Annotated in this window: 38 protein-coding genes, 23 tRNA genes and 1 riboswitch (1 of these 62 running past the window's edge); of the genes, 45 read left to right on the top strand and 16 right to left on the bottom strand. The window is 41.4% G+C overall.

Features of this window, described 5'->3' with window-relative positions; translation table 11 throughout:
* Together ACIGG7_RS17290 and ACIGG7_RS17285 are read right to left on the bottom strand one after the other, a co-directional pair.
* A protein-coding gene (locus ACIGG7_RS17290; RefSeq protein ID WP_397550410.1) for an S-layer homology domain-containing protein crosses the window boundary here: on the bottom strand, positions 1-469 show its 5' portion. Its footprint begins 1,472 nt before the window's first position; the window shows 469 of its 1,941 coding nt (coding positions 1-469); it begins with the start codon at positions 467-469; its stop codon lies off the left edge, out of view.
* A gap of 569 nt (positions 470-1,038) precedes the next feature.
* Complete coding sequence (locus ACIGG7_RS17285; RefSeq protein WP_397550409.1) at positions 1,039-3,072, bottom strand: stalk domain-containing protein; 2,034 nt, start codon at positions 3,070-3,072, stop codon at positions 1,039-1,041.
* A gap of 331 nt (positions 3,073-3,403) precedes the next feature.
* Between ACIGG7_RS17285 and ACIGG7_RS17280 the strand changes: the two genes are divergently transcribed.
* Both ACIGG7_RS17280 and ACIGG7_RS17275 read left to right on the top strand, forming a co-directional pair.
* On the top strand, positions 3,404-4,771 hold the full coding sequence (locus tag ACIGG7_RS17280) for an N-acetylmuramoyl-L-alanine amidase (RefSeq protein ID WP_397550408.1): 1,368 nt from the start codon (positions 3,404-3,406) through the stop codon (positions 4,769-4,771).
* Positions 4,772-4,835: 64 nt separating this feature from the next.
* On the top strand, positions 4,836-6,518 hold the full coding sequence (locus ACIGG7_RS17275; protein WP_397550407.1) for a S8 family peptidase: 1,683 nt from the start codon (positions 4,836-4,838) through the stop codon (positions 6,516-6,518).
* A 51-nt stretch (positions 6,519-6,569) separates the two neighbouring features.
* Here ACIGG7_RS17275 and ACIGG7_RS17270 read toward each other — a convergent pair whose 3' ends face one another.
* On the bottom strand, positions 6,570-7,577 hold the full coding sequence (locus ACIGG7_RS17270; RefSeq protein WP_397550406.1) for a C40 family peptidase: 1,008 nt from the start codon (positions 7,575-7,577) through the stop codon (positions 6,570-6,572).
* A 503-nt stretch (positions 7,578-8,080) separates the two neighbouring features.
* On the opposite strand from ACIGG7_RS17270, the gene ACIGG7_RS17265 reads away from it, so the two are divergent.
* Positions 8,081-10,873 (top strand): S-layer homology domain-containing protein, encoded by a 2,793-nt coding sequence (locus ACIGG7_RS17265; protein ID WP_397550405.1) that lies wholly within the window; start codon positions 8,081-8,083, stop codon positions 10,871-10,873.
* Between the two features lie 217 nt (positions 10,874-11,090).
* On the top strand, positions 11,091-12,146 hold the full coding sequence (locus ACIGG7_RS17260; RefSeq protein WP_397550404.1) for a copper amine oxidase N-terminal domain-containing protein: 1,056 nt from the start codon (positions 11,091-11,093) through the stop codon (positions 12,144-12,146).
* 74 nt (positions 12,147-12,220) lie between these two features.
* On the opposite strand, the gene ACIGG7_RS17255 is transcribed toward ACIGG7_RS17260, so the two are convergent.
* Entirely contained in the window at positions 12,221-13,345 is a 1,125-nt protein-coding gene (locus ACIGG7_RS17255) for a stalk domain-containing protein (protein WP_397550403.1), read from the bottom strand.
* A 264-nt stretch (positions 13,346-13,609) separates the two neighbouring features.
* On the opposite strand from ACIGG7_RS17255, the gene ACIGG7_RS17250 reads away from it, so the two are divergent.
* Together ACIGG7_RS17250 and ACIGG7_RS17245 are read left to right on the top strand one after the other, a co-directional pair.
* Positions 13,610-14,611, top strand: a complete 1,002-nt coding sequence (locus tag ACIGG7_RS17250) for a hypothetical protein (protein ID WP_397550402.1) — start codon at positions 13,610-13,612, stop codon at positions 14,609-14,611.
* A gap of 116 nt (positions 14,612-14,727) precedes the next feature.
* On the top strand, positions 14,728-14,988 hold the full coding sequence (locus ACIGG7_RS17245; protein ID WP_397550401.1) for a hypothetical protein: 261 nt from the start codon (positions 14,728-14,730) through the stop codon (positions 14,986-14,988).
* Between the two features lie 210 nt (positions 14,989-15,198).
* On the opposite strand, the gene ACIGG7_RS17240 is transcribed toward ACIGG7_RS17245, so the two are convergent.
* The gene (locus tag ACIGG7_RS17240; RefSeq protein WP_397550400.1) at positions 15,199-15,450 is read right to left on the bottom strand and encodes a hypothetical protein; all 252 of its coding nucleotides are present in this window, start codon (positions 15,448-15,450) and stop codon (positions 15,199-15,201) included.
* Positions 15,451-16,344: 894 nt separating this feature from the next.
* Here ACIGG7_RS17240 and ACIGG7_RS17235 point away from each other — a divergent pair.
* Entirely contained in the window at positions 16,345-18,873 is a 2,529-nt protein-coding gene (locus ACIGG7_RS17235; protein ID WP_397550399.1) for an S-layer homology domain-containing protein, read from the top strand.
* Positions 18,874-19,067: 194 nt separating this feature from the next.
* Entirely contained in the window at positions 19,068-22,997 is a 3,930-nt protein-coding gene (locus ACIGG7_RS17230; RefSeq protein ID WP_397550398.1) for an S-layer homology domain-containing protein, read from the top strand.
* Between the two features lie 49 nt (positions 22,998-23,046).
* Here ACIGG7_RS17230 and ACIGG7_RS17225 read toward each other — a convergent pair whose 3' ends face one another.
* Positions 23,047-23,949, bottom strand: coding sequence for an accessory Sec system S-layer assembly protein (locus tag ACIGG7_RS17225; protein WP_397550397.1), 903 nt, complete (start codon positions 23,947-23,949; stop codon positions 23,047-23,049).
* 4 nt (positions 23,950-23,953) lie between these two features.
* Positions 23,954-26,320, bottom strand: a complete 2,367-nt coding sequence (gene secA2 / locus ACIGG7_RS17220; protein ID WP_397550396.1) for an accessory Sec system translocase SecA2 — start codon at positions 26,318-26,320, stop codon at positions 23,954-23,956.
* Between the two features lie 291 nt (positions 26,321-26,611).
* Between secA2 and ACIGG7_RS17215 the strand changes: the two genes are divergently transcribed.
* Positions 26,612-27,661, top strand: coding sequence for a glycosyltransferase family 4 protein (locus tag ACIGG7_RS17215; RefSeq protein ID WP_397550395.1), 1,050 nt, complete (start codon positions 26,612-26,614; stop codon positions 27,659-27,661).
* A gap of 117 nt (positions 27,662-27,778) precedes the next feature.
* On the opposite strand, the gene ACIGG7_RS17210 is transcribed toward ACIGG7_RS17215, so the two are convergent.
* Both ACIGG7_RS17210 and ACIGG7_RS17205 read right to left on the bottom strand, forming a co-directional pair.
* On the bottom strand, positions 27,779-28,798 hold the full coding sequence (locus tag ACIGG7_RS17210; protein WP_397550394.1) for an LCP family protein: 1,020 nt from the start codon (positions 28,796-28,798) through the stop codon (positions 27,779-27,781).
* A 181-nt stretch (positions 28,799-28,979) separates the two neighbouring features.
* Positions 28,980-29,618, bottom strand: coding sequence for a YigZ family protein (locus tag ACIGG7_RS17205; RefSeq protein WP_397550393.1), 639 nt, complete (start codon positions 29,616-29,618; stop codon positions 28,980-28,982).
* Between the two features lie 522 nt (positions 29,619-30,140).
* Between ACIGG7_RS17205 and ACIGG7_RS17200 the strand changes: the two genes are divergently transcribed.
* Both ACIGG7_RS17200 and ACIGG7_RS17195 read left to right on the top strand, forming a co-directional pair.
* Complete coding sequence (locus ACIGG7_RS17200; protein WP_397550392.1) at positions 30,141-31,283, top strand: sensor histidine kinase; 1,143 nt, start codon at positions 30,141-30,143, stop codon at positions 31,281-31,283.
* Between the two features lie 29 nt (positions 31,284-31,312).
* The gene (locus ACIGG7_RS17195) at positions 31,313-31,990 is read left to right on the top strand and encodes a response regulator (RefSeq protein ID WP_061810718.1); all 678 of its coding nucleotides are present in this window, start codon (positions 31,313-31,315) and stop codon (positions 31,988-31,990) included.
* A 410-nt stretch (positions 31,991-32,400) separates the two neighbouring features.
* Here the strand turns inward: ACIGG7_RS17195 and treR are convergent, their stop codons facing one another.
* The gene (gene treR, locus ACIGG7_RS17190; RefSeq protein ID WP_397550391.1) at positions 32,401-33,123 is read right to left on the bottom strand and encodes a trehalose operon repressor; all 723 of its coding nucleotides are present in this window, start codon (positions 33,121-33,123) and stop codon (positions 32,401-32,403) included.
* A 118-nt stretch (positions 33,124-33,241) separates the two neighbouring features.
* On the opposite strand from treR, the gene ACIGG7_RS17185 reads away from it, so the two are divergent.
* Positions 33,242-33,850, top strand: a complete 609-nt coding sequence (locus ACIGG7_RS17185; RefSeq protein WP_397550390.1) for a nuclear transport factor 2 family protein — start codon at positions 33,242-33,244, stop codon at positions 33,848-33,850.
* Positions 33,851-33,883: 33 nt separating this feature from the next.
* On the opposite strand, the gene ACIGG7_RS17180 is transcribed toward ACIGG7_RS17185, so the two are convergent.
* The 4 genes from ACIGG7_RS17180 to treP form a co-directional block, all read right to left on the bottom strand.
* Positions 33,884-34,045, bottom strand: coding sequence for an aspartyl-phosphate phosphatase Spo0E family protein (locus ACIGG7_RS17180; RefSeq protein ID WP_397550389.1), 162 nt, complete (start codon positions 34,043-34,045; stop codon positions 33,884-33,886).
* A 69-nt stretch (positions 34,046-34,114) separates the two neighbouring features.
* Positions 34,115-34,438: a hypothetical protein gene (locus ACIGG7_RS17175; protein ID WP_397550388.1), complete on the bottom strand. Its 324-nt coding sequence runs from the start codon at positions 34,436-34,438 to the stop codon at positions 34,115-34,117.
* Between the two features lie 494 nt (positions 34,439-34,932).
* On the bottom strand, positions 34,933-36,618 hold the full coding sequence (gene treC, locus ACIGG7_RS17170; protein ID WP_397550387.1) for an alpha,alpha-phosphotrehalase: 1,686 nt from the start codon (positions 36,616-36,618) through the stop codon (positions 34,933-34,935).
* 332 nt (positions 36,619-36,950) lie between these two features.
* Positions 36,951-38,366 (bottom strand): PTS system trehalose-specific EIIBC component, encoded by a 1,416-nt coding sequence (gene treP, locus ACIGG7_RS17165; protein ID WP_397550386.1) that lies wholly within the window; start codon positions 38,364-38,366, stop codon positions 36,951-36,953.
* Between the two features lie 452 nt (positions 38,367-38,818).
* On the opposite strand from treP, the gene ACIGG7_RS17160 reads away from it, so the two are divergent.
* The 9 genes from ACIGG7_RS17160 (at position 38,819) to ACIGG7_RS17120 (ending at position 51,457) form a co-directional block, all read left to right on the top strand.
* Positions 38,819-39,724, top strand: a complete 906-nt coding sequence (locus ACIGG7_RS17160) for a C40 family peptidase (protein WP_397550385.1) — start codon at positions 38,819-38,821, stop codon at positions 39,722-39,724.
* Positions 39,725-40,664: 940 nt separating this feature from the next.
* A complete protein-coding gene (locus tag ACIGG7_RS17155; protein ID WP_397550384.1) occupies positions 40,665-41,636 on the top strand; it encodes a nuclease-related domain-containing protein in 972 nt (323 codons plus the stop codon).
* A gap of 95 nt (positions 41,637-41,731) precedes the next feature.
* The gene (locus ACIGG7_RS17150; RefSeq protein ID WP_397550383.1) at positions 41,732-42,250 is read left to right on the top strand and encodes a DUF6241 domain-containing protein; all 519 of its coding nucleotides are present in this window, start codon (positions 41,732-41,734) and stop codon (positions 42,248-42,250) included.
* Positions 42,251-42,330: 80 nt separating this feature from the next.
* Positions 42,331-42,456, top strand: coding sequence for a hypothetical protein (locus tag ACIGG7_RS17145; protein ID WP_397550382.1), 126 nt, complete (start codon positions 42,331-42,333; stop codon positions 42,454-42,456).
* Between the two features lie 148 nt (positions 42,457-42,604).
* Positions 42,605-43,474 carry an ABC transporter permease subunit gene (locus tag ACIGG7_RS17140; RefSeq protein WP_397550381.1) on the top strand — a complete coding sequence of 290 codons (870 nt, stop codon included), beginning with the start codon at positions 42,605-42,607 and terminating at the stop codon, positions 43,472-43,474.
* Positions 43,475-44,509 carry an ABC transporter permease gene (locus ACIGG7_RS17135; RefSeq protein ID WP_397550380.1) on the top strand — a complete coding sequence of 345 codons (1,035 nt, stop codon included), beginning with the start codon at positions 43,475-43,477 and terminating at the stop codon, positions 44,507-44,509.
* Positions 44,510-44,530: 21 nt separating this feature from the next.
* Positions 44,531-45,049 carry a GNAT family N-acetyltransferase gene (locus tag ACIGG7_RS17130; protein WP_397550379.1) on the top strand — a complete coding sequence of 173 codons (519 nt, stop codon included), beginning with the start codon at positions 44,531-44,533 and terminating at the stop codon, positions 45,047-45,049.
* Between the two features lie 241 nt (positions 45,050-45,290).
* A complete protein-coding gene (locus tag ACIGG7_RS17125) occupies positions 45,291-50,873 on the top strand; it encodes a pullulanase (RefSeq protein ID WP_397550378.1) in 5,583 nt (1,860 codons plus the stop codon).
* 260 nt (positions 50,874-51,133) lie between these two features.
* Positions 51,134-51,457, top strand: coding sequence for a DUF5658 family protein (locus ACIGG7_RS17120; RefSeq protein WP_397550377.1), 324 nt, complete (start codon positions 51,134-51,136; stop codon positions 51,455-51,457).
* 47 nt (positions 51,458-51,504) lie between these two features.
* On the opposite strand, the gene ACIGG7_RS17115 is transcribed toward ACIGG7_RS17120, so the two are convergent.
* Entirely contained in the window at positions 51,505-51,867 is a 363-nt protein-coding gene (locus ACIGG7_RS17115) for a DUF948 domain-containing protein (RefSeq protein WP_224943588.1), read from the bottom strand.
* A 399-nt stretch (positions 51,868-52,266) separates the two neighbouring features.
* A riboswitch (cyclic di-GMP riboswitch) is annotated at positions 52,267-52,352 on the top strand.
* Here ACIGG7_RS17115 and ACIGG7_RS17110 point away from each other — a divergent pair.
* Positions 52,327-52,527 (top strand): hypothetical protein, encoded by a 201-nt coding sequence (locus ACIGG7_RS17110; protein WP_397550376.1) that lies wholly within the window; start codon positions 52,327-52,329, stop codon positions 52,525-52,527. It overlaps the preceding riboswitch by 26 nt.
* A 139-nt stretch (positions 52,528-52,666) precedes the next feature.
* Here ACIGG7_RS17110 and ACIGG7_RS17105 read toward each other — a convergent pair whose 3' ends face one another.
* Positions 52,667-54,712, bottom strand: coding sequence for a metallophosphoesterase family protein (locus tag ACIGG7_RS17105; protein ID WP_397550375.1), 2,046 nt, complete (start codon positions 54,710-54,712; stop codon positions 52,667-52,669).
* A gap of 356 nt (positions 54,713-55,068) precedes the next feature.
* Here ACIGG7_RS17105 and ACIGG7_RS17100 point away from each other — a divergent pair.
* The 23 genes from ACIGG7_RS17100 to ACIGG7_RS16990 all read left to right on the top strand — a co-directional run bounded on the left by ACIGG7_RS17100 (position 55,069) and on the right by ACIGG7_RS16990 (position 57,655).
* A tRNA-Glu gene (locus tag ACIGG7_RS17100) sits at positions 55,069-55,143 on the top strand.
* Between the two features lie 40 nt (positions 55,144-55,183).
* Positions 55,184-55,259: transfer RNA gene (locus tag ACIGG7_RS17095), tRNA-Val, on the top strand.
* A gap of 27 nt (positions 55,260-55,286) precedes the next feature.
* A tRNA-Thr gene (locus ACIGG7_RS17090) sits at positions 55,287-55,362 on the top strand.
* An 11-nt stretch (positions 55,363-55,373) separates the two neighbouring features.
* A tRNA-Lys gene (locus ACIGG7_RS17085) sits at positions 55,374-55,449 on the top strand.
* A 66-nt stretch (positions 55,450-55,515) separates the two neighbouring features.
* Positions 55,516-55,600: transfer RNA gene (locus ACIGG7_RS17080), tRNA-Leu, on the top strand.
* A gap of 7 nt (positions 55,601-55,607) precedes the next feature.
* Positions 55,608-55,682, top strand: a tRNA-Gly gene (locus tag ACIGG7_RS17075).
* A 7-nt stretch (positions 55,683-55,689) separates the two neighbouring features.
* Positions 55,690-55,778 (top strand) — tRNA-Leu (locus ACIGG7_RS17070).
* A 64-nt stretch (positions 55,779-55,842) separates the two neighbouring features.
* Positions 55,843-55,919, top strand: a tRNA-Arg gene (locus tag ACIGG7_RS17065).
* 5 nt (positions 55,920-55,924) lie between these two features.
* Positions 55,925-56,001: transfer RNA gene (locus tag ACIGG7_RS17060), tRNA-Pro, on the top strand.
* Positions 56,002-56,012: 11 nt separating this feature from the next.
* Positions 56,013-56,088 (top strand) — tRNA-Ala (locus tag ACIGG7_RS17055).
* Between the two features lie 22 nt (positions 56,089-56,110).
* A tRNA-Met gene (locus ACIGG7_RS17050) sits at positions 56,111-56,184 on the top strand.
* Positions 56,185-56,212: 28 nt separating this feature from the next.
* Positions 56,213-56,286: transfer RNA gene (locus ACIGG7_RS17045), tRNA-Ile, on the top strand.
* Between the two features lie 6 nt (positions 56,287-56,292).
* Positions 56,293-56,385: transfer RNA gene (locus tag ACIGG7_RS17040), tRNA-Ser, on the top strand.
* 167 nt (positions 56,386-56,552) lie between these two features.
* Positions 56,553-56,626: transfer RNA gene (locus tag ACIGG7_RS17035), tRNA-Met, on the top strand.
* Between the two features lie 105 nt (positions 56,627-56,731).
* Positions 56,732-56,808 (top strand) — tRNA-Asp (locus ACIGG7_RS17030).
* A 45-nt stretch (positions 56,809-56,853) separates the two neighbouring features.
* Positions 56,854-56,929, top strand: a tRNA-Phe gene (locus ACIGG7_RS17025).
* 36 nt (positions 56,930-56,965) lie between these two features.
* Positions 56,966-57,049 (top strand) — tRNA-Tyr (locus tag ACIGG7_RS17020).
* A 115-nt stretch (positions 57,050-57,164) separates the two neighbouring features.
* A tRNA-Trp gene (locus ACIGG7_RS17015) sits at positions 57,165-57,238 on the top strand.
* 17 nt (positions 57,239-57,255) lie between these two features.
* Positions 57,256-57,328 (top strand) — tRNA-His (locus ACIGG7_RS17010).
* A gap of 8 nt (positions 57,329-57,336) precedes the next feature.
* Positions 57,337-57,411: transfer RNA gene (locus tag ACIGG7_RS17005), tRNA-Gln, on the top strand.
* 2 nt (positions 57,412-57,413) lie between these two features.
* Positions 57,414-57,484: transfer RNA gene (locus ACIGG7_RS17000), tRNA-Cys, on the top strand.
* 12 nt (positions 57,485-57,496) lie between these two features.
* Positions 57,497-57,570, top strand: a tRNA-Gly gene (locus ACIGG7_RS16995).
* Between the two features lie 8 nt (positions 57,571-57,578).
* Positions 57,579-57,655 (top strand) — tRNA-Ile (locus ACIGG7_RS16990).
* The last annotated feature ends 16 nt before the right edge of the window (positions 57,656-57,671 follow it).

Below are 57,671 nucleotides of genomic sequence, written 5' to 3'. Positions count from 1 at the left end.
CCAATGGTTCTTTTTCAGACAGGACCCCTTTGGCAGTCATGGCCCTCATGATCATAGCCGCCATTTCCTGACGGGAGATATATTTGTTCGGTTTGAAGGATCCGTCGCTGTATCCTCCGACAAGATTGTTATTACTTGCAGCAATGACAGCAGAATAATACCAATCAGTAGGTGCGACATCTGTAAATTGAGTCGCTTCCGACACCTGTGCTATGGAAACCTCGGCAGTCGTGATCGTATTAAGATCCAGTGCCCTAACGACAAACGTTGCGAATTCAGCCCGAGTGACATGGCGGTCAGGTAAAAATTCCCCTGGCCCGTATCCTCCTAAAATATCTTTCTCAATCAGAACTCTCATATCCCTTTCGAAATAATGTCCCGTAATGTCGTCTGCGGCATTTGAAACATTCGGAGATACTAATGAAAAGAACATGATAACAACTAGAAATATTGCTGATAAACGTTTCATTATTTGTTTATTCCTCCCAATTATATAACTTACTTCTAATCTACCAAAATTAATGTAAAAGTGGTAGAAAAATTCTACATAATCTATTATTTTCCAACATTATGTAACAAATATTGTGTAAGTTGTGAAAGGGGCGTATCAAATGCTCTGTCATTGAGGATGTGCCAGAGGGGGAAGGGTACTGCTTCGCTTTCCACGGACGTTCGGCCGAGCCTCCTCAGCACAGTTCGCTTCCGGGGTCTCGGCTCGCCCGTTTTCCGTAGGAGTCTACGCAGTACCCTTCCCCCTCTAAAGAAGTTTTTGGTGACAGAGCTAAAAGGTTCATATAAGAAAAGTAACATTCTTAGATTGAATTATAAGCAATTTTTTTAACATACGTTTGGAAATAGATATATAGATTAGAACTGCAAGCGAGGACCTCTTGTACTACTTAAAGACAATTTGCACATCAAAAAACCACAATGTTTACGAAAGCAGCCAATGAAAAAATCCGAACGAAGTTAAATTCGTTCGGATTTTTCTTTGACTAGAACACATTTATCCCAGTCTTATTATAATGATTGATTATATTATTCTACCGATGTACTAGCTTCAGTTCCTTCTTGCGTTAAACCTTCCTGATCATCGGCAGGAACATTTTGTGTCTCTTGTTCGTCTTGTGCTTCTTCAGGGTTCACTTCTTCTGTTGATGTGGAAGATTGCTGCATCTCCTGGTCGGTAGTTTCAGGTTGTGCGTCAGATGGTTCTTCCGTTGAAGAGTCCTCATCGTTTGTTTCGGTTACCGGTTCTTCCGCAGTATCGTTTCCTTCCGGTGCAGGTGCTTCTGCTTCATTACTTAGTGTGTTGATCACTAATGTTTTATTCGCCCCGTCCCATGTCAAATCCCATTGTAGAAGAGGGGAGATGAGTGATACTGGAATCATGGTGTTTCCTTCTATTATATTCACGTTGGTCGGTAGAGTGATGGACTCTCCATTGACGACTACCTGAGCGCTGTCTTTGGATACGTTCAATTCATGTCCTTCGAATGATACATGTAAGGACTTTCCTTCCCACTCATAGTGAGCATTGTAATCTTTTAGTAAGTCTGTAATCGGTGCGATGGTCGTCCCGTCCTGGATGCGTGCTTCTGGTTGAATGCTCATTAATTGATCATCCTTCTTCAAACTTACGATTGTTTCTTCATTAGATGTAGGTTCTTCTGGTGTTTCCGGTTCCTCAGCTTGGTCCGAAGTGGAGATATAAGCTGTACGGGAGGCAGAATCCCATTTAATCGTTGCACCTATCGCTTCACCGACAAATCTCAATGGAATCATGGTGCGTGAGTTAATGATCGTCGCCGGGGCGTCAAGAGTCTTACTTACCCCGTTTACGGTTGCGGTGCTTTTTCCAACGGTCATTGAAACAACTGTATCATCCTTTTTGATGACAGCTGTCTTGGTTGTGTTGTTCCATGTGAGGGAGGCGCCTACTTTTTCAAATACCCCACGCACAGGTACCATCGTACGGTAATTCATTAATACAGCAGGCTGATCGAAATTCATTTCTTCTCCATTGATGTTGACTGATACTTCAACGTGCTTATTTTCAGATCCTTTTTGGGAAAGCTTGTATCCTTGCTGGGCGATGTAGAGTCCCACGAGGCGATTTTCTTTCCATGTCTGATTAAATTCAGAAATAGGAACATTCGTTTCACCTGGGTAGTTTCCGATTTCTACAGTAAAGCCGGGACGGTCGAATGCAATGACGAACCAATCCGATAAGCCTCCGCCAGATGGGTTGGGAGTAGGCTGTACTAAAGAATATCCCGTCATACTGTTTAGTTGAAGGGCATAGGACTGATCCCTTGAAAAATACTCATCCTGGTGGAAGTTCCAGTAAATGATCTTTCCAGCTGTATGATAGGTGACAGCAATTTCAGGGTCAATACTGCGTACAAAATTCACAACCGCTTTTGTTTCCCTGGCTTGTTCCGGTGCTGTCCCTTTGTAGTTCTTATAAGCAGGTCTTCCGGTATTGTACTTAATGTTTTCCCAATCAGCATCATATTGGCGGTTTAAATCCACCCCTTTGGCATTGGCTTTCCAGCGTTTGAAGTTGGTGCTGCCATCATTGATTTGGGTCAAATACGCATGTGACGATTGAGGGAAAGCAGAAAGACCTTTCTGCTGAAGGGTCACTCCATCAGGATTCACCATAGGTACGAACCAAATGGTCGTTTTGTTCAATGTGTCTCTTACATTGTATTGATCCAGGTTATAGTGGAGCTGATAAAATTGAGCGTATTTATTGATCATGTACATATTAAGGTTGGTGGTCAACCATTCTCTCGCGTGGTGAGAGCCATCTATGTATACCGATTCTTTCCCATTACCGAGTCCCACGGCATAAATATTCCTGCCGTATTCGCTTTGTCCGATCACTTTATAACGGACAACTTCCGGGTAGGTTGCTTGAAGTTGCTTTATATCCGCTACCATTTCTTCATATGTATACGTTTGGACCGGCTCCACGATATCGTGCTTTGAGGAAGCCTTTGTTTCATCTGTATCTATTAAAAATGCCAATAAAAACATGATTAATAGACCCATTCTCCATTTCACTATCGTCTCATCTCCCATTTCATTTTTTCTCAACTACTCTAGTGTAAAGGATATAAGCAAGAAATCAATGGGATGAAACATCCTAATAGAGTGCTAAAAACCAAACGCTAGGTATAAATACCTATTCATTTCGACAGATTAATTTACTAGAATTGGATATGGATGTATGTATTTGTCAAAATGAGGGGGATAGTGTAAAAATGTCCAGAACCTGCGTTTTCTTATACCTTTGGAATTTATTTCCGCGAACAACATTTTGATTAGTACTTCATTCCCTGTGAAAACGGTCGATAATTCTATGGAATAAACAATTATGGGGGAATAGAATTTCATGTTAAGAAGAAAAGTGTCGTTAATGTTACTGCTGTCAGTCATGGTCATGAGTAGTGTATTTGCAGGCAGGTCGATGGCAGAAATGCAGGACATTCCATCGAAATTTTCAGAAGAGATTGAATATCTTCTGAAGTTGGAAGTGATCACGGGCTATCCGGATTCTACATTCAAACCCGACCGGAATGTCACAAGAGAAGAAGCGGCAACCATGATTGGGAGGGCCCTAAAGTTAGATGGAGAGAAAAGAGAAACCTCATTCAATGATGTGAACGCTGCATCTTACGCTTCAGGCTATATCCAGTCCGCATATGAGAAGGGCATCATTAACGGTTATGGAGACGGTTCCTTCTATCCAAGTAAGGATATTACCAGAGGTGAAATGGCCTTCTTGATTTCAAAGGCGTTTAAACTTGAAAAGACAGGCGTCATCTCCTTCAAGGACGTTGCTAAGACAGGGGCACAGTCAGAGGCGATCAATAAGCTGACAACAGCAGGCATTGCGGATGGCTATCCTGATGGTACATACAAACCCGATGCGAAAATTTCCAGAAGTGAATTCTCCCTGCTTGTGGCGAGAGGATTGAACTCTGAGTTCAGAGTCGAGGCTACCTTAAAGCCGATAGGGGAAAGGTTCGTCAATACAACCGCCTTGAATGTGAGGTCTGGTCCAGATGTCTCGTATGATAAAGTGGGACAGGTATCACTTGGCAATAAACTGCTACTCTATCAAACAATCGGTGATTGGGCATACATATCATATGGAAGTTTGAAAGGATATGTCCATACTGCCTATCTCAGTGAGTCAAGTTCTCAGAGAATCATCTCCATAGATGCTGGGCATGGGGGAGATGATAATGGAGCAAGCGGAAACGGATTATTAGAGAAAGAGATTAATCTGGCTGTCGCTCTTAAGTTAAGAAACAAACTTGAAGATGAGGGGATAAAAGTAGTGATGCCCCGGACAACCGATGTGTTCGTAGAGCTTAATGATCGAGTACAATATTCGGTCCAGAATAAGGCCGATACATTCCTCAGTATTCATACGAACAGTTTTAGCGGTGACTCTGCCCATGGGACAGAAACCTATTATTACACTTCCTCTTTAAGGTCTGAGGAAAGTAAACAGCTGGCGACCTTTGTAAATAATAGACTATATAAAGCCTGGGGAACGTTGAACAGGGGCGTGAAGGTAGAGGCGTATCGCGTGATTGCCTACAATCCACTGCCTGCAGCCTTGGTTGAGTTAGGGTTTATTTCCAATAAGGATGATTCTATGAAGTTGGGATCCAACCAATATAGGGATATAGCAGCAGAAGCAATCTGCCAGGGGATCTTGGATTATTATGAATGGAAAGAATCGAAATAAGACGGGGACGGGCATAGTATTGTCCGTCTTTTTTCTATAGAATAAGAGAAAAGGGGTGAGTGAGTTGAAGAGATACATAATAATGGCGTTCATGTTGTTCATTATGGCTTTACAACCGGTATCGAATGTATCGGCCAATTCCATTTCTTCTGATCAGGAAGAAACCGTGAGGATGACCATCGGATTTAAAGATCGGATCGATTTAAGCGTATTAGACTCGTATCCATATGAAATCCATCATGTCATTGATCGTTTGAAAGCGGTATCTGTTAGTCTTCCCCAATCAGCACTCAGTGATATTGAGAAATCTGAAGGGATTGACTGGGTTGAAAAAGACCAGGAAGTGAAAGTCGATGGGCAAGTGGTCGACTGGGGGCATGCCCCCGTAAAGGCAAGTGAAGCGAGCCGTTCCGGTTATACGGGTAAAGGAGTCAAAGTCGCGGTGATTGACACTGGAATCAGCAGCAGTCACCCGGATCTTCATGTCCGCGGTGGTGTTTCATTTGTGGACGGTGTGGAAGCATTGAAAGATGATAATGGTCATGGCACTCATGTAGCCGGTATCATCGCCGGGATGGACAACGCCATTGGTGTCCTGGGTGTGTCTCCGGGTGTTGAACTGTATTCCGTTAAAGCACTGGACTCGGGCGGAATTGGTAATCAAACGGACGTGGTTGCCGGAATCGACTGGGCCATCAAGCATGATATCGATATCATCAATCTGAGTATTACGACTTTCACTGATTCCCTTGCTTTAAAGAAAATCATTCAACAAGCAAACGAGAAAGGAATCCTTGTGACGGCGGCTTCAGGAAATGAAGAAACAGGAGCGGGACAACCAGCAGGCACGGATATCGCCTACCCAGCCAGATACGATGAAGTCATAGGTGTCGGAGCCATTACTCAAGAAATGAAGAGAGCGTTATTTTCCTATATTGGACCTTCATTGGAATTTACGGCACCTGGAGAAAGAATCTACAGCACGTATGTCACCAATGGTGGCGCTACAGATGGCTATGCGTACATGTCAGGTACTTCCATGGCTACTCCATATGTAACGGGAGTGATGGCGCTTTATAAAGAAGCATTTCCTGATTTGTCCTCGGAAGAGCTTCGTTCATTCGTTCAGGAGCACGCATTGGACCTAGGACAGAAAGGCAAAGACGATCAATATGGATTCGGTCTCATACAATCACCCTATGCGATGAGTGTGAATAACTTCAAAGATCTGAAAGGGGATGCGTGGTATTCGGAATCCATCGAATACCTTTTGGATCAGGAATTAATAGCGGGTTATCCGGATGGAACTTTCCGTCCCCATGAACAGATCACACGAGAAGAAGCCGCAACGATTATCGGGAGGACCTTCCATTTGGATGGAGAAAGAAGAGCATCCATTTTCCCCGATGTGAAACCTGATTCGTACAGCTCGGGATTTATAGCATCTGGTTATGAGCAAAACCTGATAACGGGTTACCCTGATGGCACTTATAAACCCAAGCAGTCCATTAATAGAGGGGATGCAGCTCTGATCCTTTATAGGGCGTTCGCCTATCCTTTCAAGAAGAATGATGTTTTCTCGGATGTAAAGGAAGAAAACTATTTCTATCAGGCAGTGAGCACATTAAGTGCAAGCGGGATTACGAATGGATATAAGGACGGAACCTACAAAGCAGACCGGGACATTAGCAGGGCAGAGTTTTCTGTTATGCTTGCAAGAGCGTTGCAGTCTGCTCCGGAGAATTAAAAAAACGCCATTGTCACTTATAAATCTGTGACAATGGCGTTTTGGTTTTTATTATTGAGTTAATGCTCTATAAAGGAAGACGGAGAATTCACTTCTCTTCGTTTCTTTATTCGGCTGGAATGTATTGTTTGAATAACCAGTGGCGATGGAACTTGCGGTTAATGTCTGAACATCGTCATATGCCCAGTGAGAGTCCGGTAGATCATTGAAGTGTCCAGTTGTTTCCTGACTTGTCAGGTTAAACGCCCTGTTAAAAAGGGCTGCGATCTCCCCTCTGGTGATGGGGCTGTCCGGATTGAATTTTCCGCTTCCGTATCCTACGAATAAACCTTTCTCAGTTGCTGCTGTAATATACTCATTTGCCCAATGGGAAGTACTTACATCTGAAAACGTGGTCCCTTTACTGCTTTTTAGATCGAAGGTTTCACTGAGCATCTTAGCCACTTCTGCTCGGGTTACGGTTGAATCGGGTTTGAACATGCTGTACTGGTATCCGTTGATGATACCTTTCTTACTTAAATACTCGATTTCATCTTTTGCCCAATACTTGGCGGAAACATCATGATACTGTCCAGTAGGAAGAGTGGCAGGCGGTGGAGTTTTTTCTTCTTCTTTAATCACTCGCTTGGCCCCTGCATATTTTGCTCCCCAATAATAAGGATCATTGATTGAATCGACTTTGACGCCGCTGTTTGCAGCTGAAATGAATTGATCATTTCCTATATAGATCCCAGTGTGGGATATTCCTTGCTTATATGTATTTTTAAAGAATACTAGATCACCTGGCTGAAGGTTTGACTTCGATACGCTTGTCCCAATATTGAATTGATCCGCCGATCCATGTGGAAGGTCCATCCCGATTTGATCGAATACATATAGGATGAATCCTGAGCAATCAAACCCACTCGGTGTCGTTCCGCCCCATTTATATGGAACTCCCTGGTACTGCATGGCAATGGACGTAACTTTATCGCCATCCCCTGACTCTGAAGCGCTTACTTGAGAAGCTAGACTGAAAAACAGCATGAATGACAATAGTACACTTATTCTTTTTTTCAACTTTCTTTCCCCCGTTTATATCTAGTGAGATATTTTTCCTACAAAAATGGTATCACACTCCCAAACTAATTTATTTTACAGTTATGTAACAAAAATAACTGAAATTTCTACAAATTACGTTAAAACGTTTTAAAATACTAGAAAATAAGTGTAATAAGTCCAATATTTTCTTAATAAATTAGATAAATTTGCTATAACTAGTAAAAAAATAAACTTTTTTGGGAGTTTTTATTGAAAAAAAGTTAGATTGATGTAATATAAGTGTAACGAGTAATTTTCCCTGCAATAGAAAAAGTATCCAGAATAATTGAAAAAAGTGGTTGACGTGTAAAATTATTGTAATTATACTAGTACTTGCGTTGCAGGTTTATTTGCTTAAATGAAGTCACTAATTTCCAAGTTTACAAACAGATTACGCGATACATATATCAAACTATGATCCTATGTTTGTCTCAAACTCGTGAATTAGTTAATTGTTATAATTTAAGGAGGAAACACACAAAATGGCTTATCAATCAAAGTCTAACCGCAAGTTTTTAGCAACATCTTTAACAGCTGCTATGGTTGCTTCTGCTGTAGCTCCAGCAGCAAGCGCAGCTTCAACTTTCCCAGACGTGAAAGAAGGAAGCTTCTATTTTGAATACGTTTCAGCTCTAGCTGAAGCAGGAATCATCGACGGCCGCCCTGACGGATCTTTCGACTTAGGTGGAAAGCTTAACCGCGCTGAAGCAGCTAAAATGATTGCGAAAATCATCAAGCTTGATACTACTGATGCTCCAGCATCATCTTTCGAAGACGTTAAAGAAGATGTATGGTACACAGATTACATCAACGCTCTTTACGCTGAAGGATTAATTGACGGTGTATCTGAAACAATGTTCGCTCCAAACAAAGAATTAACTCGTGCTCAACTAGCTAAATTAGTTGTTGACGCTTACGGTTTAGAGCTTGACGCTTCTGCTGAACACCCATTCACAGACGTTAAAGAAGATGTATGGTACACAGACTACATCAAAACTCTTTACAAGCATGAATTAATCGACGGTAAAACTGCTACAACATTTGCTCCTAACGAGCCAATCAAACGTGCAGACTTTGCTAAACTTCTAACTGAAGCTGACTGGGCTGTAGGTGATACTCTTGATAAACCAATGGTAGAAGTTGTTGGTGTAAATGCAGTAAACGCTACAACTGTTGTAATGAGCTTCAACAGTGCAATCGGATCAGTTTCACATGAAAACTTCTCTATCGATGGTGGCTTAAACGTTTCTAAAGCTACACTTTCTGCAGATGGAAAAAGTGTTACATTAACATTAGATGGTAATCTAGTTGATGGTAATACCTACAAAGTAACTGCAAAAGATATCAAAGGAGCTAAAGGTGAAGTTGCAGAAGTTCTTGAAGGTTCTTTCAAATGGGAACTTACTAATGCTGATGCAATCTCTTTATCAAAATCTACTTTCCACCCAGGTGAAAGCCTTGTAAACTACTTAGAAGTTCGTGATGAAAACGGAAACGTTGTATCTAACGAGAACTTCAAGGCTGTTACATTTACTTCTGATAACACTACAGTTGTAAATAGCAGTGGAGTAGCACAAGATAAAAATGGTACTGCAAATGTAACAATTAAAGTTGAGTATAAAGATGGAACATTCTCAACTCAAACTGTTGCTGTAAAGGTTGAGAAGGTTGTAATTGCTGATAACAAAGGGTTCACTTTTGTTGAAAAAGCTGATTATTCTGATGCACCTGAAAACACAGTAGAATTCAATATGTTAGCTGCAGCTGGAGATGCTGATACATCTGTATTCGTTGGTGATTCTGAGTATATTGCAATGTACAATAATACTTCAGATAGCAACCCTATGGATAAACATCTTTCTCCAAGTGAATATGAATTCACTTCAAGTAGCCCATTAGTTGCTCAAGTTGGTCAAAATACTGGTGCAGTTACTGGTATCGCAGCAGGTAAAGCAACAATCACTGCTAAACACCTTACAACTGGAAAAACTTACAAAGCTGAAATTGAAGTTAAAGATGCTCCTAAGTTAAATGGTCTTTCTGTATCAGCTAACCAATTAACTTTAAGTGATGAAGCTGTTGATGGAACAGGTACTGTCGTTACTGGAGTAAACCAAAAAATGGTTGAACTAGAAGGTCTTGACCAATATGGTGAAGAGTTTACAGCTAACTTCGGCACAAAATCTACTGATGATACTGATAAGCAAGTATTTACTGATGTATTTAAATCAGGAGATGTATTAACGGTAGCTACTGATTCTAAGGACTTCAAGATCGCTGTAGATAATAAAGGTGTGTTAACTGTAACAGCACTTGGAACTGATAAAGCTGTTAATGGTGCAGCGATTAAAGTATCTTACAAAGCATCTGCAAGTGACGCATCAGCTAAGTATTCTTCAACAATCAATGTTAATGTTGTCAACGTAAGTGCTGCAGCTACTTTAGCGGAAGCAGTGAAAAATGCCTCTTCTATTGAAGTTGTAAGTAGTGCTACTTCTACTAATGCTAAATATGAAGGCACAGTTTATGATGATGTAGACTTTATGGCTTTTGTTAAAGATTCTAACGGTAACCGTGTTGCTGATGCTACTAGCTTATTAACTGTAGATGTAGCTGCTGCTGATCAAGCTAAGTATATCTTAGATGACTCAATAACTCATAAAGTTCAATTTGCTACAACTGCACGTAAGTTAATGACTGATAGCGGATCTGCTAGTGTGAATTGGGAAGTGAAATCTGGAACTAGTGTGTTTACTGGTGCTCAGACTCTATCTGTATCAAATACTTACCCAGCTCCACATGAAGTAACTGTAAGTAACCAAAATGTATTTGTTAAGGCTACCGATGCTGTATCAATCAACGATATTCTATTCGGAAAAGTTAGCAAAAATGAAATGCTATTAGATTCAGATGATGGTAACTATGCATATGCAATCAAAGCTGGTAATGACGGCTATGTAAGTGGTTTAGCCCCAATGGTATCTGCGAAAGATAACACTGGTAAATCAGTTGCGCTTGGTGCTAATGTTTACGGTTTAACATTTGATGGCAGTGACATGGCTGATGCTAGCGCTTTTGCGGTAGATTCAGGTTATGATTTAGAAGCTGAAACTGTAGTAACAAATACTACTGGTACTGCGAAATATGATGGTAGCAAGTTCACTGGAAACGGTACTCTTACGTTAATCGTTAATGAAGTATACGTTAAAGGTGATACTCGTACTGACAAAAACTTATTAGCTTCTCCTGTAACTATCAGTGTTACAGTGAAGTAATAATATTGATTAGAAGGAAAGCCTTGGAGATATCTCTAAGGCTTTTTTTTACGGAAAATTTATAAACTACAAAGTTCTATATGTTCAAATTAATGTAGATTTACATGAATGAGGAATTGTACCTATGTATAATGAATGGTAAAATAGAACTATAAAAGTGCTATATATCAATTAAATGGTGATTAGTGAAGATTATCAAGGGTTGAGGTGGAAGAGATTGAAAAGAAAGTTATTATGGTTATGTAGTGTGCTTGTACTGGTGGGACTATTTAGCTCTGGAAATCAAGCAAGTGCAGCGCATAACCAGGTGAAAGAATTAGATGGAGGTCTAATACATAATGGTAGAACATTAATTCCGATGAGGTCACTTTTTGAGGCTTTAGGCGTTGATGTCAAATGGGATCAGACTACAAAAACGGTTACGGCAATTAAGTCTGGTAAAGTGATTAAGCTAAAGGCGAATTCTAAGCAGGCAACGGTAAATGGTAAGAATAATAATTTGGATGTACCTACAAAAATTATTAATTCAAAAACGATGGTACCAGTCAGATTTGTAAGTGAAACACTTGGTGCAAACGTAAAGTGGGACCAGGGATCGAGTACTGTATCGGTCGAGGCACATGACCTGATTGTATTAATTAAGGTTGTGGCACCAAATGAAGAATTATCAAAAAGTGAAATTACTAATATCATTAAAAAGGCAGAAGCTGAACTTAGGGTAATATTTACTAGAGATACAGATAAATATTTCAGTCATACATTAAATGATTCGGTAAGAATAAAAAGTAAACAACAAGCAATGAACTATTACACTAGCAATTTTATTAAGAACTATTGGACTGAGATTTATAGAAGCTTTGAGACGGAGCTATGGTTTCTCCCGTATTCATATAAAGATGAAACGGATTATTACATAAAAGCGCAAACACCAAATAAAATCGTTATCGATTTTCTTTTATATGGCGAGATGAATGGGGAACAATACTTAGAATATAAATTAATAAAGAAAGATAATAAGTGGTTAATTGAGTCTTTCAATTATTTTGTTACCATTAATCAAGCTAAATCAGATGTTAAGCAGAAACTATTTGGATATAATCAAATTAGTGACAGTATCATGTTCATGTATGATGGCGAAAACGAATCATTAGAGGAAATGGCAAACCGCAATAGCTACACCATACATGTATTTCAGGATGCACCAGACTTCGTTAGAACGATTGGCTTTTATGACGTAGATAAACGAACAGGAAAGATCACTTCGTATTATTAAAGAGAAGTCTCTACAAATAACAATTCTAAAAGACCTTTTCAGGATTCCGACTGAAAAGGTCTTTTTGGTTCTTACTATTTCACTTCCACCATCAAATCTCCCCAATGATCAACTCTTATAGGCCCATAAAAAATGTCAGGACTATATATATTCAGAAAATATTTTCCTGGTTCACTGAAAGAAAATTCTTGAGAGAATTTCTTGTTGTGAACTAAGATCTTGTCATTAGATAGGGATGTGAACTGATGGTTTTCATATTTATAAAGTAAGATAGTCAAGTAGTTTACGGCGACTTCATTTTCTTTAATGGTCCCACCTAATGTGAAACTCTCTCCAGTTCGTAGTTGAACATATTTACTTGCAGGTTTATCCACATTTAAATATTGATGGTCATCTGGAGTAACTGGAATGTTCTCTTTAGGTCTCCATATGATCTCAAATTGTTTAGATCCCATGGAATTTGCTGTGATTGTAACAGGATTTATGCCGGGATTTATGGTTTTTTCAAATTGGACCCGGTTGAATGTCTTATTATCCAGTTTAATGTTTTTTTCAATGTTATGCCCTGAATAGCCAAACCCTCCATTACCTGTAGACTCCAAGAAATGCGGTGCAAGGATACTGTCTTGATAAAGTACAGTGAACGAAACGGCAGAACTGGTTGAATGCATTTCAGGCTTTAATATCTCGATGATTTTTTCGCTCCAACGCCATACTAGATTGCCTTTGTCATATCCTACACTAATTCCCAAATCGGGCATCGCTTTGACCGGTATATATAATCTTCCGTTATATATAAACGGGATAGGGATTGAATTATAAGTATCGGTTGTTCCATCAGAGTTCAAGCTATACTTATTTCCTGCTTGGAACCCGATTCTCCGGTTTAAGTATTCTTCTCTTAACGCGATTTGTACAGTCTTCTTCTTGTTATCCCACTGAACGGTACCAATGTCTAAATCTCTAATGAGCTTAATGGGTACAAACGTCCGGCCGTTACGGTTTATATACGGATCTGCCGAAATGCTCTTACCATCGAAGACTGCTTTTGAAGAATTCTTCGACATCTTAAGTTCGTGCTGTTCCAAGTACATCTTGGCAACATCCTGCTCACCTTGTGATTGAGCAAAAGCGACAGGTGATGCAGATAACAAAGAGACAAGTAGAACAGTAGTGGAAATGATTGAAATTATTTTCATATTATTCCTCCTCTATAGTTAGACGGATAAAAGAGATGAAAGGTTTCAGAGGAGGCCAAGGGGACAGGTACCTCGGCTCATCATTTGTACATTCTAATATCTAGGCAGTTTAATAGAACTCCTGCTTATGTGTTCTCCACCTTTTTACAAATAATACCCAAAAGTAGATTTTCTTTTGCTATAATGCATAGAGTGACAAAGGAAAATTATTACTTTCCAATCAAATAAATACAAAGAGTCATGTTAAGTAAGGAGTATATATTAATGAAGAAATTGATTGCAGTTATTTTTCTGTTTGCGTCTGTTGGGATTTATCTGTTCATCTATTTTCCATCAGATGAACGAAAAGTAAAGAATTATGCCAAAAGTGAATATGGGATTGATGTAGAGGTAAAGAAAGTATCAAATAAAGGGTTTGGATCAGATGAAACATATGTAGTGTTTCCCGAAAACCATGAGGATTTGGAATTCGCTATTTCATTTCCTAATGGTGCTGGAGAGATAACAGACAACTATTCAAGAGCATTAGCGGCGGACGAGAAACTTCACCAATTAAAAAAAGTGATGCCAGGGATAAAGGGACTTGGCTTTGAGGCTTCAGATAACGGGAAACTGAAGGTAAACTTTGTGAAAATAGGTAAGGATCCATCTGAAAATAAATATCTGGTTAATCTATCCTCGCCGAAACCTATAGAAATAGCAAAGTTTGAAGAAGAAGATTTAGACAAATATTTTAAGTTACTAACATTGATTCAGGAGAGCAGGGCAGAAATCAATCGGGTTTACATTACCGATGAGCGAAGCGCTGTTGACAGCAACACTATAGAATTTAACATGGATAATCTTAAAAATGTTAAAACGAAGGAAGATTTATTATTCCATCTAAAAAGATTCAATTGGGAGTTGGCAAGCTATTATGCAAACAAGAAATGGGAATCCGAGAAAGAGAAAATAGAAAATGGACGTTTCACATTTGGTTCTGAATATGATGATTATTGGTTTAATTGTGGAGAATTGAATGAGCAAGAGGAATGTACCAGTATACTTGCACTTGTTAAATTCAAGGAAAATAGTCTGAACAAACAAAATGTCTATTTAAAAGAAGATCTAATATCCATCCTTCATTTCTTTGATCGTATTGCCCCAAAGGCCAATATAGAATACAGATTTATAGAAAAAGGATCAAATGAATCGAAAAGATTCACCGAATATGAGATTAAAAAATATCATGACATCTCCGCATTTATTGATAAGAACCTCAGATAAAGAGCCAGGGGGACAGGTACCATGGCTTCTTTTGGGGATCATCCCAAACCAGGGTGTTAGATGCCGTGGTTCTTTTGAACATCATTACAATCTTCAACGATTATGGGGAGGACAATATGAAGAACAAAAATAAAGCAGTTTACATCATTTTAGTCTTTTGGGTTATTGCAACAGTATACCTTTTTTACAAATATTCACTTCAAGCTGGTTATTGGGATCAGCCACTATATGCTTCTTTAGCACTTTATTTCCTCTTGGTTATTGTGTATAAAGGTTTTAACAAAATGATTGCAGTCCTTTTCTTAGTATATATAGTCTTTGGTTTGTGGGTCATCGCGGATCTTTTTGGAGTCATCAGCGATGTACTTGGGGCTTGAATCATAATGGATCAGTCCTTTTTCGTGTCTATTAATACATTAGGGGTACTTATTTGCGCATGAAGAATAGATGAACTTGTTTAATTTTTTAATCATTTGGTTTTATTAGGTGATAGGCCTCTTTTTTCTGTAAGAAGACACTCTAAAACCCCTATTCAGAATTCTGAATAGGGGTTTTTAGCTGGAATTTAACTTAATAAACAAGGATTCTTATTTCTTTGTTTTTTTTAGAATCTTATCGAGCATTCTTTCGCTTTCTTGTTTCGTCTGTTTCGTTTCATCTATTAGCATTTTATAGGAATGTACGCTTCCGTCGTCTCTAAAGGATAAATCAATCACTACTCCATCCGAAAGTTTCTTGGAGAGTGCTTCATCTGTAATAATCACTTTATGATCTTCGTTTCCTCTTTCCAAAAAAGTAATTTGATCACCATCAATAAAATCCACTGTATAGGTCTTCAATATGTATCACCCATCATACTATAACAAGCCGGAAGGAGGCTTGGGGTCAGTTGGTTTATCTTCGCGGATGATATTCCCATCTTTATCGTGATAATGGTATTCCCCTGTTTCCAATCCGTATTTAGCACAATTCGTCCATTAGCACAATTCGTCCAGTACGTGTGTCCGCCATTGGCATCTGTACCACCCGGAGAAGCGTCACGAACGTCAGAATCGTAAATAATGATATTAGTTTTTTCATAATATCCCCCTGTAGTTATGTATTCAACAAGATTGGAACATGTCTGTAATATTACTGATAATACCTTCCTGTATTCCAATTTAATCCAATAATATATTAAACCAGGATCCTAAGGGTGACGGTTTTCTAGTATTGGTTGGGTCGAATAAACCTCTTTATAATGGCGTTCATTTTTACTAGGAATAATATCATATGCATTTAAAATGGATGATTTTTATTAGGGAATAATAAACTCATGGTAGCAAGAGAAAAATCTTGTTTTAGTAACATGTTTTTACCATTGACAATTTAATATTATTGAGATCTTGTGTACTGTTATGGAATATTAAGGATTTATATTAGTGTTAACTTATTCCATAGATAACATTAAATTTCTGTAATTCCCCTAATAAATTCTAAATTTCACTTAAGTATATCCAAAAATAAAATTAATTTACTAATGTGGTAAATTAATGTAATAGTATACATGTTATATATTTACATAGTTTCCTTTGATATAATTCAATTGGTAAATGAGGTAAGCATTAGAATATTTATGTATTTTACTGAGCTTAAATACCTTATTTACTAATCATTTAATAACCGGTTCAGACGGTTGTGGGATTTATGGATTATTTTACTTTATATATTTTTTACAGGGAGGCAATTTTTTAATGGCTTATCAATCAAAGAACAACAAGAAGTTCATGGCTTCAGCAATTACAGCAACGATGGTAGCGACAGCTGTTGCACCAGCAGCAAGCTTTGCGGCAAATGATTTCGAAGATGTACCACAGGATAATTTCTACTATGAGTATGTGACTGCTCTTGCAAGTGCAGACATCATCGATGGACGTCCGGATGGAACATTTGATTTAGGCGGAAAGATCAACCGCGCAGAAGCTTCCAAAATGGTAGCGAATATCCTTAAATTAGATACAGCTAGCGCACCGGCTGCTGATTTCACAGATGTAGATCAATCAGTTTGGTATGCTGAATATATTAACGCTTTATATGCAGAAGACTTGATCAACGGTAAAGGCGCTGGCAAATTTGACCCTAAAGGGACTTTGACTCGGGGTGAATTCGCTAAAATGGTCGTGGATGCTTACGGTTTAGAGCTAAAAGCAGACGGTCCTAAAGCTAACTTCACAGATGTAGACGGAGACAAGTGGTATGCTGATTACATAGAGATTCTTTTCTCTCACGGTCTTATCACTGGTACGACAAGCACAACTTTCTCTCCTGACGCTCAAATCAAGCGTGCTGATTTCGCTAAGCTATTAACGATCACTGACTGGGAAGAAGGTTCAACACTTGAGAAACCAGCTACAGATGCGACTGAAGTGGCAAGTGTAAAAGGTGTTAACGCTAAAACAATCGAAGTGAACTTCACGAAAGCAATCGATGAAGATACGTTAGAATCTGCTGAAGGTAACGCACTGATCACTCTAGTAGCAGGTAAAGATGCAGCTAGCGGCGGAACTGTTACTCAAGAACTAAGCGAAGATGGGAAAACTTTGACTTTCACTGCATCTGACATCTTCAAAGGTAACTACACTGTGAAAGTTCCATTCGAAGCAGTGAAAGATGTTGACGGTGAGTTCGTTAAACCTGTAAACGCTCCTGTAAGTGTAAATGATACGGCTGCTCCAGTATTAAAATCTGCATCAGCTAAAATCAAAGACACGAAAGATGGAATCAAAAACATCACATTAACATTCGATGAAGAGGTTAAATCGATCGAAACGGTAAAAATCGGAGCTAAAAACTATACTCCTGAAATCAGTGGTAACAAAGCGATGATCACAGTAGATCTTGATGCTTCAGAATCACACAATATCACAGTAGTGAAAGCGAAAGATGCTGTTGGTAATGTGAAAGATGTACAAGCTGCTCCATTAGCAGTATCTGTGGATAACATGGCTCCTTCTATCAAGAGCATTGAAGCAGCTGGTGAAAACAAAGTGACAGTAACGGTTGATGAAGAGCTTAAGAATGATACTCTTGCCCTTACTGCTAAAGTTGGAACTTTCACAGCTAATATCGTAGAAAAAGTCGAAGTGAACCCATTAAACAAAAAAGAATTCACAGTGACTTTAGATAAGGATTATCTATATAAATCAAGCAACTCTGAAACAGTCACTCTTACAGTAGCGAAAGAAGCATTATCTGATGAAATCGGTAACACAAACGCTTCTGAAATCACTAAAACCGTTACTGTTTCTAAAGATGCAGCTGCTCCGGCACCAGTAAAAGTTGAAACATCTAAAACGGATGGAAAAGTATCTTCATTCTCTGTAACATACAATGAAAAAGTAGCTTCTCCAGTTGCGAGCAAAATTTCAGTTGTGAACTCTAAAGGAGAAATCTTCTCTCAATCTCAAGTGATTGCAGATGTAAAAGTTTCTACTGATGGTAAAACGGTTACATTCACACTTGCTAATGATGTGGAAACAGATACGTACAGCTTTGTACTGGCAGAAGGTTTCGTTATGGACCAAGCGCTTACACCAAATAAAAGTGCTAAATACAACTTCTCAGTTGATGTAACAGAAGATGGTGAGCCGGTTGAAACAACGTTCGAAGTAGTTGGCGCAACTTCAACTGACAATGTCATCACTGTTGACTTCGGTGCAAAAGTAAAATCTACTGGAACAGGTTCTGCTTTAAACCCGGCTGCTTATGAAGTAAACGGTGTTGAACTTCCAGCAGATACAGAAGTCGAATTCGGTATGACTGACGGTAAAGTAGATCAAACGAAAGTGGCGATCACTCTACCTGAAGGATTCGTTAAAACAAGCGATGCGAAAGCAATCTTCACTGTTGATGGTGTTCAAACACTTGATAACAAAGAAAGCCTTCCATTCACTAAAACTCTAGCGATTACTGACAACACTGCACCAGTAGTGAAATCAGTCGTGGCTACAGGATTAAAAGAACTAACTGTTTCTTACTCTGAAGCGATTGATGTTGCTATGGTTAACGCTACACCAGCAACCATTTCAGATGAAATCAAACTTGTTGACAGCAAAGGTGCTGCAGTTCAATTCTCTTCTTACACAGTAGAAGAAGGTAAGCTTGTTCTTACAGTAGTAGATTCTTCTCTTGTGAAGTCTCTAATGACTACAGAATCTGCTGATGCTGACATCATGGATGCTGCAGGTAACGGGCAGAAAGCTGGTTTGACTGTAAGTAAGTAATAAATTAATAGATTTAAATGATAAGCCATGCAGAGTGATCTCTGCATGGTTTTTTATCGTGATCACGAATAGGGTATAATTACCTAACGAAAAGGGTTTTTGTGGAAAAATATATTCTAATTGGATAAGTTTTCTAGTATAATAGAACGGGAAGTTCGTTAAAAAGAATATTTTCTATCCAAGGAGGATGAAGAGTGAAGAGTGTTAGGAAATGGGTAAGTGCAATTTTAGCATTATTATTAGTTTTTCCCTCATTAAATACCGCTCATGCCGAAGAGACTACAGACATTGATGGTCATTGGGCAGAAGCACAAATTAAAGAAGCAATACATAGTGAATTAGTAAATGGGTATCCCGACGGAACATTCAAACCCAATCATTCCATTTCAAGGGCTGAATTTGCGGCCATGGTGAACCGCAAATTCAATTTTTCTGAAAAGAAAAAGATTCAGGCTCCAGATATGAACGGAAAGGAATGGTATGCAGAAGACCTGTCTGTGGCAGTCGGTTCTGGTTACATGAATGGATATGAAGGTGGATTCATGAAACCAAAGGCACCAATCAGCCGGCAGGAAGTTGCTGTAATTGTGGCCAGATTAATAGATTTGGGACAAAATAGTAAAGCTGCGAATGTTTTTAAAGATAGAATACCTGAGTGGAGTAAAGGCAGTGTAGGAGCAGTTGTGTCAGAAAAGTTGATGATTGGTCTGCCAAATGGGGAATTTGCCCCTACGAAACCAATCACTCGTGCCGAAGCTGTCGTTACCCTTGGACGTGTCAAAAGAGATTCAGTCACTTATGCCAAACCAGGTGTATATGGTCCGAAAGATGGGGCTGAAACCATTCAAACAGATGTAACGGTTTCGGCCAAAGGTGTAACATTGCAAAATCTTGTAATTGAAGGTGATCTACTTCTTACAGAAGATATAGAAGAAGGGGATATCAATCTAAACAATATAACCGTAAAAGGGACCACTATCATCAAGGGTGGGGGCGAGAACAGTATTCATGTAAATGATTCGACCCTAAAGAAAGTAATCATTGCTAAGAAAAACAACAAAATACGAGTGGTGGCGTCTGGAAGCACCAAAATCACCGAAGTAATAGTGCAATCAGGTGCAAAACTGGAAGAAGAAAAGCTTTCGGGTAATGGATTTGTAAGTGTGAAAATAGAAGCAAAGGAAAAGGCAACCATCATTCTGGATGGAAAATTTGAAACGGTTGTTATATCTTCAAGCAATCATACAATTCATATTCCACTGGGAGCAATCGTAAATACCATCACCATTGATCGTGAAGTATTAATTAAAGGGGATGGAAAGATAAACGAAGCAAATATTAATGTTAAAGGTGTCCAATTAGATATTATTCCGGTGAAAACAAATTTCAAAGATGGAATCAAGGACCCTACATCCACGTCATCAGGTGGTGGAAGTTATAACCCTCCAATCAGTGGAGGTAACTCCTCTGGAGAAGTGACTGTTGAAGATGTAAGTAACATAGAAAAAACGGTTCAACTCGGCCAAAGTTTTACACTGCCAGAAAAAGTAGCAGCAACAATGAGTGACAATACGGTAGTTGACAAGTCCATCATTTGGGATGGGAAAGCCTCCACAAGTGACATTGGTACATTCATCTATGAAGGAAAGGTAGAGGGTTACTCAACGAAAGTAATCTATACTCTTAGTGTTCAATTAGACGGCTATTCTGAAGATGAAACAGGTACCATTGCATATGTTACAACAAGTGGTGCGATTGCCCATGCCAAAAATGTCATCACCATTCAGGGAATTGTTGTTCAAGGTGAATTGAAGGGGCCGCTAACGTTACCAGAAGGCATCTCCATTCCAATTACAATCGAAACGGATGGTACAACATTAGATTTAAATACTAATACCTTAGAAAAGGTAACCGTTAATGGAGATAATGTAATATTAAAAAATGGAACAGTAAAAAATATAGTATATAAGGATACTATTTCTTCCATTACATTAATGGATATTACTGATGAGTCAACTACTAATCATATGATTCATAATGGTGGTAGTATAAAGTTAACCGTTAATTTAACAGGTGACACTGAGTTAACTGGCGATGTCCAATTACAAGGTGGACCCATAGAAATAGATGGGGATACAGGAAAAATAAGCGGTATCGTCCGAGTAGAAACAGAAAGTGAAGCAACTTTATCTGTACCGGTGACAACTGTGGTTGTCGATTACGATCATGCTGTTGTAAATATAAATGAAAACACGGCAATCGGTAAAATGACTGTACGAAAGAACGCTACAGTTAATTTAGGTAGCGGTGCGACAATTGAGACTCCTGAAAAACGTTCTGGAGTTACTGTTACAGTCAATAATGACGTCGTTTTTGGAATTGCTTCGTTCAAGGTTCAATCAAGTATATTTAACGAAGTACTGGACATTGTTGATTTAGAGAGATATATACATGTGTCAGAGAATTTCATTCAAGCGGCAGAGCCTGGGTATTTGGATGGGCAATTCCCGCAGGGAGCAATTGATACACTCGAGATAGCAAAAGGTCAAGCAAATACTAAATTAAGTGATATTAAAGGATCAACTGATGATCTGTCCACGAAACAAGCAAAAATAGACGCAGCAACTGTGGAAATGAAAGCAGCATTAGCTACATTCTCTGAAAAACGCATTTTCTTAGATTCATCCACCCTGCGTTTCAAATTGCGCGAGATGGAACAATTATTATCGCGGACTGCTATTGGGGACACATATGGACAAGTACCTCAAGGTGCATACGATGCATTTAGTACAGTCGTTCAAGAAGTGAAAGCAGCTTACGAAGCGGGATTAACTCAGGAAGGTTTACAGGAACAAATGGGTAGACTGGACGCAGCCCATGATGATTTTAAAAATGCTTATCAAGAGTTGCCCTTCTTTGACCCCAATTCATCAACTATTGACGGAAGTATTTCATTTATTCTTCCTGAAGCAGAGAGTGGAGAAGTGTTTACGGATTTTGGTGAATTTAAAGTATTGAACGAATCCACAGGTAAATATATTGAAACAGGTTGGTCAATTATTACAGGTGATCACAGTTTAGGCTGGAATACGATGGAATTGACTCAGCTGAATGAGTACGAAGTGAATTTAGACGAAGTAGAAACAGTATATTTCACTGTTCCATCCAACAAACACATATATACTGGAACGTTTACGACAAACCAGTTTAAAAGCAAAGGTGAAGTGCAGCTGAGTAATAAGGCTAATGTGACGGGGACACTTGATATAACTGTCGATTCTGCGAGCGAGAGCTTTGACGTCACTCATTTGTTAGTAAATAGAGTGGATGAGATTATGGAAAAACAATGGTCATCAAGATACGAGATAGCGGAATCTACAAAACTTCCGACCGGATTGTATGATGTAGAGGTATATGGTTACGATGAAAACCATGAATATATCTTAAAGAAAAAGGAAGTAAAAGTTAGTGAAGGGAAGAACGATATCCATTTCACTTCTAGTGCTGAAGATACCATCAATTTAAGCTATGAGGATTTTACAGGATGGAACCTTGAGGCATTTGATTACCAGGCGCTAGATTCAAATTTGAGATATTTTCATTATTATGTTGGAGATATGAGAGATCTTTCTGACTCAATTAAGTTATCCGATGCCTATGAAGGTATAGAGGTTGGATACTACGCAGATCATCCTGATCGTGCAGGGGAACAATGGAGATATCGGGTAAGCATTCCTCATCAATCGGGTGAAGATGAGAATATTAAGACCTCTCCACATTTTGAATTTAGTATTAGGGAAACCCAAGAAGGGGTTACTCTTGCCCCAGATGTATCATTAAGCTCAACTTTCAATATTGAAATTGTAAATGATCTAGGTCATGAATTGATAGACCTTAGTTATTATCATGAACATGGTTATTTGAATTACGGAGGGCAAATTACAGTTAAAGAACTATCAACTGGAATAGAAAAAACAAAAGCATTGGAGCATATTCGAGAATTTAAGTATATCTCTTTAAACGATGTTTTCCCTGGAGTAAAAGGTGATGTAGAAATCACGTTTTCGATGAATGACTCACTGTTCTTGATTCCTTCTGTTACGAAAGTAATTACAGTGCAATAATGAAATAAAAAGCGGTGAGAGCATGGATTCTCTCACCGCTTTTATAGTTTTAACTATTCTGCACCGGCCTAACCGACCACTTAGACAAATCAGGCTTCTCCTTCTTCACCATGTCCTTAGGAAACACGAACGTCCAAGGCTTGGACGTATTCGCATTGACCGTAAGATCATTCAGCGAAAACGCTCCCTGAGCCACCAGCTCCTGTTCAGCATCAAACACTTGAAGTGGAAGCTGCTGAATGGATAGCGATTTATGATTACCGTTCCGGATAAGGATCGTTGTCGATAAATCTCCATTTTCATTAAAGCGGGCCTGTATGCCCATCAAATTTATTTCCTTTGGCTTCGGTTTTGGAAGATTGGAGACAAGGGCTTTTAACTGTTCTTTATCTTCCTGAGGTAACTGTTGTTCCCATGAATCCTCAAGCTCTAAACGGTTCGGCTGCATGGAGGTGACGTTGAATGCCAGTGACCAACCTTCTGCTGGGATTTGTTCTTTTTGAATGGTGTTTTTTTCAAAGACGAACATCCAGGGGCGACTGCTCTCGGCAGGAATCTTTCCTAGTTCGGATAAATCAAATTCCTTGCTGGCAATCAGCGTTTGATCTTCATCCAAGAGTAATAGTTCAACTGTACCAAGACCTATTTCTTTTTGAAGGCTATTCCGTAAGAAAGCTGTCACTTGAATCGCATCATTTTCGCGCTCCAGGTCAACTCCGGCAAGTGAGATCTGGTTTGGTTTCAGTGGATCAAGATCATTGTTGAGAAACCGGAATACGTATTCTTTTTCCTTAGGAAGATTCCAGCTTGGATGAAATGAAAGCTCTGTCATCACTTCTTCTTCTTTTGAACCTTCAAGGTTACCCTCAAGCAATGCATCAGAGGATATAGCGCTGTCTTTACCTGTTCTTTTTATATCTTCTGCTTTCTTCTTCTTGAAGAATGTAAACATGCTATCACTCCTTTTCTGTTAATGACTCCTGATGCAAACTTTTTAATATATCCATTGAAGCAATCGAGATGCTTCTTTCCAATGAATGATACATATCTGTGAATAATTCCAATCCTTCTCTTGCGTAGATCCTCATAGGATCTTCCTGTTGATAAGATCTCAGACCGATTCCTTCTTTCAAGCGGGTCATGTTCTCGATATGTTTGATCCATTGCTGGTCGATCAATGTAATCATGATTGAGGACAGAGATCGATTCACTCGGTCATTTTCTTCGGTACCTTCAATGAACTCCAGTGTATTGGCGAGAGCAGGCTTAATGACATCCTCTAACTGCGACCGTTCTTCCACTTCAGTAGGGAAAGTCATGCTTTCCATTACTAACTCATTAAGTGTCAGGCTTAATCTGTCGACCTTCCATTCTTCAGGGGGAAGCTCTTCAGGGCACGTGTCTTGAAGCACATTATCATAGGTGTCTTGAATCATTTTTTTCACCAGCTGAAGCAGGTCTTCTTTTTTCATTGCCTTTTCTCTCAATGTGTACATGACGTTCCGCTGCTCGTTGATGACATCATCAAGTTTTAAGTTATACTCACGCATGGAGTAGTTTGCACCTTCTACGATGCGCTGTGTCCGTTCAACCATTTCATGGATGCCCTTAGTCGTAACGAGGCCATCTTCATTCGTTTTGATTTTTTTCTCGAGTTTTTCCAGATCATCCTTGGCAAAACGTCGGAACATATCGTCTTCAAGGGAAATGAAGAATTGACTTGCACCGGGATCACCTTGACGTCCTGATCGGCCACGGAGCTGATTATCGATCCGTCTGCTTTCGTGCTTCTCTGTTCCCAGGACGAATAATCCTCCAAGCTCATCCACCTGTTCACCGAGAATGATATCGGTTCCCCGTCCGGCCATATTGGTTGCGATTGTGATCTGACCCTTTTGTCCGGCACCGGAAATGAGTTGGACTTCCTGTTCGACGCTTTTTGCGTTTAATAACTCATACTGTAAATTAGCCTTATCCAATACGTTGGCTACTTTCTCCGATTGAAGAATGGAAGTGGTCCCGATAAGGATCGGCTGTCCGCTGCGATGTCTTTCCTGTACTTCTTTCAGGACAGCGGCATATTTTTGTTCCGACGTTTGATATACCCGATCCTGCATATCGACCCTGATTTTCGGGCGGTTGGTAGGGATGGAAACGACCTGCATATTGTAGACTTCTTTGAATTCTTTTTCCTCGGTTTTCGCCGTTCCGGTCATCCCGGAAAGGATAGGGTACATCCGGTAATAGTTTTGGATCGTGATTTGAGCCTGTGTTTTATTCTCTTCGGTGATCTCCAGGCCTTCTTTCGCTTCGATGGCTTGATGAAGACCGTCACTTAACGTCCTTCCATCCATGATCCGACCTGTGAACATATCAACCAGCTGGACTTTTCCTTCATGTACGATATAATCAACATCCCGCTCGAACATGACATGGGCACGGACGGCTTGAATCACATAATGGAAGAGGGTCTGATGTTCCAGTTCATATAGGTTATCGACACCAAACGCTTTTTCCACTTTTTCGATTCCTGTATCCGTCAAACTTGTAGCCTTCGTTTCATCGTCAAAATCATAGTCGACATCTTTTTGAAAACGTTTGGCCAATTTTGCTGCTATGTAATGAAGATCCGCACTTGCTTTCATCTTTCCTGCAATGATGAGAGGGGTCTTGGCTTCGTCAATCAACACGCTGTCGATTTCATCAATGATAGCGTAGTGATACGGCCTCTGAGCTTTATCCCGAGGATCCCGCGCCATATTATCCCTTAGGAAATCAAACCCGAACTCGACACCGACACCATAAGTAATATCACATTGGTAAGCGTTCTTTTTCTGAACCGGATCCATCATCGGTACATTTAAACCAACCGTCAGTCCCAGGAATTCATGAATTGAACCAATTTGTTCCCGGTCACGTTTGGCGAGGTATTCATTCACCGTGATGACGTGGACCCCTTTGCCTTCAAGGGCACGAAGGTAAGCAGAAAGGGAGGCGACAAGGGTTTTTCCTTCACCGGTTGCCATTTCTGAAATATTTCCTTCAGCCAGGACAAGCCCGCCAATCAATTGAACATCATAGTGCCTCATGCCAAGAACGCGTTTCGATGCTTCGCGTACCACGGCAAAAGCCTCATTGGTAATATCTGATATCTTTTTTCCCGATTCCAGCTGTTGTTTGAACTGGAAGGTCATGTCTTTCAATTCTTCATCCGAATAGTCAGCAAAACGATCTTCCAATTGGTTGATCTGTTCTACTTGTTTAGAATATTTTTTCAATCTTCTTTGAGATTGATCCGTCGATTTTTTTAGTAGATTTAACATGTGAGCTTTTCTCTCCTTAACATTCGATAACGTGCGTCATCATTCACTAATTTTATCAAAATTAAGGAAAAAAGACTACAGACTTCAGAAATTAGTAAAATTATGCAACTTTTTAAATGGGTTTGTCGTCCCATAGTATGTGGGTATTACTAATATAGGAAACTAAGGATTAAGTTTCATTTTAATAGATTACGGATTGAAAACCTTTATTCAAAAATTGGTTACGTTAGTGATAATTTAACAAATTGAAAAGTGCTGAAATTGGATATGATATTTGTAAGGGGGTACACCATGATTTATGTAACCTTATTGATATGCTTTATAGCTTCCATACTCCTGACTCCTCTGGTGAAGAAGCTTGCTTTCAGGATTGGGGCGACCGACCGGCCGAATAAACGCAAAGTGCATCAGAAGATCATGCCTCGATTAGGAGGGCTGGCCATATTTCTCAGCTTCCTGATAGGAGTTATTATTCTGCAGCCATATAATATTTATTCCATGGCTATCATGGCCGGGGCGGCTGTGATCATTTTAACGGGTGTCCTGGATGACATGGTCGAATTGTCGGCCAAAATGAAGCTGGCTGGACAATTGGTTGCGGCCCTTCTCGTTGTTGTATGGGGCGGCGCTCAAGTGGAATTCATCAACCTTCCTTTTGGAGGGAAGATTGAGTTCGGTATTATGAGCATACCGTTGACCATCGTCTGGATTGTCGGAGTAACAAATGCCATCAATTTAATTGATGGTCTTGATGGACTGGCAGCCGGCGTTTCTTCCATAGCCTTGATTACCATAGCGGGCATGGCGATCATTATGGGGAATACCTATGTTGCCATCATCGCTGCTTTGCTCCTAGTTAGCACATTAGGATTTCTTTTTTACAATTTTTATCCTGCCAAAATCTTTATGGGGGATACAGGTGCCCTATTTCTAGGATATATGATATCGGTCCTTGCTTTGCTTGGGTTTAAGAATATTACCGTCGTATCTTTAATCATTCCGGTCATTATATTAGGAGTGCCAATATCAGATACTTTTTATGCAATCATTAGACGATTTCTTAATAAGCAGCCGTTATCTGCGCCGGATAAATCTCATCTTCATCATTGTTTGCTGAGAATGGGCTATTCCCATAAACAAACGGTATTGATCATCTACGCCATAGCAGCCATATTTGGAATGGCCGCATTGATTTTCTCCCAGTCAACCGTCTGGGGATCCATTATCTTCTCCGTTGTCATGCTGCTCATCATTCAGTTGTTGGTAGAAAATATTGGACTAATTGGGGCCGAACATCGACCTTTGATGAAATTTTTGAAAGCGAGAAGGAATAATAGCTGAAATAAAAGCTGTTTTTGAAAGAGCGGGTAGTGGTTGATTTCTGCTTACTATTCAGGGTGGTCTGTATAAAATTAACAAACAAAAAAGATCGAACTTTACAGTCCGATCTTTTTTATATTATTCAGTTGAATCCGCAACATCCGTATCCGATTCATTTTTACTAAGTTGAAGATGGTTCTTCAGTTTGCCGGTGACCTCTTCAAGTGAAGGTTCATCCAGTTGGTAATAATATACCCCATCTATATAGCTATCTTCACCTTGAAGTGAAAGGGATTCAACGTTGATCTTACCGCTTGTCCCGTAGCGGATAAACGATTTCATTTCAGAGAAAGGAATGTCAGTTGACATATTATCCCCGATTGCTTCCATGACTTCATCATACTTGGAAACGCCTTTAGTAGAAACAGCCTTCTCCATAATTGCCTTCATGATTTCCTGCTGTCTTTTTCCTCTTTCAATATCACTGTCCGCTTTTCTCGTTCTGGCGAAAGCCAATGCTTGTTCACCGTCTAAAGATTGCAGACCTTCCTCTAAATGGATAGCACCCTGTTCATCTTCAGAGTTTTGTTCCTCCATTTCATAAGGCACGTCCACTTCGATACCTTCAAGAGCATCGACAACATCAATAAACGCATTGAAGTTCATTTTCACATAGTAATCCACAGGGAGATTAAATAATTCTTCGACTGTTTCAATCGTGGCTTTCGGACCTCCGAAAGCATGTGCGTGATTTATTTTTGTTTTATACCCTACCTCAGGGATATACGTATACGAGTCACGAGGGATGCTGACAAGCTTCACTGATTTTGTATCATTATTAAGTGTAGCAAGCATGAGTGCGTCAGATCGAGTGTTACTTCCAAAATTACGTTTTTCACTCTCATCCACTCCAATGAATAAGATGGAGACATTGTCTATATTCGGATCAACTTTCTCTTCTCTAAGATCTGATTTTTCACGTCCATCGATTTTTTCAAAAGAACCATTCAGAACGGTTTCTGCTTTCTTATATAAGACTGCACCATAACTGGCAGCTGAAAAAGCAATGATTAGTAAAGGTACTAAAATAAAAAATAAAATTCTTTTTCTGCGTTTACGACTTCGCTCTTTCTTTATCCGATATCGATCAATTGACATTGTATTTAAAAACTCCTTTATATACCTAAGTAAAATACGAGTAATAAGACCATTTTTCTATTTTTCTCAACTGTCCAAACCTTATTCTACTACATTATTTAGATAACCGAAAATGAAAATTTCATTACAAACATATCAGTGAGGGACGGACCTTCAAGATGAAGGTCCGTCCCTCATCACATTACTGTGCTAAAGGATTCTCTAGATACTCGACGTTTCCTTCTGATATATCTCCTTGTCCGTTGGTGAGTTCGGTCATCCAGTCGGAGAATTGATGTTTGGCGGCTTCCTCTACGTAAACGTCCACTTCTACTGAATCGAGGTAATGGATTTCTTTAAGCAGATAGTGAGAAGACCTCACCTCATTCTCAACCTTTCCAAGCCATGTATAATCAATCTTCGTTTTCATTACCCGCATCAAACGTCTCTCTACTATACCCGTGGCATTCAGCCCCTCTGAAGTGGCACGCCCATAGGCACGGATCAACCCGCCGGCACCTAGTTTAATCCCGCCGAAATAGCGTGTGACGACGACAACCGTATCTTTAAGGTCCCGCTTCTTTAACACCTCAAGCATGGGAACACCCGCAGTCCCACTCGGCTCCCCGTCGTCATTGGCTTTCTGTATCAAGTTATTCTCCCCGATCATATAGGCAGAGCAGTTATGATTGGCATCATGATGCTTCTTCTTAATAGAAGCAATGAATTCCTGTGCATCTTCTTCGGTTTCCACTCGATTTACATATGCGATGAATCTAGATCGTTCAATCGAAATTTCATGTTCTCCGTAACCCTTCACGGTATTATAGTGATGTAACAAACTGCATTCTCCCTTCTCCGTTGTCGAAAATTACGACAAAATACGCGCTTATATCCTAATCTTACTATATCTAAAAATGATGAAGAATGCACAATTTGGGAACTAGGTGGGGTATATTGTCAGGTAAAAAATGGCTCTACATGAAATAATGGTAATACAATGTAATCAAACTTTAATCTCCGACAATATGTGACATGGTATAATGGACGCTGAAAGTAATACTTCAGTTGTTCCAAAGCTCTTAGGAGGAAGCCGAATGGTCTATAAAATTCCCATTCATTTTCTTTCATACCTGGAGCGATTGATCCCTTGGTAGAAGTATTACATAGGAATATGCCTAGATGAATAAAGGATTTCAGTGACTTTCCATTGAAATGATAATAGGTACTATCTATTATAGATGAACAGTGGGTCTATGGACATGATGGAATCATCGTGGTCAAAGCTTATTGGACCGATTATTACTATACAAGGATAGTTTTCTAGGTGGACTACTATTGTGGAACAAAAGAGGGGTGTACCGTGTCACTAAAAAAAATAGACACCAAGATGTTAGATAGCATCCTGAAAAAGATGGTCGATACGGTTGACGAAAGTAAGGATGAAATCTTCCAGATTGGCGAGCAATGTCGAACTGATTATGAAGATTTAATGAAAGAATTATTAGAAGTGAAAGAAATGGTCTTAAGGGTGATTGATGAGGGAGATGATCTCCAGCAGAAATCCAAGTTTGCACGACTCAGGCTTTCTGAAGTCAGCAAGCATTTTCAAACCTATTCAGAAGACCAGGTAAGAGAAGCGTACGAGAAAGCTCATGACCTGCAGATGAAGCTATCCATGAACAGGCAACATGAAAAGCAGCTTCGGGATCGCAGGGATGAACTGGAAAGACGCTTGCAATCACTCGGGGACACGATTGAACGGGCAGAGAATCTTTGTTCACAGATATCGGTCGTTCTCAATTACTTAAATAGTGACTTAAGGCAGGTCAATGAGGCGTTAGAAGACGCGAAGCAGCGTCAGGATTTCGGACTCAAGATCATTGAAGCCCAGGAAGATGAGCGGAAACGCTTATCCCGTGAAATTCATGACGGCCCTGCACAAATGATGGCCAATGTAATGATTCGCTCGGATTTGATTGAACGAGTGTTCCGGGAGAAAAACACAGATGACGCCATCAGGGAAATCCGCGATCTCAAACGGATGGTCCGCTCAGCCCTTTATGAGGTCCGCCGCATCATTTATGATCTCAGACCAATGGCGCTCGACGACCTTGGGTTGATACCGACCCTCAAAAAATACTTGAGTACCATCGAAGAGTATAATCAGGAGACCTCGATTCAATTTGTGAATATGGGCCTCGATATCAGACTTCCTTCTAAATTCGAAGTCGCTCTGTTCCGGTTGGTACAAGAAAGTGTCCAGAATGCCCTTAAGCACGCAGAAGCTACACATATTCAAGTTAAAGTAGAAGTAAAGAAAGACCAAATAATAGTTGTCGTCAAAGACAACGGCAAAGGATTCGACAAAGATACACAGAAAAAAGGATCCTTTGGCATCATGGGGATGAAAGAGCGTGTCGACCTTCTCGAAGGAGACATCACGATTGACTCAAAAGTAGGAGCAGGAACAGTGATCCTTATTCATGTTCCGCTTAATAAGTAAATTTTCCAAGGTTTAGGGAGGCGAAAGACATGGCAACAAATATTGTTATCATTGACGATCATCAGCTTTTCAGAGAAGGGGTTAAACGAATTCTCGAGTTCGAACCTTCATTCAACGTAGTAGCGGAAGGTGATGACGGTTCAGAAGCAATGAACCTGGTGGAAACACATGAACCCGATGTTGTTCTTATGGATATTAACATGCCTGAGACAAACGGCGTGGAAGCGACTCGTGAATTAATGGACAAATACCCTGATACGAAAGTCATCATCCTATCCATTCACGATGACGAAAACTATGTGAACCATGCGCTGAAAACAGGTGCACTGGGTTATCTGTTAAAAGAAATGGACTCAGACGCCCTGGTAGATGCGGTTAAGATTGTTGCTGAAGGCGGATCATACGTCCATCCTAAAGTGACGCACAACCTGGTTGCAGAATACAAGCGCCTGGCAAATGCCCAAAACTCAGGTGGATTCCAGCAATCCGAAGTTCGCCGCCCACTTCACCTATTAACTCGCCGCGAGTGTGAAGTACTGCAAATGCTTGCTGACGGTAAGAGTAACCGCGGTATCGGTGAAGGCTTATACATCAGTGAAAAAACTGTTAAAAATCATGTAAGTAACATACTTCAAAAAATGAACGTGAACGACCGTACCCAAGCAGTGGTGACTGCGATTAAGAATGGCTGGGTGGAAGTACGATAAGTACCGGTTGCTATATAGAGTATTGTTAATTTGTTGTTGAGAGAGCAGCCCTTCTTTTAGGAGGGCTGTTTTTTCGTTTGGGTGGGGGGATAACCCATTTTGAAGTGTTTTATGAAGTATTTAACTGATTTCTGGATCAAAGTAGCTGCCGGCGCGTCTAAGAAGAAGGGTAAATGGAGGTTGGAGTTGCCTCGTTTTATTATTAACCCTGTTTAGGGGAGAATTGATCCTTCGTCTCGGGTATTAATCCAATTTAAAATTTATTAATCCCTTATTAGAATAATTGAACCTCTTTTTCACTAATTCAACGTCTATGTCGAATTTTCTTTATAATTAAAGCGAATCTAAGTTGACCATTAAAAATCCCCAACAAAAAAATCCACTCCCCAAACCAGGAAGTGGAACCAACCCTAATGCTTTCTCCGTGCAAAATCAACAAACCGGAACATATCCAATCGATGTCGCGATTCCGTATACTCAAATAAAGTCGCATCCTTTAAATGGACATAATTCTTTACGACCACTACATGATCATAGTCATTCAAATCAAGATACTCCCGGTCCTCATCCGTACATTCTTCCACAACAATCTCTTTTTTGGCAAAATCGATGGGCAAATGAAGCTCACCTTCGAGATACTCATAAATGGAGTTCTCGCAGATTTCTTTCGTCAGCAACGGGACCTGTTCTTTCAGAAAGTAAGATTTATCAAGAATGATCCGTTCACCACCGATTTTACGGGAGCGGATGACTTTCCATACTTCGGCGTCACGAGGGGCCTCAAGTTGAGTAGCGACCATATCTTCAGCCAGAACCAACCCAAAGTCGTGGACGAATGTCTCGATATGATCCCGTCCCATGGAAGTCTGCAGCTCTTTGAAGCTGACAAGCCCGGAAATCGGAAAGCTCATACGTGACACATCAAGCACGAGGGAGCCCTTTCCACGCAGCTTTTGGATGAATCCTTTTTGCGCGAGTAATGTAAGCGCTTTACGAATAGTCTCACGAGAAGTGCTATAAATGACCGTCAGCTCGTTCTCCGAAGGAAGGATCGAATTTGCTGTATAGGTACCATTTTGGATTTTTTCAGAGAGATCTTCAAAGATTTGTTTGTATTTATTACTCTTCGTCATAATATCACCTGCTATTATTTTACCATAATTAGTAGGAAGAAATGAGATTCAACTTGAGTGTTGTGAATATTTTCAATAGAATGGAGATAGTGCAAATTTTAGAAAAGGGTGAAGAGCATTGTCGAAACATCATTGGAAGAAAATCATGTTGGGAATTGGCATGAGCACGTTGTTACTAGGTGCTTGTGGGGCAGACGAAGAGAAGAAAGAAGAGAAAGATACAGCCAAGACAGAAGAGGTCAGCCCGAAAGAAGACCCTGCGACAGATGAAGCGGCATCCTTGAACCAGATGACCCAGGTCGTAGAAGACGCGAGCGCACTTGAGGAAGCGGAAGGGATCCCGGAAGAAGAAAAGACGGCGATCAACGCAGCCTTTGATCAATATATCAATGCCTTTAACGAAGAAGATTTCGATTCATACATGAGTGTTATCTCGAAGACACCGGTGAACTTCAAGTACGAAGATGAAGAGCGCTATGTGAAGCAGATCTTTGATTCGGTCGATTCGAAGCGTTCGGTGGATAATGTGAAGATCATCAACTATGCAGCCGGTAAGAAAGCGGATGTGTATGCAGAAATCAAAGCAACGACGAAGGACCCGAACAGCGATAAGGAAGTGACAAGATCAGGTAAGCAAGTAACCGTCTTCCATAAGAAAGAGGATGGATGGAAGGTTGCAGCGATCTTCTTCTTGGCTAGTGAAGGGGAAGACGGAGCAACTGAATAAGAAGAAAGGCTGCGTTAGCGCGCAGCCTTTTTATTATTTCAATCGTTGATAGCGGTTGAATAGTTCATCAAGTTCCTGACTGAGTTTCACCGTTTCGGGATGTGAGAAACCATGGAATAGAGCAAAATATTTAAGTTCGATACGTTTTGTTTCGATTTCTTGCAACAAGGTTTGAACTTTTGGTGTGGCGTTCATGGCAGGAACTCCTTTTAGCTTTATTATCCCATAATAGAGAATAAATGTTAACTGTTAAATAATATAGGTTTACAGATTCGCGTTCTTCCTAAAAAACGTTGAACGGACTAGAAGTAATATGGTAGCAATACTGTAGTTGAAAATACTTGAAGCCACTAATGCCATAAACGACTGGTCGGGTACATCTCCTTCATTGAAAAAATCTAGAATGATTATGAGTAGAGAGAAGGTGCCGCTGATTAACGTAATGATGGCGAAAAGCAACAGCCCCGATCGGAAGATCTGTTTGGTGGGTAGTTTATTCTGGATAAACGACTCATCCTTCTGCTTTCCGCTGACTTTTTCCCGTGAAAAATGTCTGATGATAAGAGCCACTGCACAAAGTCCATACATGAATGCGGCCACAATGAGTATCGCGGGCAGCTGTGAGCGAAGATCCTCCTGTGGTATCCCCCAGAATAGTTAAACGAGCAATGCGATCGTGCCTATTAAACCTACGAAGATAGAAAAAAATAATAATGAAAATCGAATCATTTTTACTGATAAATATGGATTCACTTGATTTCTCCTTTAAAAATACTTCATACGCAATATGTATGCAAGTGCACAGGATCCGTATATGTAAATTCCCAACATGGATAGAGGGAGGGCGAGGGTTGGAATTTGATCTCTAGGGATAGTCCATAGTAACAGTACAGCCAACATAACGGTCCCACCTATACCCATTAAGATCGGGTACAGGAATAACGCTGTTTTTACTGCTCTTTTCGTTTGATAGGTCATAAGCATCCTCTCTAAATGGGTTTCTGTAACTAATCACCCAATATTTTACTATTTTAATCCTAAAAAAATAACGTTTAGGGCAAATCCCCAAACGTTATTTTATCTTATTTAGTCATTCGGTACACAACGGATTCATATGGACGAAGCGTTACATTCTCGTACACGTTCGCCGAATCATCATAATTAGAGAGAAGAATCTCGCTTGTCCAGCCATTCACGTCCACCTCATCAGGCAACGTAAATTTCGTTTCCCGTCCATAGAAGTTATTCACCACAAGAAGTTTCTCGTCGTTACCATTCCGCACATAAGCAAAAATTTCAGAGTGATCGTCCAAAATTAGCTGATAGTCACCATCTACGATGATGTCGTATTCCTTGCGGAGGCGGTTCAGCTTTTGATAATGATAGAAGACAGAGTTTTCGTCTGCCAATGCTTGTTCCGCGTTGATATCTTTAAAGTTTTTCGCAACAGGGATCCAAGGTGTGCCACTAGTAAATCCGGCATTCTCTTTACTGTTCCATTGCACCGGTGTCCGTGAGTTGTCACGGGATTTATGACGGAGGATCTCGAGGATTTCCTCTTCTGATTTTCCTTGCTCTTTTAAAATATTGAAGATATTAATGGACTCTACGTCACGGTATTCATCGATACTTGTGAATTTCGGATTCGTCATCCCGAATTCTTCCCCCTGATAGATATAAGGAGTACCCTGCATCATATGGATTGTCGTCGCGAGCATCTTCGCTGATTCGTTACGGTAATCTCCGTCGTTACCATAGCGGGACACGATCCGCGGCTGATCGTGGTTGCACCAGAAGAGGGCGTTCCAGCCGCCGCCTTTGTGCATTTCACGCTGCCAGGTAGACAGGATGTCCTTCAGCTTAAGGAAATCAAAGTCAGCGACTGACCATTTCTCACCGTTCGGATAATCCACTTTTAAGTGGTGGAAGTTGAACGTCATGCTGAGCTCGTTGCGTTCTGGCTTAGAATACTTGATACAATGATCAATCGTAGTCGAAGACATTTCCCCAACCGTCATGATATCGTATTGGGAGAAGACTTCCTTGTTCATTTCCTGCATATAGTCATGTACTTTAGGGCCGTCTGTGTAAAATTTGCGTCCGTCTCCAGGTGCAACGGAGCCGTCGTCATCAGGGAACCCCTGATTTTTGGAAATGAGATTGATCACGTCCAGACGGAAACCATCTACGCCTTTTTTTAGCCAGAAGTGCATCATGTCATATAGTTTGTTTCTTACTTTATCATTTTCCCAGTTCAAATCGGCCTGAGTGACGTCAAAGAGGTGAAGGTAATATTGGCCCGTTTCCTCATCATACTGCCAAGCGTTGCCGCCGAACTTCGATTGCCAGTTGGTTGGTTCGGAATCGTCGGGCTTGCCGTCCTTCCATATATAGAAGTCACGGTATTCATTGTCCTTAGACTTCCGCGACTCAATGAACCATTGATTCTCCGTGGACGTATGATTGATCACGATGTCCATGATGATCTTGATGCCGCGCTCGTGGGCTTCTGCGAGAAGCTCATCAAAATCCTCCATCGTCCCGTACTCATCATGAATATTAAAATAATCACTAATATCATATCCATTATCACGCTGCGGACTCTTATATATTGGAGTCAGCCACACTACATCAATCCCAAGCTCCTTCAAATAATCCAGCTTCGCCGTAATCCCCATAATATCACCAACGCCATTCCCCGACGTATCATAAAAACTCTTCGGATAAATCTGATACACAACCGACTTCTTCCACCAAGGCTGCTTCATAGAACATGCACCATCCTTCACATATTTTTGAGGGACGGACCTCACTTTTTCTTCTTATCCGCCGATTCTTTTATACATAATCATTGATTTAATGCGATTTGTTACCATGGAGGTCTGTCTTATGGGAGGGACGGACCTTCCATTTTTCGTCTAAAACCCTTTTCTAATATGAAAGGACGCTTCAAAAACCGCAGATTTGAAGGTCCGTCCCTCTAAAAAAGGGGACAAATATCCCCAGCACTAGCCTTTTCAGGAAAGTGGTAAGAATTCATTTGTCCCCCTTAGTTTAACTTGTATATACAAGTTGTTGCAACTTTTTCTTTATCTGTTGTTTAGACAACTTCGTTTTTACTGAATTTCGACCAGATCATTGTCAGGACGAATGGTACAACGATGGCAATCACCATACCGATGGCAAATGGTAGCCAGTATTCCGATTTGATGGACAGGATACCAGGCAGTCCGCCGACACCGATGGAGAAGGCTTTTGTACCGGTCATCGCCAGTAGCACACCGCCGATGGCAGAGCCGATCAACGCTGAGATGAAAGGATATTTATATCGTAAGTTCACCCCGAACATCGCAGGTTCAGTAATTCCGAGATAAGCGGAGAGGGCAGAGGTCCCTGCCAGACCGCGGAGTTTTTCGTTTTCTTTTTTCGCTATAAACATCATGGCGAGTGCCGCAGAACCTTGAGCGATATTGGATAGTGCCAGAATCGGCCACAGGAATGTTCCGCCTGCGTTCGATACAAGCTGTAAATCCACCGCTAGGAACGTATGGTGCATCCCGGTGATAACCATGACGGCATATAGTCCACCATATAAGAGACCGCCAAGCCATGAGAAGTGATCGAACACCCAGATAACTCCGTCTGTCAGCATGTTACCGATGAAGAATGTTACAGGCCCAATCAGGATGAACGCTGCAAAACCGGTGATCAACAATGCTACAGGTGCAACGACCAGTAGTTTGATCGAGTCGTGAACCCGTTTATCCAGAAACGTTTCTATTTTCGCTAATAATAAGGAAGCAAATAAGATCGGTAATACTTGTCCTTGATACCCAATTTTGTCGACTTCAAGACCGAATAAGTTCCATGTTGGAATTTCTTCGGCAGAACCGTAAGACCATGCATTTAATAAGTCAGGATGCACAAGCATCAGACCGAGTACGATACCGAGAAGCGGGCTTCCGCCAAACCGCTTAACGGCTGACCAACCAATGAGCCCCGGCAGGAACACGAACGCGGTATTCGCGATTAAATTAATGATGCCCGTTAAATCTGCCCATTGGGGATATACATCGATAACGGACTTTTTCTCAAAGAAGATATCGGGTCCGGTCAGAATATTATTCAGACCCATCAATAAACCGGCCGTTACGATCGCCGGCAGGATCGGAATGAAGATATCCGCCAGTACCTTGATCGCGCGCTGCAGTGGATTCAGATTCTGAGTCGCAGCATCCTTTACATCCTGCTTCGATGCCTGCTCGATCCCCGTTTCCTCCGCCAGAATTTGATATGCTTTATTCACAAGACCTTGTCCGATGACAACCTGGAACTGACCGTTGGAAGAGAATGAACCCTTCACGAGATCAATTGCCTCTAATCTTTCCTTATCAACCTTTTTCTCGTCATTCAATACCAACCGTAGACGAGTCACACAATGCGTGGCCGTGCGGATATTATCCTTGCCGCCAATCGCTTCAATGATTTCGAGAACGTCTTCACGTTTCACGCTCATGAAATTCCCTCCCTTGGAATTGAAAGATGCCTGGCACCTTCCATAAAAGCGTTGTACCCGCTTTCATTTCTATTAATGGAATTCCCCTAAATAGTATGTGAAAAACGCTTTGAACCATGCTTTTTGTCAAAACGCTTTCATTTTGTCGGGGTGTTGTATATACAAGATATACTTTTATTGTATTCATGTATATACAAGTTGTCAACAGAAAAATGTAGACGTTTACATTGACATCAGTAAAGGCAAACTCCAACCAAAACCATATTTATGTTGGGATTACCATTCTATATCACTGATTGGAAACAGGACCATAAAGTACCAAGTGCTATTATACTGGGGTTTTTTCCTGATTTTTCTTCAGATAAGAATTTCAGCCTATTAAAATCTCAATCTCCTTCATCCATAATAGACAAGCAACAAATTTCGACATTATGAACGAAGGAGACATTTTTTTGAAAAAAACAATCATCGCTTTTACTACTGCTGCATTACTCTCGACCATGGCTGCCAATTCAACGGAAGCGGCTTCTTACCGCGTACAATCAGGGGACTCTCTCTCGTTGATTGCTTATAAATATGATACAACCGTTTCAAACCTGAAATCGTGGAACAATCTGAGCTCGGATGTTATCTACGTGAATCAAGTACTTGAGGTATCCGCTCCATCCACTGCGAAGACGTACACCGTCCAATCAGGCGACTACCTTTCAAAAATCGGGGCGAAATTTGATGTCTATGTATCGGAACTAAGATCATGGAACAACCTGACGAGTGATGTGATTTACCCAGGTCAGACGTTAATCGTTTCTTCTAGTGGGGTGAGTACCTCGTCAACGGGATCAAGTACATATACGGTTCAGTCAGGAGATACCTTGTCACATATCGCATTAAAATATGATGTAAGTGTTTCGTCAATCAAGTCTTGGAACGGGTTAACCTCTGATTCCATTTATGTTGGTCAGAAACTTACGATTAAAGGAACGTCCGTCGGATCTGTGGCACCAGCTTCAACCGTCGTAGACATCGCGAAGAAATACGTAGGGACACCATACGCATGGGGAGGCACATCACCATCCGGCTTCGACTGCAGCGGTTTCATCTACTACGTCTTCAACCAGGCGGGACAATCGATTGCACGTACGAACACAGAAGGCTACTATAGTAAATCGTCCTTTGTATCAAGTCCGAAAGCAGGAGACCTTGTATTCTTCGAAAACACCTATAAAACAGGCATCAGCCATATGGGTATCTACGTTGGAAACGGGGAGTTTATTCACGCGTCCGACAGTGGAGTCGTAATTTCCAAGTTGAGTAATACGTATTGGAATCCTAAGTTTGTCGGATATAAGAGATTTTAAGTTTGAGAGGAGCGTCCTACCTGGGAAGGGTGGGGCGTTTTTATAATGGTGGGAGTGAAAAAATTTGGCATAGGTGTTCAATAAGTGAGTAGGTGGATTAATTATTGTGCGACGGTCATTCCATGCTCCGAGTCTACTTTCTCAACCGACCATCTTGCCAATTTAGAATCCTATATCGTTAAAACAGACAATTTTAAAGCCCAGACTAGTCTTGAAATGATAAGAAATAGCATTATTCGAATCTGAGATTAAAGTCGAAAGCGACGATGTTTCAGCTCGCAGAAGTCTGGTATAAATAGGTACTGCTCAAATAGGGTGAAGAAAATTCGACAAAAGTGTTCAATAATCAAAAAAGCGGATTAATAAATCAAATAAGGGATTAAATAATTCCCAGGAGGATCAATTATTTCGAAAGTGGATTAAAAGTCACCGTAATTGGATTAATAATCCGGCGAAGGCCATTCCATGCTCTGAATCTACTTTCTCAACCGGCCATCAAGCCAATCCGGAACCCGATACCAGCTAAAACAGACAATCTTAAAGCCCAAATTCGTCTTGAATTACAAGAAATAGTATCATTCGAATCCTAGCTTAGAATCGAAAGCGAATTTGTTTCAACTCTAAAGAGTTTGGTAGGAGTCAAAGAGAGAGTGAGTAAAGAAAATTCGACAAAAGTGTTCAATAATCGAAAAAGCGGATTAATAAATCTAATAGCAGATCAAATAATTCCAGGGAAGATTAATAATCTAAAATCCAGATAAAAAGTCGCCACAAAAGGATGAATTCACCAACCAAGGCAAGCCTAGATCGAAAATCGACCTTCCCAATGAGCCCATCCCAAACCTCACACCTACAAAACTCTACAAAAAAGAAGGAATTCCATCAAATATGTAGAACTATACCTTTAGATTAAACCCATAAAGGAGCGTGACCAAATTTCATGTTCGTGAAAGAAAGAAAATCACCCCTCAAACTTCTTCAAACAGAAGCCCTGCTAAATAGACTTAAGCCTATCGACCATCCAAAAAGATCCCTCATCGAACAAGATCTCAAAAAAAGAAAAGCAGGTTACCAAGGAGAAAAGACGGTCGATTTTCATCTCAGCTTCCTGTCGGATAAGCAGTATCTGATATTCAACGATTTACGACTGCCCATTGCCCCTACATCCTTTCAAATGGATAGTGTGCTCGTCACGCCATATTACATTCTCCCCATCGAGATAAAAAACATTTCCGGAACCTTGACGATTGATCCCGAATTCAATCAGCTGACCAAAGAGTTTAACGGGGCTGAGACCGGTTATCCGGATCCCATTGCACAAGCAACACGCCAGAAGCTATTTTTGCAGAAGTGGTTTCATAATAATAAACTCCTATGTCCTCCTGTCGAATTCCTCGTCGTCTTCAGCAATCCCTCCACCATTTTGAGAATGTCTCCCGGCCAGAAGCGGATTTCGCCATATGATCGGATGATTCATGCCCAAAACATCGTCAGGGAAATCAGTAAGTTTAACACGCTATACACCCGTGAAGTCGTCAATCTTAAGAAAATCAAAAGGCTTTTCCTAAATCAGCATAGGGTTAACTACTCATCGATACTGCCAACCTATCAACTTACCGAATCCGATCTCATTAAAGGAGTCCTATGTGAAATTTGCAGAGAGATTATGGTCAGGAAAACGAGAATATGGTTTTGCCCCCATTGCCTTCATTTGTCCAAAACGGCACATCTTCAAGCAATAGAGGATTATTTTCTTCTTATCAAGCCTACCATCACCAATGGGGAACTAAGGAAATTCCTCCAATTATTTTCAACTCGAACAGCGACATTAATTTTACAATCACTCAACCTCCAAAAGACCGGTAACACTAAAGGAACTCTCTACATGAAAAACCGTAAGAATAGGAATTGAGTCGTGTCCCGCACGAAACATCCCAATCTTAGTAGGACTATCCTCATACAAAATAGAAGAAGTAACAACAGATATATAAGGGGTGGGGGCATACCATGAAAAGAAAAAGCATCGGAATCATCGTGTGCAGCGTATTGCTGATAACAGCTATCGGGGTCTATATTGCAGTAGGAAACTTAGAAACAAACCCTTTAAATGGAGGAGGGGACGTTTCGACGTCAGGAGTTGAAACAGATTCCACCCGAAACATTAGCCAGAGTGAAAATCCATTTTATGAAAAAGTAAAAACCCCATTAAGTGAAACACTCATTCAACAATATATTCATGCCATGAGTCATCAGAAGATAAAAGCTGAGGAGAAATGGTCCTTCTTTGAGATTACGGATGAACGAATCGAGTTTTTATTATCGCAATTAGAGGTGAACAACTACAAACATGAACAGACGTATAAACAAATCCTGACCAAATGGAAACAAGGGGATTTTTCTGAAGCTGTGAGTGACCATAATGCGATTTGGAGAATCCAGGACGGAAACATTGGTATCGCGACAGATTTACTTTCACCTAAAGAGGAAAAGGCTTATATAGAAAGTAGGAAAAAAGAATCTAGATAAATTTTTTTAAAGAAATTTGGTTTTAAACACATAAAATCGGGAAAAGTTTACTACATTTTACAAAAAGGAGGGCGAGCACCGTGTCTATGATCTATGCAAAAGCGCGTGAGTTATTTGAAAAAGATGCGAAGGAAAGCAATGAACTAGTAGCAGCTAGAGTTCGAAAGTATCGGAGATTGAAGCCTGTCCCTAATGTGAGAAAATAAAAATAGGAAGCAATAATCGTTAAACCAGGCTATGGGACGAAGTAGGCTGGTTTTTTTGTGTGGAGTATTCTTCAAAATTACAATTGAAATAAAGGAAATAAAAGGTAAAATAAAGTAGAAGGGAAAATTGTTTTAAGGAGTTGTAAAGTTGCCTACCGTCAAGAAGATCTTATTTTTCACATGGAAGATAATCTCGTCTTTTACAGCTATATTATTCATTAGCTGCATCCCATACCTGTTCGAACATTTCAGACTCGATTTCAAACAGTATTTTCAGAAGATGGCTGAGCTCTTCTCAAACCTGTCCTCTTTCCAGAATCTTGAATTCAGTATAGGCAGGAACGTATTCAGGCCGATCTTTCCCACTATCCTGGCTCCGCTGAGGGAATCATTGATCCTTGTTGGCGGATCGTTGCTTTTATCCCTAGTGATCTCCCTGGTGATCGCCTTCGCTATCGTTAATTTAAAGAAAAAGCGCATAATCGTTTTCCAAGAGATCTTCACGTATATTCAAGCTATTCCCGATATTTTTTACATCATCTTATTGCAAATCCTCATCGTGTGGATGTATCAAAAAACGAATATTCAATTGTTTAACTTTGCATCCTTTGGAGAGGAGCAGGCAATCTTTCTCCCAATCTTGTCATTAAGTATTACCCCCACCATGATCATGACAAAGCTATTAATATCTCAAATCCTCGAAGAACTGACAAAAAGTTATACGAACCTGGCGCTCGCCAAAGGTCTTTCCTTTAGAAGGATGATCTTTGTTCATGTGCTTAGGAATACCATTTACTCACTCTTTCATTATTCAAAGACGATCATCCTGTTTTTCCTCACGAATCTATTAATCGTTGAGTATTTGTTCAATATACCGGGCATCATGTCATTCATCCTCCAGTATCCTTATCCGGAAGTCTTCTTTATGGGGATCCTGTTGATTTATTATCCGATCTTCCTTCTCTTTCAGTGTTATGAGTTATTCGTCCCGAAGGTCATTAAAGAGGGGGGAGCCTGATTGGTAAAAAATCTTTTTAAAAATAAGCGTTTTATGGTTGGATTTCTTTTCATTGTCACGCTACTTGTGGCAAGTGTGATGAATACGATTCTGAATGATGGGGGGATCAAACAGAAGGCAGCTATATATGAAAACGGACAGATTGTTGAAACAGCACCGTTCAAGCCATCCCTGGCATTTCCTCTGGGAACCGATGCTAGTGGAAACGACTTACTGAATGTCATTATTGAGGGAGCGAAGTATACGATTGGAATCTCCTTGTGTATTGCATTCCTTCAAATCATACTTGGAGCTGTGATCGGAACACTTTTCAGTGGATATCTGACGAAAATCTTTCACGTGATGGAGCATTTTCTCAGTACCTTTTCGGTCATTCCCATTACACTGATGTCATATTTCATCCTCATCAATGTCTTATCCATGCCGATCGATGGATTTGCAGAGCCCTTTTATATGAGAGCATCCTTTGAGTTGTTGATCTTGGTTCTGCTGCCCCTGCCGAGTGTCATCTTGTACATAAGTAAAGAAACACAGAAAATTCTGAATACGGAATTCGTGCTTGCTTCAAGAACGCTCGGGGCCGGTACGTTCAGAATCATTGTCAATCATGTAGTGAAGCATCTGATTCAGAGGCTCGTCATCCTGTTTATTCAGCAGCTGAACCAAATCCTGATCATATTAGCCCACCTTGGCTTATTGAAAATGTTTTTCGGAGGGACGGTCATTGATTTCTCACCGATGCAGGATCCACCGAAGACGTTGTCGTTTGAATGGTCGGGGTTGATCGGGGACTATTTCGAGATGCTTTATATCCACCCATTTATCGTACTCGTGCCGATTGTGTTCTTTGCCTTGACGGTTGTATCGATGAATCTGATTCTGAACGGGTTAGAGAGTGTGTTTGAAAACGGCAATCGGAACGCGGCTGATGAAGTGATGTCACACATGACTGTTTCTAAGCCTGAAGAGAAAATGATTCATGAACATGATTTTATCAGGATTGAAAAAAAAGGAGAGGAACGGTTCCTTTCCTAAAATGATAAGGAGATGGAATACATGCTGATTAGAAAAATGATTCGTGATGAGATCGAAATCGTAAGGGCTAAGAGAGTCGTATGTTATGAAGAATATAAGGATGTAGTGTCAGTAGATCACTGGAATGCTCTAAAAGGAACACTATCTTCTGAAAACGACTTAAAGACCGGAGTGGATATTTTTGTAGCTGAAATAGATGGAGGGATAGTAGGAAGTGTTGTCCTCTTTCCAGGGAAGATGGAAGCGTACGAGTGGACCACCAGTGTGCCGGATTATCCAGAGATCAGGATGCTTGCAGTCGACCGGGAATGGAGAGGGAAGGGGATAGGGGGAAAACTGATGCACCATTGCATTAAGTACTCAGCTAAGCAGGGGTATATGGCGGTCGGATTACATACAGCAGAATTTATGAAAAATGCTCTTTCTTTATATAGTAAGCTGAACTTTCACCCCGTTCCTGAGTCGGACTTTGAACCGGCAGGAGATGGAATCATTGTCAAAGGGTTCAGATACCTTTTACCACAGTCACACGTAGAATAGGGCTGATTTGCCTTTTCAGAACAGAACCAGCTATGTGTCAAAATCCCCCATTTGTCACATAGCCTTTCTCCCCTATTTGTTATAAAATAAAAAAGACAGAATATTGCAATCGTTTGCATTAGTTCGAAATAACTAGGAGAAGGAAAGTCTACATTTTTTTGATCAGTTGTGCAAACGTTTCCACAACCCATCAAGAGCACTTCTATTATTCTACTAACCATTTATAAGGGGGAAAGCATGAATGAAGAAAATGACGAAGCGTCACTTCTCAATTTTTATGACGTTGGTGATGTTGATCAGCCTGTGGTCACCATTCGCTCCGGCTGCATCTGCTGTTGCAGATGGGAATACCTCGGCTGAAGCAGCCGATTCCAGTGATCGTACGGTGCGCTTCACCTACACCCGTGAAGATCAAACGTACGGGGACTGGAACATATGGGCATGGAATACGGGGGTGAAGGATGATCAAATCAACTTCGACTCCTATGAAAACGGAGTAGCGGTAGCGAACATTGCCGTCGCACCTGAAACCGAGCAGATCGGATTTATCCTTCGTAGTACTGAGGATTGGAATACGGCGGAGAAAGAATTTGACGACCGTTTCATTAAAGTGAACAAGAATGACACCCTCACCAAGGCCTACATAACAAGCGGTGTCGAGGAAATCCGCATCGTCCCGGATGGTTCCGCACCGGTGATCGATCAAGGAGACGCGACATTCTACTATCGTGATAAAGATCTTTTCAAAAGCGATCAAATGGATATGATTGATAAAGTAGAATTGAAGTTCAACGGTGAGACGAAGGAAATGTCGTATGAGCCGAAGAATGAACGCTTCATCCTCCCATACGACAACATTCCTAACGGGAAAAATGAGTATACCTTTTTAGTGACAAAAGATGGTGTAACCACGGAAGTAAGTGATCCGTACAATACCGTCGATGGAAAATCGGTTCTTGATTTCCAAAAAGCCGACCTGACGGTGACAGGTTCTGTGGATCCTGCAGCTGTGGACTATAATGAAAACGCTGTCTTGAATATTGATGTTGAAGGACTGACAGATGGTTTACACATTCAAAAGATCACGGCAGATGTTTCTTCATTAGGTGGATCAGAGAAGCTTGAAATCGATCCATCGTTGAAAGAAGTGACCTTGTCTGTAGATGACGACATTACGGCTGGAACAAAAGCGATTCCTTTAACCATAGTGGACTCATATGGAAACGTCTATAAAGGAAGCACTGAAATTGAAGTGAAGGCAAGACAGTCTGTCGGTGATTCGGATCTTGATTGGGACGAATCCATCATTTACTTTATGCTGACAGACCGATTCTTCAACGGGGATACGTCAAACGACGATCCTTTCAACTTGAATTATGACAAATCGAAACGCGGTTCGTATCAAGGCGGTGATTTTAAAGGAATTACGGAGAAACTCGATTACCTTGATAAGCTTGGTGTGAACACGATCTGGATCAGCCCGGTTGTGGAAAATATCAAGTACGATGTGCGAAAAGGAGAGGCGGGAGAGCCTTACTTCGGTTACCACGGCTACTGGGCGAGTAATTTCGGCGAACTCAATCCACACTTCGGAAGCATGGACGATTTTCATAACCTGATCGATGAAGCCCACGACCGAGGGATTAAGATCATGGTGGATGTGGTGTTGAACCATACCGGTTATGGATTGAAAGAAATCGACGGCGACTTGCCAGAAGATCAACGTCCGGCTGGTTACCCGACGGACGCAGAGCGTGAAAAGTACAGTAACATTCTTCGTCAGGGAAATGTAGGAAGTGACGAAGTGGTCGGTGAACTGGCCGGACTTCCGGATGTCATGACCGAAGATCCAGACGTACGTCAGCAGATCATCGACTGGCAAACCGATTGGATCGAGAAAGCGAAAACAGATAAAGGCAACACCATCGACTATTTCCGTGTCGATACGGTGAAGCATGTGGAAGACGCAACATGGATGGCGTTCAAAAATGCCATCACGGAAAAAATGCCAGAGCACAAGATGATCGGGGAAGCGTGGGGTGCTAGTGCTGACAATGACTACGGCTATCTGGATACGGGGATGATGGATTCCCTCCTGGATTTCGGGTTCAAGGATATCGCCCGTGAGTTTGTGAACGGCAACCTGAAAGCGGGCAATGATAAACTGACGGCCCGCAATGGAAAGATCGACAATTCGGCAACACTCGGTCAGTTCCTTGGAAGTCATGATGAAGACGGATTCCTGTATTCACTTGGCGGGGACAAGGGGAAGCTGAAACTCGCAGCCTCCCTGCAGGCAACATCGAAAGGTCAGCCGGTCATTTACTACGGTGAAGAGCTAGGGCAGAGCGGTGCAAATAATTATCCGCAGTATGATAACCGCTATGATCTGGACTGGGGTCATGTAGAGAATAATGATGTGTTGGATCACTATACGAAAATCCTGAACTTCAGAGGGGCTCATTCTGATGTGTTCGCGAAGGGGGAAAGGCACACAGTCGGTGGTTCGAACAGCGACAAGTTCCTAGTATTCTCCCGTGATTACAAAGACGACTCCGTATACGTCGGATTAAACGTGGCGGACGAAGTGAAAGAAATCACGTTGACAGTGGATTCTCCCGATGCGGTCGTGACCAATGGTTATTCCGGTGAAACCTATACTACGACTGAATCAGGTAAAGTAATGTTGACCCTGCCTTCTAAAGAGGACGGCGGTACTGTATTGCTGACGGTCGAAGGTGGTAAAATCACAGGAGCTGTAGCTGGATCAGGAGGAGGAGAGGATCCTGAAGAGGAACCCGTTCCTGAAAACAACATCCGAATCCACTATAACCGTACGGACGGTAACTACGAAAACTACGGTGCATGGTTGTGGAATGATGTCGCATCCCCATCGGCGAACTGGCCGACAGGTGCCACGATGTTCGAAAAAACGGACAGCTACGGGGCATACATTGATGTACCTCTCGCAGAGGGTGCGAAAAACATCGGATTCCTTGTCATGGATGTAACGAAAGGTGATGCAGGGAAAGACGGGGGAGACAAAGCCTTCACCATCACATCACCTGACATGAATGAAATCTGGATCGAGCAGGGATCGGATAAAGTGTATACGTATGAGCCGGTAGATCTTCCTGCGAATACGGTACGTATCCATTATGACCGTGAAGACGGGAACTATGAAAACTTCGGTCTATGGACGTGGGGAGATGTGAAATCCCCGACAGACAATTGGCCGACGGGTGCACTGGATTTTTCTAAAAAGGGTCGATATGGTGCGTATGTGGACGTTGAATTGAATGAAAATGCGAAGCAGATCGACTTCTTAGTCGTAAACCAGGAAAACGGTGAGAAGGATGGAGGAGACAAATCCTTCAACTTACTCGATAAGTATGATCAACTATGGGTGAAAGAAGGGGAGGATAACGTCTTCATTTCTCCACATGGTGATGTAGCGACGGGACTGGTATCATCTGAAGTCATTTCGGATGATACAATCAGATTGAATTTTACGATGACAGATGGTTTGACTGAAGAGACGTTGATGTCCGGTTTAAGCGTCAAGAATAAGGACGGTGCGGAAGTAATGGTGAACAACGTCAAAATCACCGGTGATAAAACGGTGGAAGTGAAGGCTGATTTTGACTTAAGTAAACTCCCGCTTTCCATCACCTACTCGGGAAGAACGGTTTCAGCAGCAGCCGGCTGGAGACTTCTTGATAACAAGTATGCATATGATGGGGATGATTTAGGTGCCACGTACAAAAAAGGAAACGCCACCTTAAAACTATGGGCACCGAAAGCAAGCAAAGTGGTCGCGAACTTCTATGATAAAAAAGATGCGGCGACGAAAATTGTCAGCCTCGAATTGACGCTTGGTGACAAAGGTGTCTGGTCAATAGATGCCAAAGCGAAAGATTTGAAAGTAAAAGACTTGAAAGGATATTACTATCAATACGAAGTCACCAATGAAGGTGTAACGAAAAAAGTACTGGATCCGTACGCCAAATCCATGGCCGCCTTCACCGTGAACACAGAAGGAGAAACAGGACCTGACGGCGATAACGTCGGAAAAGCGGCAATCGTCGATTTGAAAGGGACGGACCCTAAGAAATTCAGTCATGCCTCCATCGACGGGTATGAAAAACGGGAGGATGCGGTCATCTACGAGATCCATGTTCGTGACTTTACATCCGATCCGTCCATTGAAAAGGATTTGAAAAAAGAACGATGGGGCACGTATGATGCGTTTATCAAAAAGCTCGATTATATCAAATCAATGGGCGTGACACATGTTCAACTGCTTCCAATCATGGCGTGGTACTACGGCGATGAGACGAAGATGGGAGAACGAGAGCTTGAGTATTCGGCAGGAGGAAATGAGTATAACTGGGGCTATGACCCTCACAGCTACTTCTCCCCGGACGGTGCGTATTCTGAGGATGCCACTGATCCACAATTACGAATCGAAGAAACGAAGAGATTGATCGATGCGATTCATGACAAGGGGATGGGAGTCGTTCTCGACGTCGTCTACACCCATATGGCGAAAACAAGCACGCTGAACGACATCGTTCCAGGTTATTATGCGTTCCAGGATGACCAGGGGAACTTCCTCGGAGGCTTTGGCAACAATTTGGCTACCAACCATGTGATGGCTGAAAAGCTAATGGTCGACTCGGTGAAATATTGGTTCGATGAATATAAAATCGATGGCATGCGCTTTGACATGATGGGAGACGCAAGCTATCCGGCGATCCAGAAAGCCTATGACGCAGCGGCTGAGATCAACCCGGACGCATTGTTTATCGGTGAGGGTTGGAGAACCTTCTCCGGTCACCTTTCGGATCCTTCCTTAAAAGGCATGGGAGCCGACCAGGATTGGATGGACAAAACGGACGACGTGGGAGTATTCTCTGACGAAATTCGAAATGAACTGAAATCTGGATTTGGTTCTGAAGGGGAACCGCGATTCCTAACTGGAGGCGTGCGTGACATCACCACCATTTTCAACAATATCAAAGGGCAGCCGGGCAACACGGCGGACGACGACCCGGGCGACATGGTCCAGTACATCGCGGCTCACGATAATTTACCGCTGTACGATGTGATTGCTCAATCAATTAAAAAGGATCCTGCCATTCCGGAAAATAACCTTGAAATCCACAAGCGGATTCGACTTGGGAACTCGATGATTCTGACATCCCAGGGAACGGCTTTCCTTCACGGGGGGCAGGAATACGGTCGGACCAAGCAGTGGCTCGGTGAAGGCGTGCCGGAACAGAAATATCATGAGTTAGAGGACGAAAATGGAGACCCATTCGGTTACTTCATCCACGACTCCTACGATTCCTCCGACGCCATTAACATGTTTGATTGGGAAAAGGCAACGAACAAGAAGAAATACAACATCAACACAACGACGAGAGAATATACCGAAGGGTTGATCAAGCTAAGAAGGTCGACCAATGCGTTCCGCTTAGGGGAGAAAGAGCTCGTGGATCAAAATGTATCTCTAATGGATATTCCAGAAATGGCTGATAAAGATCTGCTGCTTGCTTACAAGAACGTCTCTACCGATGGAACGGGTGAGTACTATGTATTTGTGAATGCGGACAAGAAAGCAAGAAAGCTTTCCATCGATGAATATGACTTCTCGAAAGGAAAGGTTATCGTGGATAACGATGAAGCGGGAACACAGCCTGTTTCGAAGAAGTCCGGGTTTACAATGACGAAAGACACTTTGACGATGGATCCTTTGACCACTGTGATAATTAAGGTGGATGAAAAGGGAAAGAAAGAGAAGAAGAAAAGGAAGCATTAATGGGATAACGGGATAACGTGCCTTTTGATCCATCATCTCAACCTTATTCGTAGGGTTGAGATTTTTTTATGTGGATTTTTTAAACAAACGTTTGAATAATAGCACCATCCTTTACAATACTATTGTTTATAAAGCTAAATAAACGTTTGTTTTAATTTTGAATGGATATTTCTTTATTGAGAACGATAAAAGATGTTATTATGAATATAATGCTCTGTTAGACAAAATCCACCATAAAAATGAATAGGAGAATTCACTAAATGAGATATCTGCTGCTGTATATCTTACTCCTCAACCTTTTAGACGCATTCCTGACAATGTATGGACTACATTATGGACATATAACGGAATCCAATCCTCTTATGAATACCCTCTATCACACTAATCCATGGCTGTTTCTACTCTTCAAAGGAGCTTTATCCGTTTTCCTGCTCATCCTTCTTTATCACCTCAACCCAGATAAACGATTTTCAAAAGCTTTACTACTTGTGTCCATTACGGCAGCCGTTTCCTATAGCTTCATTTGTCTGATGCATGGTTATTGGCTATGGGAGGTCACGGGCAGCAGGGCAGGACTGGCTTAAGCATAGACTAAAAGAAAAGAGGCCTTTTTCATCGAGGCCTCTTTTTATTATTTTAATTTAATTTGCACCGGCTTGCTTTCCTGAGTATGAATGGTTTTCGGTGTGCGATTTTGCGAAGCGGCCCTTTTTACAGAGCTTGTCACACTTTGGATCATGTCCCCAACATCATGTGCGGATTCGACCAATGGATCAACGGCTTTCATTTTCCCTTTGACATCAACAGAAATTTGGTTGGCGGTATGAATCAATTCTTCTGCTTCCTCTGTAATGCCATTTACGGCACTCCTCGTGTCAGCAAGTGTCTTCTTCGTCTCGTCGAGTGTGTTCATGACCCTTCGTAACGTCAAAATCAAATAAACGACAAGAATGGTAAATGCAACAGCTGCAATGGCAGCACTCCATTCAAGCATTGAAACCAACTCCCTTCTTTTACAATAAGTCTATGACGAGGAGGATTCAGACATTCCTTCTCAAGTTAGGTGACGGAAGGAATAAGTAACTGATAGTAGGCGGATTCATTCCATAGGGATCTGAATGCAGGACGCCTTATAATGAGGTAGGCTAAAAAACCTTTAAAGAGAAGGATGTGAACCATAAGAAAGTCTAACCGCCTAAGATGAAATCTTCTTGTGCTTGAATGAATGGACCAAGTCTAACGTGAAGTGAAAGGGGATAAATGTATTATTCTTTTAGGAATATATGGAACGTGGTGTTCGAAAGTATGGTAGACTTCAAAATGTAGTATAAATGGCATGTGTAAAAAGACTGTGTTTAGTTGCATGTGTTATGAAAAGAATCTTTCATAATTCGAACGATAAGGGCAAACCCATTGAAAAATGGTGACGCAAAACTATAGGGGCTAATGTCTAATGGACGATGCTTGCCAGTTTTCGAAATGGACTCCGGCGACTTATGAACGTGGAGGAGAGAATGATGAAGATATTTGGAATTCTATCAAAAATGAAACGAAAATGGCATTCTTTGAGAATTCATTACAACCGTGTCTTACTGCAAGATTGTTTAGACTGCCGGATCAAAAAGAAGTTGCAAAACAAAATATCTTATCATGAGATGAAATTAAATGATCTGTTTTAGTAAGGGGAATAGGTAGAAAAGGTCTGTTCTGGATTAAGTATTAAAAAAGCTGACAATCTGCTTTTATGAGATTGTCAGCTTATTAGAAAGCTTTATCTGATGTGAATCCCGATGCTATGGCATGATGACCTTGGATGCTGGACGTCCATCTGAATAAGTCAATAAGCCAATATTATTCTCTGTTTCAATGAGGGCAGAACCCTTTATAGGCTGATAACGAATGCTTTCCTTCCATATATAATCGGGGGATACGCTGTTTTCATGTTCTGCTTGCACAAGGTCAAACTCTTGATTACAGTAGCGGTAGAGTGTGCGATTGATCCTATCTCTGGCATTCAGGCTCACCATGAATTTTATAAGGGCTCCGGAAAATCCCGAGTAACTCATATTCTTTATCGGACTGCTTGTAAACTGATGGATTTTCAAGCTGCGTCCATCTGGAAAGGAAATATCAGATTGAACCGATGAAGCTGAATGAACATCACCGGATAAAATCATGCAGTCGCTTGGATTCCAAAGAGATACATGTTGAAGGAATGCGTTGAAGCCCATTCCGTTGTACTTCCAAGCTTCTAGATCAAAGTTGCTTTGCACAGGAAACCCAAGTGTACTTAAAGGAAGCATGTAGGTCTGCAGAAAGTTCTCTATTAAACCAATTCCATAAAGGGGGGAGGGAGATACAAGGATCAGGGGGTCACCTGAATTCCACCCGGATTCTTTCAGCTTGGCCCCTATCGTGTTCCACCCTTCTGAATTAAGTAGATTTGGTCCAAGTTGCCCCTCATCTATGCGCACCCCAACCTTTACCGGTTTTGGTTTATTGGCATAATCCCGCTGTGTTCTAGTATCAAGAAAAACGGCTTGTGGTGCAGTGGGGGCGGTGAATTGCCAAGAATCATAGTTCCATAGGGAATGGACCCAATTCTTGTGAGGGAGTGCCCCAAGGTGAAGAGAGTCAAAATAGGTTTGCATGATTTGGCCGAAATGGGTATAGGTATCAGGTTCATTACCCCATCCTTGGAAAAGCCAATAGGATGACAAACCATTACTGATGACATGTCTCCCTAATGGTGCATTCCAAACCCCTGCCTTCCACTCCTGTGTCAGGTTCCAATCATCAGTAATATCGTGATCATCAAATATCATATAGGTCGGTGTGTTCGCTAATAATCTTCTAACAGAGTATATTGCTTCCATTACATTAGCCAGGTCTTTCATCTGCTTTTGGTACCGGTCCTGAAGTTGTTTTCTTTCTTTTTTATGCTCATTGGAATCTTCATTCTTGAATGCAAAATAGATTTCATCCTGATCCAATGCTTCTTGAAAGGTTTTGAACAGGCCTTCTTCATGGGCGTGCTCCCATAATGAGGGACTCCAGGATAACAGGTACATGGCTGCATAATCACCAAACCTTAACAGATGATTGGCCGCATTTCTGGAAGTGAACCTGCAGAAGTGTTCCGAAATATATTGCCGGCCATTGATTTGTTGAAGTCTACTTCTGAAAATATCTTCTTTCAATCGAGGTTCAACTGAGCCTAGGTCTTCCTCTTGTCCCATCAGCTCATGACCAAGCTTTGTGATGATCTTGAATACGGGGTCTGCTACATCATCGGCATAGATTTGATCCCCCATTAAAAATAGAGAGGGAGGTCTATCGGTTTTTGTAGCGGATGAAGAAATGATTTTATCTGCCTCTGACATTGTATCGAGTCCCAATCCATGAAGCTTTCGACATGAGCCGTATAGAATATTCGAGGGACTCTCTTTATTGATCATAAAGGTGGGGTAAGCAAGATTTTCGTAGACAATCGAGTGTGGATGAGCAGGAGAAAGTAAGTCGAAGCTATCGAGGTTCAGTGATTCATTACCACTTTCGAAAAATATATTGTACCCAAGTAATTGATCTGTAGGAAAGAGTCCGCTATGTGGAGAAACATTGATCATACTTATAAATAGGTTCCTTCCAGCTTGAATCGTTCTCGTCTCTGTCTTACAGGCTAAGTTTGTATAGTCTGTAACTCGAGAATTTCCATTATGTTCTATCATAAACAACTGTGCTTTCATATCATATGGTTTGCTTAATGCAATCCAGAAAAAGACTTGTGCAGGGTCCACCCGCCGAACAATCGGACCGCACAAAATCGTTGGAAGCTCCATGGTTCCATCACCTCATTCATAATCTACTATTATCGTATTCACCGCCTATAAATATTGTGTAAACAAGCTTGCATACTTAAAGAAGTCTTATTAGCTGGTTATGTATCGTTAGGTTGATTGTTTATCCACCCTTTGTTTGCATTAGCTCAATGAATTTGACCTAATTTAAATTAGATATTTATTATTTTCCTATTGATTAGTACTTTGAAGATGTGGTATATTCTTCTTCGGCTTACAAAAATGGATTTGATAAGCAGAAAAAAATCATTCTTTTTTTATAAAACAGAAGTTGACTTCTGCGAAATCGGATGATATAGTAATACTTGTCCTTAAGCGGGATGCTTATAATAAAATACGGCCCATTGGTCAAGCGGTTAAGACACCGCCCTTTCACGGCGGTAACACGGGTTCGAATCCCGTATGGGTCACCAAAGTTTTTTGTGAAAGCAAAATAACTTACCATTATATTGTGGAGGATTAGCTCAGCTGGGAGAGCATCTGCCTTACAAGCAGAGGGTCGGCGGTTCGATCCCGTCATCCTCCACCATTTTTCATTATATAAAGTACTCACCGTGCCGGTGTAGCTCAACTGGTAGAGCAACTGACTTGTAATCAGTAGGTTGGGGGTTCAAGTCCTCTTGCCGGCACCATTTGGTTTTTCGAGCCATTAGCTCAGTTGGTAGAGCATCTGACTTTTAATCAGAGGGTCGAAGGTTCGAGTCCTTCATGGCTCACCAAAGATTTTTGCGATAGCAAAATATCTCACCGTGTGATTTTCGATCATACGAAAATCAACATTATATGCGGGTGTGGCGGAATTGGCAGACGCACCAGACTTAGGATCTGGCGCCGCGAGGCGTGGGGGTTCAAGTCCCTTCACCCGCACCATTTATTCGCGGAAGTAGTTCAGTGGTAGAACACCACCTTGCCAAGGTGGGGGTCGCGGGTTCGAATCCCGTCTTCCGCTCCAAAGACTTGCCGGGGTGGCGGAACTGGCAGACGCACAGGACTTAAAATCCTGCGGTAGGTGACTACCGTACCGGTTCGATTCCGGTCCTCGGCACCAAAGATTTTTGCGCTAGCAAATTATCTTTCCTTGCGTTACTTAGTAAAAAACTATAACTCATTTAGCGCCCGTAGCTCAATTGGATAGAGCGTTTGACTACGGATCAAAAGGTTAGGGGTTCGACTCCTCTCGGGCGCGCCATATATCGGGAAGTAGCTCAGCTTGGTAGAGCACTTGGTTTGGGACCAAGGGGTCGCAGGTTCGAATCCTGTCTTCCCGACCACTTCTTTTTTTGGGGCCTTAGCTCAGCTGGGAGAGCGCCTGCTTTGCACGCAGGAGGTCAGCGGTTCGATCCCGCTAGGCTCCACCAATTTTATAACTTATTTATTCGTGGCGGTGTAGCTCAGCTGGCTAGAGCGTACGGTTCATACCCGTGAGGTCGGGGGTTCGATCCCCTCCGCCGCTATTACATGATACATAACGAATGATTATAAGGACCCTTAGCTCAGTTGGTTAGAGCAGACGGCTCATAACCGTCCGGTCGTAGGTTCGAGTCCTACAGGGTCCATTATACGGAGGAATACCCAAGTCCGGCTGAAGGGATCGGTCTTGAAAACCGACAGGGGTGTAACAGCCCGCGGGGGTTCGAATCCCCCTTCCTCCTCCATATTTTCTTTCATGTTTATATCGTCGCGGGGTGGAGCACGACCGAATAATCTTCGGAGCGTTTACATCAGCGCACCGACTGAGCAGCAGCTTGAATAAGCTTACTGAAGTCGGGGTGGATTTATTGAATTCAACGTGGGATATGGAAACTTAATAATTTTTTATCGTCGCGGGGTGGAGCAGTTCGGTAGCTCGTCGGGCTCATAACCCGAAGGTCGCAGGTTCAAATCCTGTCCCCGCAATACCATTTTTGGCTAAGACAGGTTATTCCTTGATGAGTCACGTATGGATAGTTATTTTTGCTAGCGCAAGATAATGAAACCTATTTTGCTAGCGCAAAAAGCTTTGGTCCGGTAGTTCAGTTGGTTAGAATGCCTGCCTGTCACGCAGGAGGTCGCGGGTTCGAGTCCCGTCCGGACCGCCATTTTTGAAAAATGTTCTTTTGATAATTAAATCTTCTATATAATATGGCTCAGTAGCTCAGTTGGTAGAGCAATGGACTGAAAATCCATGTGTCGGCGGTTCGATTCCGTCCTGAGCCACCATTTATACTTAAGAACCTTTAAGTATTTATTTTATTTGGAGGGGTAGCGAAGTGGCTAAACGCGGCGGACTGTAAATCCGCTCCTTCGGGTTCGGCAGTTCGAATCTGCCCCCCTCCACCAAGATTTTTTACGTAGCGTCAGTGGAGTAAAATAATCTTCCATAAACGATGCGCAGTGAAGCGGAGCAACATACTCCAAACAAGTAGCACCAAGTTTTAAACTTATATCTAATCATAGGGGTATAGTTTAACGGTAGAACGAAGGTCTCCAAAACCTTTGGTGTGGGTTCGATTCCTACTACCCCTGCCAAAGAAATTTCAAGCGTGGCGATTGTGGCGAAGTGGTTAACGCACCTGATTGTGGTTCAGGCATTCGTGGGTTCGATTCCCATCAGTCGCCCTTTATATTGGGCTATAGCCAAGCGGTAAGGCATCGCACTTTGACTGCGACATGCGTTGGTTCGAATCCAGCTAGCCCAGCCAACGGCGGCATAGCCAAGTGGTAAGGCAGAGGTCTGCAAAACCTTTATCACCGGTTCAAATCCGGTTGCCGCCTTAAAATCTTCATGCGGGTGTAGTTTAGTGGTAAAACCTCAGCCTTCCAAGCTGATGATGAGGGTTCGATTCCCTTCACCCGCTCCAATCTTAATGGGCCTATAGCTCAGCTGGTTAGAGCGCACGCCTGATAAGCGTGAGGTCGGTGGTTCGAGTCCACTTAGGCCCACCATTTTCATTATTCCGCA

The organism is Rossellomorea sp. NPDC077527, from assembly GCF_044542955.1.
GTDB lineage: Bacteria > Bacillota > Bacilli > Bacillales > Bacillaceae_B > Rossellomorea > Rossellomorea aquimaris_E.
This window is presented reverse-complemented; position numbering and strand designations above follow the sequence as displayed.

Excerpts from the sequence above, each read along its gene's own strand:
- ACIGG7_RS17150 (WP_397550383.1), top strand. The coding sequence starts at position 41,732 with ATGAAAAGAAAAAGCATCGGAATCATCGTGTGCAGCGTATTGCTGATA.
- ACIGG7_RS17130 (WP_397550379.1), top strand. The coding sequence starts at position 44,531 with ATGCTGATTAGAAAAATGATTCGTGATGAGATCGAAATCGTAAGGGCT.
- ACIGG7_RS17115 (WP_224943588.1), bottom strand. The coding sequence starts at position 51,867 with ATGCTTGAATGGAGTGCTGCCATTGCAGCTGTTGCATTTACCATTCTT.
- ACIGG7_RS17180 (WP_397550389.1), bottom strand. The coding sequence starts at position 34,045 with ATGAACGCCACACCAAAAGTTCAAACCTTGTTGCAAGAAATCGAAACA.
- ACIGG7_RS17215 (WP_397550395.1), top strand. The coding sequence starts at position 26,612 with ATGATTTATGTAACCTTATTGATATGCTTTATAGCTTCCATACTCCTG.
- ACIGG7_RS17250 (WP_397550402.1), top strand. The coding sequence starts at position 13,610 with ATGAAGAAATTGATTGCAGTTATTTTTCTGTTTGCGTCTGTTGGGATT.
- ACIGG7_RS17105 (WP_397550375.1), bottom strand. The coding sequence starts at position 54,712 with ATGGAGCTTCCAACGATTTTGTGCGGTCCGATTGTTCGGCGGGTGGAC.
- ACIGG7_RS17225 (WP_397550397.1), bottom strand. The coding sequence starts at position 23,949 with ATGTTTACATTCTTCAAGAAGAAGAAAGCAGAAGATATAAAAAGAACA.
- ACIGG7_RS17110 (WP_397550376.1), top strand. The coding sequence starts at position 52,327 with ATGGACGATGCTTGCCAGTTTTCGAAATGGACTCCGGCGACTTATGAA.
- ACIGG7_RS17280 (WP_397550408.1), top strand. The coding sequence starts at position 3,404 with ATGTTAAGAAGAAAAGTGTCGTTAATGTTACTGCTGTCAGTCATGGTC.
- ACIGG7_RS17155 (WP_397550384.1), top strand. The coding sequence starts at position 40,665 with ATGTTCGTGAAAGAAAGAAAATCACCCCTCAAACTTCTTCAAACAGAA.
- ACIGG7_RS17120 (WP_397550377.1), top strand. The coding sequence starts at position 51,134 with ATGAGATATCTGCTGCTGTATATCTTACTCCTCAACCTTTTAGACGCA.
- ACIGG7_RS17195 (WP_061810718.1), top strand. The coding sequence starts at position 31,313 with ATGGCAACAAATATTGTTATCATTGACGATCATCAGCTTTTCAGAGAA.
- treR (WP_397550391.1), bottom strand. The coding sequence starts at position 33,123 with ATGACGAAGAGTAATAAATACAAACAAATCTTTGAAGATCTCTCTGAA.
- treC (WP_397550387.1), bottom strand. The coding sequence starts at position 36,618 with ATGAAGCAGCCTTGGTGGAAGAAGTCGGTTGTGTATCAGATTTATCCG.
- secA2 (WP_397550396.1), bottom strand. The coding sequence starts at position 26,320 with ATGTTAAATCTACTAAAAAAATCGACGGATCAATCTCAAAGAAGATTG.
- ACIGG7_RS17210 (WP_397550394.1), bottom strand. The coding sequence starts at position 28,798 with ATGTCAATTGATCGATATCGGATAAAGAAAGAGCGAAGTCGTAAACGC.
- ACIGG7_RS17125 (WP_397550378.1), top strand. The coding sequence starts at position 45,291 with ATGAAGAAAATGACGAAGCGTCACTTCTCAATTTTTATGACGTTGGTG.
- ACIGG7_RS17235 (WP_397550399.1), top strand. The coding sequence starts at position 16,345 with ATGGCTTATCAATCAAAGAACAACAAGAAGTTCATGGCTTCAGCAATT.
- ACIGG7_RS17265 (WP_397550405.1), top strand. The coding sequence starts at position 8,081 with ATGGCTTATCAATCAAAGTCTAACCGCAAGTTTTTAGCAACATCTTTA.
- treP (WP_397550386.1), bottom strand. The coding sequence starts at position 38,366 with ATGAGCGTGAAACGTGAAGACGTTCTCGAAATCATTGAAGCGATTGGC.
- ACIGG7_RS17175 (WP_397550388.1), bottom strand. The coding sequence starts at position 34,438 with ATGTATGGACTTTGTGCAGTGGCTCTTATCATCAGACATTTTTCACGG.
- ACIGG7_RS17255 (WP_397550403.1), bottom strand. The coding sequence starts at position 13,345 with ATGAAAATAATTTCAATCATTTCCACTACTGTTCTACTTGTCTCTTTG.
- ACIGG7_RS17245 (WP_397550401.1), top strand. The coding sequence starts at position 14,728 with ATGAAGAACAAAAATAAAGCAGTTTACATCATTTTAGTCTTTTGGGTT.